Origin of the sequence: Alloalcanivorax sp. C16-1 (genome assembly GCF_046507805.1) — a bacterium.
Taxonomy (GTDB): Bacteria; Pseudomonadota; Gammaproteobacteria; order Pseudomonadales; family Alcanivoracaceae; genus Alloalcanivorax.
Genome location: NZ_JBKFTK010000009.1, coordinates 1 through 54459 on the forward strand (window position 1 = coordinate 1; position 54459 = coordinate 54459).

Consider the following 54459-nt stretch of genomic DNA (forward strand, 5'->3'; position numbering starts at 1 on the left):
CCCTTCCGGGAACGCCGTGAACCCGTCCCTGGGGGCTCCCTTTCGAACGTCCTGTTCTCAAGGGTCCCGGAAGGGCGCCGGCCGCGCCCGCTTGGGGGTTAGGCGGAGTCCTTCCAGCGGCGCAGGGCGGCGAAGCCTTCCACCGGGTTGTCCGGGCGCTGGCCGAAGTGCTGCTGGCAGGCTTCGCGCAGTTGCGGTTCGGCGGCGCGCAGGAACGGATTGGTACGGCGCTCCTCACCGATGGTGGAGGGCAGGGTGATGCGTTGTTCATCGCGCAGTTCCCGCACCCGGGCAAGCCGGTCGTTCACCGCCCGGTCGCCGGGCGAGACGGTGGCGGCGAAGGTCAGGTTCGCCAGGGTGTATTCGTGGGCGCAGAACACCAGGGTCTGCTCCGGCAGCCCGGCCAGCCGGGTCAGGGAGTGGTGCATCTGCTCCGGGGTGCCCTCGAACAGGCGGCCGCAGCCGCCGGCGAACAGGGTGTCGCCGCAGAACAGCCAGCCCTGCAGCGGCGCCAGAAAGGCGATGTGGCCCAGGGTATGACCGGGCACGTCGATGACTTCCAGCTCCAGGTCCGGCTCCGCCAGCCGCACCCGGTCGCCGTCGCGCAGCGGCTGGTCCATCTCCGGGATGGTTTCCCGGGCCGGGCCGTACACCGGAATGTCCCGGTCCCGGCACAGGGCGGCGACGCCGCCCACGTGGTCCGGATGGTGATGGGTGATCAGCAGCGCGCTCAGGGTCAGGCCCTGTTCGGTCAACCAGGCTTCCACCGGCGCCGGGTCACCCGGGTCCACCACCACGCAGTGGCTGCCGTCGTGAACGGCCCAGATGTAGTTGTCGGAAAAGGCGGGGATCGCCGTAGGGGCTTGCAGCATGACGTGATACTCTGTGCTTGGGATGCTGTGATGCTAACAGCCGGCACGGAGAATGTCAGAGATGCAACTGCCCCCGCTTTCGCGCGCGCCGTTTCGCCGGCAGCCCGAGGACATGGTGCGTCGCTTCGATCATTGGCTGGAAAGCGAGGCCGGCCAGGCGGTACTGGCCGCCGAGCGCGCCATGCTCGCCGACTGGCTGCCCAAGTTGGTGGGCCAGCGGGCGCTGGAAATCAGTGGCGGTCGCGGCCACGATCTGCTCGCCGGCATCCGCCTGCCGTGGCGCTGCTCGGTGACCCCGATGCACTGCCTCGATCAGCCCGGCGGCGGCGCCGTCGACACCGGCCAGCCCGCGCCCGACGGGGCGGAGCGGCCGCCGGTGCGGGTCAAGGCCTGCCCCCAGGCACTGCCGGTGGCCAAGAACAGCGTCGACGTGGTGTTGCTGCACCACGGTCTGGAATTTCAGGACAACCCCCATCGGGTGCTGCGCGAGGCGGCCAGTTGCGTGGCGCCGGGCGGCACCATCGCGGTGGTCGGCTTTCATCCACTCAGCGTCATGGGCCTGGCCCGCTGGCTGCGTGGCGGCGCCAGCCGCCCGGGCTGGAGCGGCCGTTATTTCCGGCCCTACCGGGTCAGCGACTGGCTGCACGTGCTGGGTTTCGAGGTCGAAGGGCTGGCCGGTGGCTTTTATAATCTGCCCCTCGGCGACCGGGGCCGGGCGCGGCTGCGCTGGCTGGAGTGGCTGGGCGGCAAGCTGTGGTGGCGGTTTGGCGGGGTCTACCTGCTGGTGGCCCGCAAGCGCGCGGCCATGATGCGGCCGCTGGCACCCCAGCGGGGGTTCAGCCGACAGCGACCCACGGTGGTGTCGGTGCCGGTGGCCCGCTGGCGACAGGAACGGAATACGGAGTAACGTTTGAATCAGGTTGAAATCTTTACCGACGGCGCCTGCCGGGGCAATCCCGGGCCCGGCGGCTGGGGCGCGGTGATGCGCTATGGCGACCGCGAAAAGGAACTGCACGGCGGCGAGCCGCACACCACCAACAACCGCATGGAACTGATGGCGGCGATCCAGGCCCTGGAAGCGCTGACACGGCCCTGCGAGGTCCATCTGACCACCGACTCCCAATATGTGCGCAAGGGCATCACCGAGTGGCTGGCCAACTGGAAAAAGCGCGGCTGGAAAACCGCCGCGAAAAAACCGGTGCTCAACCAGGACCTGTGGATGCGGCTCGATGAAGCCGCCGCCCGCCACCGGCTGCACTGGCACTGGGTCAAGGGCCACAGTGGCCACCCGCAGAACGAGCGCGCGGACCAGCTCGCCAATCGCGGCATCGATGAAATGAAGGCAGGCGCATGAGACAGATCGTTCTGGATACCGAAACCACCGGCCTGGACCCGCAAAGCGGCCACCGCATCATCGAGATCGGCTGCGTGGAGCTGGAGAACCGGCGCCTGACCGGCAACAACCTGCACCTCTATATCAACCCGGAGCGTGACATCGACGAGGGGGCCCTGGAGGTGCACGGTATCACCGTGGAATTCCTGGCCGACAAGCCCACCTTCGCGCAGATCGCCGAGGAGTTCATGAGCTTCGTGCGCGGCGCCGAGCTGGTGATCCACAACGCGCCTTTCGACGTGGGCTTCCTGGACCATGAGCTGAAGCTGCTGGGCCGGCAATGGGGCAAGGTGGCGGACGCCTGCGGCGTGCTCGACACCCTCAAGCTGGCCCGCGACCTGCACCCGGGGCAGAAGAACAGCCTGGACGCGCTGTGCCGCCGCTACGACGTGGACAACGGCCACCGGGAACTGCACGGCGCGCTGCTCGACGCGGAGATCCTGGCCGACGTCTACCTGGCCATGACCGGCGGCCAGACCCGCCTGTCCCTGGGCGCCGAAAGCGGCGAGCAGGGCGCCAGCGTGGCGGAAGCGATCCGCCGGCTTAACCGCGACCGCCCGCCGCTCACCGTGGTGCGCGCCGCCGACGCCGACCTGGCCCGCCACCGGGCCAAACTGGAGGCGATCGCCTCCCGCAATGGCCAGCGCACCCTCTGGGAAGAACTGGAAGACCCGCGGGTCCACTGACGTCACGTATAAGCGGGTTCGGATGATGCCCTTCCGGGACCGTTGAGAACAGGACGTTCGAAACGGAGCCCCCAGGGGTGAGGCAAGCGTGTTGCGAAGCACCGCTTCGCGCGCCGCCGAACGCCGCCCATCTGTGATGGGTGGCCGGGCCCGCTTGCGGGGGTTCACGGCGTTCCCGGAAGGGCATCACCCGAACCCGCGCCCCCCCCACCTCAATGATGCGGCGTGGTGTCCGCGTCCATGTTCAGCTCGTGGCTCTCGTGGTGCTCGATCCAGCCCTTCTCGTACATGTACTCGGTGGCCGGCTCCAGCACCGTGGCGGTCATGATCAGACCGGTGAGGCTCATGACGATGGTGTAGGGCAGGGCCATGATCACCATGCGCCCGTAGGACAGCCGCACCAGCGGCGCCAGCGCCGAGGTGAGCAGGAACAGGAACGCCGCCTGGCCATTGGGCGTGGCCACCGACGGAATGTTGGTACCGGTGTTGATGGCCACCGCCAGCAGATCGAAGGTGTCCCGGTTGATCTCGTTATTGACCAGCGCCAGGGCCACTTCGTCCACGTACACCGAGGCCACGAACACGTTGTCCGACACCGCCGACAGCACCCCATTGGCCATATAGAAGGCGGCGCCCTGGGCGTCCCGCTCCAGGGTCAGCACGTACTCGATCACCGGCGCGAACAGTTGCTGATCGGCGATCACCGCCACCACCGCGAAGAACACCGTCAGCAGGGCGGTGAACGGCAGCGCCTCCTCGAAGGCGGCGCCCAGGCGGTGCTCCTCGATGACGCCGCAGAAGGCGGTGGCCAGAATGATCACACTCAGGCCCACCAGACCCACCGGCGCGGCGTGGGTGGCGAGGCCCACCACCAGCCACACGGCGATCAGACCCTGCACCACCAGATTGACCTTGTCGCGGGTGGTGCGGCGGTCGTCCTGCTCGCGGGCGTACTGGCTCATGATGCCCTGAACTTTTTCCGGTATTTCCTCGCCGTAGCCGAAACTGCCACTCCATTCCAGGAACAGGCAGGTCAGCAGCCCCATGGCCAGCACCGGCAGGCTGATCGGCGCCATGCGCAGGAAGAACTCACCGAACTCCCACTGGGCCTTGGTGGCGATCAGCAGGTTCTGGGGTTCGCCCACCAGGGTGCAGACCCCGCCCAGGGCGGTGCCCACCGCGGCGTGCATCAGCAGGCTGCGCAAAAAGGCGCGGAAGCGGCGCAGGTCCTCGCGGTGCAGTTCCTCCACGCCGGTGTCGTCACCGTGGTCGTGCTTCTGCTGGAAGTTCTTGCCCGACGCCACCTTGTGGTAAATGCCGTAGAAGCCGGTGCACACCGCGATCACCACCGCGGTGACGGTCAACGCATCCAGGAACGCGGACAGCACCGCCGCGGCGATGGAAAACAGCAGGCTGAGCAGCATCTTCGAGCGCACCCCCAGCAACAGCCGGGTAAACACATAAAGCAGCAGGTCCTTGAGGAAGAAAATGCCCGCCACCATGAAGATCAGCAGCAACAGCACTTCCAGGTTGCCTTCCACCTTGTGCAGCACGGTGGCGGGGCTGGTCAGGCCGATCAGCAGCGCTTCAATGGCCAACAGGCCGCCGGGCTGCAGCGGGTAGCATTTGAGCGCCATCGCCAGGGTGAAGATGAACTCCGCCAGCAGCAGCCAGCCGGCGGTGGCTTCGCCGAGGGTCCAGGCCACGATCGGATTGACCACCAGAAAGGCGACAATGGTGTACTTGTACCAGGCGGGGGCTTGCCCCAGGAAATTCTGGCCGAACGCACGGCCAAGGTGGGCGGACATGGCGCGACTTCCTGCTTTTATGGATTGTCTGTATGAATGAGGGTGCGGCTGGGCGCGGCAATCATAAGCACTTCCGCCGGTCGGGTACAGGGCGGCGGCCCCGGGACTTGTCCTGGATCAAGCGCGGGCGCCGGTTGGCGGTTGTGTCCGGGTTAACAATGTGCCCATGAATCAGTTGCTTAGAGTTGAAAGTTGACGCATTGTTGAAGCTCATGAGAAAGTGAAAACCTCGTCGCCGGAGCCTTTCCGGCACGCCGGGGACTGATTATTACCAGGGGTTTCGGAACGCATGGTCGCCATTACCAATACCACCTCCCTGACGTTTCTCAAGGAGGCCATCGACACCACGCTCAGCGAAGCCGAGGCCGCCCTGGAGGCGTTCGCCGAGGAACGCGGCGACGCCGCCACCCTCGATCAATGTGCCGCGGCCTTCCATCAATTGCGCGGCATCTCCCAGGTGCTGGAACTGAACGCCGCCACCTTGATGAGCGAGGAGATGGAACTGGCGGCGGAGGCGCTCAAGCGCCAGCGCGACCGGGCCCTGATTCAGGCCCTGGGCAACGCCATCGTTCTGCTCAGCCGCTATTTCGAATACGTTCAGCTCAAGGACAGCGCCCTGCCGGAGCTGCTGATCGGCGGCATCAACGAACTGCGCCGGGCCGGCGGCAAGTCGCTGATTCAGGAAAGCCATTTCTTCAGCGTGGACCTGGCGCGGGCCCGGGAGCCCGCCGCCGGGCCCGGTGAGCCGGCGGCGCTGGTGGAGCAGGGGCGCCGCCTGCGTCATATGTACCAGGTGGGCCTGCTGGGCCTGCTGCGCGGCGACAACCGGGACGCGCACCTGAAGTTGATGGCCCGCGCCCTGCAGCGCGTCGACCGCCTGTGCGGCGACTGCGCGCAAAGCCGTTTCTGGTGGGTGGCACGGGCCGCCACCGAGAGCCTGGCGATGGACCGCATGGTGATCACCCCGGCGCGTAAGGCGTTGCTGGCCCAGTATGACCGTCAGCTCAAGAAGCTGGTCTATGACGGTGAGCGTGCCCTGACCCAGGAAGCGCCGCTGCTCCTTATCAAGGAAAGCGTGTTCCTGGCCAGCCTGGGCTCCGGGGCCAGCGACTGCGCCGCCGAGGTGCGCGCGGTGTTCGGCGCCGGCCAGGGCATCAGCGACGCGGACCTGCAACGGGAGCTGGCGTTGATGACCGGCTCCCGGGGCTCGGTGATCCGCTCCGTGGCCGGGGCGCTGAAGGACGAGATCAATCAGATCAAGGACACCCTGGATCTGGCCGCCCAGGGGGTGGCCGATACCGATTACGCGGCGGTGGCCGGGGGCCTGCGCCGGGTGGCCAGCACCCTGGAAATGGTCGGCAAGGAACAGGAAGCCGGCGGCCTGCGTCAGCGCGCCGACGCCATTGCCGGCTGGCCGGCGGACACCGACGTGGAGAGCGCCGACTTCCATCTGCTGGTGGACGATCTGCTCGCCGCCGAGAACACCGTGGCCAGCCTGGAGCGCAGCCTGGCGCCGTCCGACGACGTGCGCCGCGACGCCACCAACAGCAATATTTCCCTCTACCAGCTGGACGACGCCCGCATGACCGTGGTCGGCGAGTGCCGGGCCGGGCTGGCCCTGGCCAAGCGGTCCCTGGCCGGCTACATGGACAATCAGTGGGACCCGATGCACATCAGCAACCTGCCGGGTACCTTCGCCACCATCAGTGGTGGGTTGATGTTCCTGGAACTGGAACGGGCCTGCCGGGTGATCGCCGCCTGCCGGCGCCATATCGAGGAGCGCCTGCTGCGCGGCGATCAGCCCCCCGGGCAGCCGGCCATGGAAACCCTTGCCGATGCGCTCACGGGCATCGACTATTATCTGGAGAGCATGGAAGAGCGCAAACCCATCGGTGAAGGAGTGCTGGACGTGTCGGAACGGGCGGTGGCGGAACTGGGCTATCCGGTGACGGGGCTGGAGAACGGCCGTGGTTGATACCGGTCCCATGGATCTTTCCGCGCCGGAACCCGGCGACGCCGATCAGGGCTGGGTGTTCGTGATCCACGACCAGCAACTGTGCGTGGACACCGAGCAGCATCCGGGCCCGGGCATTCCCCGGCTGCCGGCGTTTCTGCTGCGCGGCCACCCGGATTACCGGTTTCTCGGCCTGCTGCACGGCGAACCCTGCTATGTGTGCCGGCAAACCGACCATGAGCTGGCCGACCGCCCCCTGTACCCGATGTCCCTGCGCCAGTTGCTCGGCCAGATGGACGAGGCCCTGTTCACCATGGCGGCGCGGGCCCTGCAGGTGCTCAGCTGGCGCACCAACCACCGTTTCTGCAGCCGCTGCGGGCACGCCACCGAGGCCCATCCCACCGAGCTGGCCATGCTGTGCCCGGCCTGCGACTACCGCCAGTATCCGCGCATCACCCCCTGCATCATCGCCCTGGTCACCGACGGCGATCACGCGCTGCTGGGCCATTCCGCGCGCTTCCCGGAAGGTTTCTACTCCTGCCTGGCCGGCTTTATGGAAGCGGGCGAAACCGCCGAGCAGGCGGTGCGCCGGGAAGTGATGGAGGAGAGCGGCGTCACGCTGGGCGCGCTGCGCTATTTCTCAAGCCAGTCCTGGCCGTTTCCCCATTCCCTGATGCTGGGTTTCCACGCCGAATACGCCGGCGGCGAAATCCGCATCGACGATGACGAGATCACCGACGCGCGCTGGTTTCACCATCGGGAGCTGCCGGATATCCCGCCGCCGGGCAGCATCGCCCGCTCCCTGATCGACCACTGGCGAGCCGGACGATGAGCTTCAGCGTCGCCCCGATCCTGATTCTGGGCGTCAGCCTGCTGCTGGTGCTGGTGGGGGCCTGGGTGCTGCTGCGCCACAAATGGGTGTGGCAATGGATCAAGGGCACCGCCGGTCTGGCCCTGGTGGCCCTGGCCGTGTACCTGCTGCTGGTGGCGCTCAATCTGTACAGCTTCCACGAGCTTACCGAGGAGACCCCGGTGGCCACCATCAGCTTCCGCGCCACCGGTGAGCAAAGCTACATCGCCACGGTCACCCGCGGTGACGGCGACAGTCAGGATTTTCGCCTTAACGGCGACCAGTGGCAGCTGGACGCCCGCATCGTCAAATGGAAAACCCCTTTCTCCCTGCTGGGCCTCAAACCCGGCTATCAGCTGGACCGCATCCAGGGGCGCTACTTCGCCCTGGAGGACGAGCGCTCCAAACCCCGCACCCTCTACAGCCTCAGCGAAAAGCCCCTGGGCATGGACGTCTGGCGGCACGCGCGGGAGGGCTGGAGTTTCCTGGTGGATGCGCGCTATGGTAGCGCGGCTTATCTGCCCATGGCCGACGGCGCCATCTTCGAGGTGACGGTGCCGCCGGCGGGCGGCCTGATCGGGCGGCCCCTCAATGGCAGCGCCCAACGCGCCGTGGCGGGTTGGCAGTAATCCAAACCGACTAACCAGGACAGGTAACCGACACGGTGATCGATTTTCTTTACCAGTACGGCATGTTTCTCGCCAAGGTCGCTACCCTGGTGGTGGCGATTCTGATCGTGGTGGCGGGCATCGCCGCCACGGCCATGCGCAACCGCCACCGGGTGTCCCGCGACGGCGACCTGCGGGTGCGCCATCTGAACGACGACTTCGAGGACCTGCGCGACAGCATCACCGACCAGGTGCTGCCGGCGGAGGAACGCAAGGCGGAGGCGAAGAAAAAGCGCAAGGAAGAGAAGGCCAAGGCGAAGCAGCGCAAGAAGGCCGGCGCCGAAACCAAGAGCAAGCCGCGCCTGTTCGTGATGGACTTCGACGGCGACATTCAGGCCAGCGACGTGGAACGGCTGCGCCGGGAGATCACCGCGGTGCTGGAGGTGGCCACCGGCGACGACGAGGTGCTGCTGCGCCTGGAAAGCCCCGGCGGCCTGGTGCACAGCTACGGCCTGGCCGCCTCGCAACTGCGCCGTCTGCGCGGCCGTGGCCTGAAGCTGACGGTGGCGGTGGACCGGGTGGCGGCCAGCGGCGGCTACATGATGGCCTGCATCGGCGATCGCATTCTGTCGGCGCCGTTCGCGGTGATCGGTTCCATCGGCGTGGTGGCGCAGATTCCCAACTTCCACCGCCTGCTCAAGAAGCACGACGTGGACGTGGAACTGATGACCGCCGGTGAGTACAAGCGCACCCTTACCATGCTCGGCGAAAACACCGCCAAGGGGCGGGAGAAATTCCAGGAAGAGCTGGAGGAAACCCACCAGCTGTTCAAGAGCTTCGTGCGCGAGCATCGCCGTTCCCTGGACATCGACAAGGTGGCCACTGGCGAACACTGGTTCGGCACCCAGGCCCGGGAGCTGGGTCTGGTGGACGATCTGATGACCAGCGATGAATACCTGCAGGGCCGCAAGGACCATGTGGAGATCTACGAGCTGAGCTGGGAATACAAGCGCAAGCTGTCCGAGAAACTGGGCTTTTCCCTGGAAAGCGCCGCCCAGCGGCTGATCGACCGCTTCTGGCATCGCGGCAGCCAGCGCCAGCTCTACTGACACGGACTACCCCCCGGAGGGACACGTCATGACCTTTCAGGCACTGATTACCGAAAAGACCGACGACGGCTATGTGAGCCGGGTGGGCGAGCGCGAGCTCGGCGACCTGCCGGACGGCGAGGTGCTGATCCGGGTGCACTGGTCCTCGCTCAACTACAAGGACGCCCTGTCCGCCAGCGGCAATAAGGGCGTCACGCGCGCCTACCCGCACACCCCCGGCATCGACGCCGTGGGCGTGGTGGAAGAGGCCGGTGACGGCCCGTTCAGCCCCGGCGACGGGGTGATCTGCACCGGCTACGACCTGGGCATGAACACCGCCGGCGGCTACGGCGATTACATCCGCGTGCCGGCGGAGTGGCTGGCGCCGCTGCCCGCCGGTCTGGCGCCCCGCGACGCCATGGTGCTGGGCACCGCCGGCCTGACCGCCGCGCTCTGCGTGGAGGCGCTGCTGGACACCGGCCTGCAGCCGGAGCAGGGCGAAGTGCTGGTCACCGGGGCCACCGGCGGGGTCGGCAGCACAGCGGTCTCGATCCTGTCGCGCCTGGGCTTCCAGGTGGTGGCGGTGACCGGCAAGCAGGACGCCCACGACTGGCTGCGCGAGCTGGGCGCCACCGATATTCTCGACCGCGCCGCCCTCGGCGAGGGGCAGGACAAGCCGCTGCTCAAGCCGCGTTGGGCCGGGGTGGTGGATTGCGTTGGCGGCGACATGCTGGTCAGCGCCCTGAAAGGGCTGCAGTACGGCTGCAGCGCCGCCTGCTGCGGCCTGGCCGGCTCGCCGAAGCTGGAAAACGCCACCGTGCTGCCGTTTATCCTGCGTGGGGTCAATCTGCTGGGCGTGGACAGCGTCGAGCTGCCCTGCGAAGTGAAGCAGCAGATGTGGCAGCTGCTGGCCGGCGACTGGCGCCCGGATCTGGCGCGCCTGGAAGCCGCGGAGGTGGGCCGCTCACAGCTGCCGGACTGGTTCGGCCGCATTCTCAAGGGCGGCGTGCGCGGCCGGGTGGTCGTGAAAGTCGCCGACTGACACCGGGAGAGGACTAGGGATGGCCGACAACCCCGCCTGGGTCAAACTGGCCCTGCGACTGGATGGAGCCGGCGGCGCCACCGATTTCAACCTCGGCGAGCAACTGCCCGAGAGCAAACAAACCCTCTGGGTGAATCTGGATTACACCGCCGAGGCCGCCCACGAGTGGCTGCTGGCCCAGGCGCGGGTGCCGGAATCCGCCGCCGAGGCGCTGTCCACGCCGGACACCCGGCCCCGGGCGGCGGAGGTGGGTGGCGGCCTGCTGGTTTATCTGCGTGGTGTCAATCTCTATCCCGATGCCCGGCCCGAGGACATGATCGCCATCCGGTTGTGGATCAAGGACAACCTGATCATCAGTACCCAGAAGCGTCAGCTTTTCACGGTCTCGGAGATCAGCGACAGCCTGCGCAAAGGCGACGGGCCGCGCAGCGCCTCGCAGCTGCTGGCCTGGCTCACCGACGGGCTGACCTGGCGCATGGAAGACGTGATCGAGCGCATCGAGGATCTGGTGGGGGAGTGCTCCGACGCTCTGGAGCAGAAGCCGGACCGGGCACTGACCCACGCCATCAGCAGCGTGCGGCGCCGTTCCATTGCCCTGCGTCGCTACCTGGCGCCCCAGCGCGAGGCGATCAACCGCTTGCAGGGCGACGCCCGCCTGGACCGGGACGACGCGGAACTGATCCGCGAGGCCGGCGACCGGCTGCAACGATTGGTGGAGGATCTGGACGCCGCCCGGGATCAGGCCACGCTGCTGCAGGAAGAGGTGTTCTCGGTGCAGAACGAGGCGATCAACGATCGCATGTACCTGCTGGCGATCATCAGCGCGATCTTTCTGCCGCTGGGCTTTCTCACCGGGCTGTTCGGCATCAATATCGGTGGCATGCCCGGCGTCGAGGACCCGGACGCCTTCTGGTGGTTCCTGGGCTTCCTGGGCGTGCTTTCCGTGCTGCTGTTGCTGTGGATGATGCGTCTGCGCTGGTTCGGTGACCGCGCCAGCAAGGCGGTGCGCCTGGGCCGCCTGGGCGTGCTGACCAGGACCAACTGGTTGTTGCGCAAGAAGTGATCGTGGCGGAAGCCGCTCAGCGGCTTCCGCCACGATTGCCGTTCAGGCGCCCTGCAATTCCTCGCGGCGCAGATACACCGGCCGCGGATCGTGCACATCGCCCTGGTAGGTGACGGTGAACGGCCGCAGGCCGTTCTCCAGCGCTTCCTCGATGTCCCGGTCGGCGCGCACCTCGAAGGCGTTGAAGCCCACCCGGTGCAGATAGAACAGCTGGTCCTGCAGCACGTCACCCACCGCGCGCACTTCACCGGTGAACCGGTAACGGGTGCGCAGCTCCCGGGCGTAGGAATAGCCGCGACCGTCCTTGAAGGCCGGGAAATGAATCGCCACCAGCGGCAGCTGCGGCAGGTCGTCGGCCAGATCCGCCGGCTCCTCGCCGGGCTCCAGGCACACGCCCACCGCGTCGGCGCGCGCCAGCAGGGCGTCCCGGTGCGTTTTCCAGTAGGCCAGGGGCACGATCACCGCGCCGCTCCCGGGCAGGCCGTCCGCTTCCAGCTGCTCGTCGTTGAGACGCCGCCAGCTGTTGTCGACGATCTCGCCGTCCACGATCACCCGGGCCGGGCCGCCGTTCATGGTGGTGTCGTTACCCATAGACGCTCTCCTTGAACGGGTCCATGCCGATGCGTTCGTAGGTGTCGATGAACGGCTCGTTCTCCAGCCGCTGGTCCACGTAGGTGTTGATGATCTTCTCGATCACGCCGGTGACTTCGTGGGACTCGAAGGAGGGGCCCATTTTCTCACCGATGCGCGAGACCTTGTCGCCACGGCCGCCCAGGGTGATCTGGTAGAACTCCTTGCCCTTCTTATCCACGCCGAGAATGCCGATGTGACCGATATGGTGATGGCCACAGGCGTTCATGCACCCGGAGATGTTGATGTCCAGCGCGCCCAGGTCGTGGACGAAATCCAGGTCGTCGAAACGACGCTGGATGCCCTCGGCGATGGGAATCGACTTGGCGTTGGCCAGCGAGCACAGATCGCCGCCGGGGCAGGCCACGATGTCGGTGAGCAGGCCCAGGTTGGGGGTGGCGAAGCCCAGGGCGTCCAGTTCCTGCCAGAGGGCGAACAGATCGTCCTTGGCCACATCCGCCATCACCATGTTCTGCTGGTGGGTGTTGCGCACCTCGCCGAAGCTGTAGCGGTCGGCCAGGTCGGCCACCTTCTCGAACTGGCTGTCGCTGATGTCGCCGGGAATGCGCCCGGTTTTCTTCAGCGTCAGGGTCACCGCCCGGTAGCCGTCGCGCTTATGGGCGCGGCTGTTGGTGTGGTACCAGCGGTTGAAGGCGCGGTCGTCGGCCAGCGCCTGGTCCAGGGCGCCGACGTCCACGTCGTCGCGATAATCCGGCTCGGTGAAGCACTGGCGGATGCGCGCCACTTCCTCTTCGGTGAGGGTCATGGGGCCGTCCTTGAGCTCGGCGAATTCCGCCTCGGTAAGCTCGCGGAATTTCTCGGGACCCAGCGCCTTGACCAGAATCTTGATGCGCGCCTTGTACTTGTTGTCCCGGTTGCCGTACTTGTTGTAAACCCGCAGGATCGCTTCCAGATAGGCCAGCAGGTGCCGCCAGGGCACGTACTCACCGATCACCGACCCGACCATGGGGGTGCGGCCCAGGCCGCCGCCGGCCCACACCTGGAAACCGGTCTCGCCGTCGGCGCCGTGCACGATCTGCACGCCGATATCGTGCACGCCGATCACCGCCGGGTCCGCGTCCGGCACCGCGTTCACCGCGATCTTGAACTTGCGCGGCAGGTAGGCGAATTCCGGGTTGAAGGTGGACCACTGGCGGATGATCTCGCACCAAGGGCGCGGGTCTTCCACTTCGTCCGGACGCACCCCGGCCAGCTCATCGGTGGTGATGTTGCGGATGCAGTTGCCGCTGGTCTGAATGGCGTGCATCTGCACGGCGGCCAGCTCGGCGAGGATATCGGGCACATCCTCCACCTCGGGCCAGTTGAGCTGGATGTTCTGGCGGGTACTGACGTGGGCGAACCCCTTGTCGTACTCGCGGGTGATCTTGCCCAGCGTGCGCAGCTGTTTGCTGGCGAGCATGCCGTAGGGCACGGAGATGCGCAGCATCGGCGCGTAACGCTGGATATAGAGGCCGTTCTGCAGGCGCAGCACCAGGAATTCATCCTCGCTGAGTTGCCCGGCCAGGTAGCGGCGCGTCTGATCGCGATACTGAGCCACCCGCTCTTCAAGAAGGCGTTGGTCGTAGTCCTGATAAACGTACATGATGCCGTTACGCTCTGATTAATGCGTTGATTCGTAAAGAGTAATCTCTTTACCCATCGAATTTGGGCGGGAATGTAGCAAAGCGTGCTTATACTTAAAAGAAATATATTGCTATATCGCTAGGCGATGGATGTCTAAGAAAGCGGCGCTGTCAGCCGCCGGTGGCGGCGTTGATCACGATGCTGACCACGACGAACATGCCGATCACCAGGGCGATCACCATCACCACGAACACGCCGATATAGTCGCCGGCCTTGCCTTTCTGAAAGTCCCGTTCCCGGTTGGCGCCGCTCTGCACGCCGAACAGGGCGGCCAGCACGCTGTGCACCACCTGCAGGAAGCGCGGGCGCTGGTCCGGACGGTCGGCGGGGCGCTGCTCGTCGTGCCGTGCGTCCTGGTTCCGGGTGTCGCCGGGAGAAGATTGATGGTCGCTCATGATGGTCCTCGCAAGCGCTGCAAACCGGGTTCACAGTTCGGTCAGGGTTCCGAGTCTACAACTCAATGGAAGCCCAGCCGCGCCGGGTCCAGAGGCCGCACAGCAACACCGAGGTGATCAGCCGCTGCACCGCCTGCGCCAGCCAGATGCCGAGTAACCCGTAACCCAGCACCGGCCCGATGATATAGGCCAGCGGCAAAAAGAAAAACCACTGAACCGCCAGGGTCACGATCATTACCGAGCGGGCCGCGCCGGCGCCGAGCAGCGCCTGGGTGAAAACGATGGCGACGCCGTCCAGGCAGATCGCCAGCCCGGTGATCATCAGCGGCAGCCGGCCCAGTTCCACCAACGCCGGCTGTTTGAGAAACACTCCCAGGATCCAGTCCGGCGTGAGCCACATGGGCAGGGCCAGGATAAACAGCAGCACCGTGGCCACCCGGGTCACGTCCCAGCCCCAGCGGTAGGCATCCTCGCTGTCGCCACGGCCCAGGGCCTGGCCCACCAGGGACGCCGCCGCCAGCCCCAGACCGATGGCCGGCAGAATCAGAAACAGAATCAGGGTGATCAGAATATGCGCCACCGCCACTTCCTCGGTGCCGACCCGGCCGATCACCCAGAACAGCAGCGTCAGGCCGCCGGCGAAGAAGAACTGCTGCACGCCGTTGGGCACGCTGACCCGCAGGATATGGCGGAAGGTGAGGGCCGGCGGCCACTCGCGCAGAAAGCCGTGGGCGCGCCCGCCGTGCCAGGTCTGCGCCAGGTACATCAGGCTGCCCAGATAAAGGGCCAGGCTGGTGCCCAGGCCGGCGCCGGCGGCGCCCAGGGCGGGCAGGCCGAAATGCCCGAAGATCAGGCCGTAGCTGAGCACCACGTTGGCCACATGGGTCATCACCAGGGTGCGCATATAAACGCCGGGCCGGTTGATGCCGTTCCAGTAGCCCCGGTACCCGAAATTCATCGCCACCGCCCATACGCTCAGCAGCCGCATATCCAGGTAGTCGCTGGCCACGGCGGCGGTGCCGGCGTCCGGCGCCAGCACCGCCATGGCCGGCGCGCTGGCCGCCCAGAACAGCAGGGAAATGGGCGCCGCCAGCAGCAGACCCAGCACCAGGCCGGCGTTGAGCGGCACCGCGTAGTGGCGGGGGTCGCCTTCGCCCTTGCGGCGCGCCACCATGGCCTGCACCCCGGCGCCCAGCCCGATTACCACGCTGATCGACATGAAGGCGGCGTAGCCGCCCAGGCCCACGCCGGCCAGCGCCTGGCCGCCCAGGCTGCCGACCATGGCGGCGTCCACCAGGTTCATCAGGCTCTGGCTGGCCATGGCCGCCATGATGGGCAGGGCCAGGGCAAGGATCCGACGGCTGCGGGCGAGATCGGGCAAGGTGAAAAGGGTCCGTGTCAGAAAGCGCGCACCATAGCAGAAAGGCTGTCGCTACCCCAGCGATAGCAAAGGACTGTCGGCCGCCCATTGCAACCGGGGAGTACCTGACTAAAATAGTCAGGAAAGTGGCAACCGGAAACCGGCATGACCGAATCGCTTATCCGCATTACAGATTCCGCCCAGGAGTACCTGCGCGACCTGCTGTCCCGCCAGGATCAGGACGGCATCGGGGTACGCATCTTCGTGGAGCGCCCCGGCACGCCCCACGCCGAGTGCTGCATGGCCTACTGCCCGGACGGCGAGCAGGAAGACGATGACGTGCGCTACGACTATGAGGGCTTCCACGCCTTTATCGAAGGTAAGAGCGTGCGCTACCTGGAAGACGCCGTGATCGACTTCAAGAAGGATTCCATGGGCGGCCAGCTCACCTTCCGCGCGCCCAAATCCCGGGTTCCGGATATCAGCCCGGATGCCTCGCTGGAAGAGCGTATCAACTACATCCTGTACGCCGAGATCAATCCCAACCTGGCCGCCCACGGCGGCAACGTGCAGCTGCTGGAACTCACCGGCGACAACGTGGCGATCCTGGAATTCGGCGGCGGCTGCCAGGGCTGCTCGGTGGTGGACGTGACCCTGAAAGACGGCGTCGAGCGGACCCTGATGGAGCAGATTCCGGAGCTCACCGGGGTGCGTGACAAGACCGACCACACCGTGACCGAGAACGCTTACTACCAGTAGACCGGCGAAGGGTTTTAGCGCGACATCGAAAAACGGGCCCCCGGGGCCCGTTTTTTCTTGCCGTGATGGCGTCGGTTCAACCGCAGTTCGGCGTGCGCCCGGCGGCACGGGCCTGCTGGTAGATCGGCCGCACTTCCGGCAGCCGCGCGCGCAGGCCCTCGATGCGGGTCTGGTTGCTGGGGTGGGTGGACAGGAATTCCGGCGTTGAGCCGCCGCCGGCGGCGGCCATGTTCTGCCACAGATTCACGCTTTGCTCCGGGTTGAAGCCGGCCTCGGCCATCAACTGCAGGCCGATCACGTCGGCCTCGGATTCGTGTTTGCGGCTGAACGGCAACTGCACGCCGTACTGGGCGCCCACGCCGAGCAGGCCCATCAGGGTCTGCTGCTCGGCGCTGTCGCCGCCGGCCAGGGCGGCCACCAGCTGGGCGCCGGTCTGGGTGGCGAACTGGATCGAGACGCGCTCGTTGGAGTGCTGGGCGAGCACGTGGCCCACCTCATGGCCGATCACCGCGGCCAGCTGGTCCTGGTTCTTGGCCACCTTGAGCAGGCCGGTGTGCACGCCGATCTTGCCGCCGGGCAGAGCGAAGGCGTTGGCGGTGTCGTCCTTGAACACGGTCACTTCCCATTGCTGGTCGGAGTCCACCACGCTGGTGATGGCATTGGCCACGCACTGCACGTAGCGCACCTCGGCGGTGCCGGTCTCGATCGGCTGTTGTTGTTTCATTTCCGCGTAGGCGGTGGCGCCCATCTGGTCCATCTCCGACGCCGGCATCAGCAGGAATTGCTGCCGACCCAGCGGCGAGGTGGCGCAGGCCACCAGCAGCAACAGAACAGCGGCGGGCAGAGCGAGACGTTTCATGGTGGAGCTTCTCCTTTCCAGGTCGTTCATTTCCATTCGCGCAGGTGGCGGCGCGCCACCCAGAGTAGCCATGTGGACCACAGGCCGCCAGCCAATAATAGCAGCACCCCCGGCAGGGACAGATCCCAGGGCGCCGGCGGTACCCGGCCGGCCAGCATCAGGCCGCCGCTGATCAGCGCGGCGGCGGTGAGCAGCCCCTGGATCTGCCGGTACTGACCGCGCTCCAGGCGCGCCACCAGGGATTCCAGATGGCGCGGGTCCAGCCCGCCGCCCTGGCCCGGGCGCGGCGCCCCCGGCGCGGTGGGCGGCGCATAGGCCCGGTCGACCAGCTCCAGGGCGCGCAGGCCCAGGCTGCGCGCCAGCCGGCGCGGCGCGTAGCGCTGCCGCACCAGCCGCTGCAGCAGCGGCTGCGCCTCCTCGATCAGATCGAACGCCGGGTTCAGCAGGCGACCGAAGCCTTCCAGGGTCAGCAGTGCCTTCAACAGCAGGGCGATGTCCGCCGGCAGCACCAGCCCGTGGTTGCGCACCAGGGCGGTGATGTCGCCAAGCAGGGCGCCCAGGTCGAGCTGGGCCAGCGGCATGCCGTAATACAGCGACACCACGTCCTCCACGTCGGCCACCAGCATTTCGAACTGCACCGGCTGGCCGTCGGACCAGCCGGCCAGCACCGCGGCGGCGTGCTCGGAGTCACGGGTCAGGATCGAGCGCACCAGGCGCACCACCTGATCGCGGCGTCCGTCGCTGAGCTTGCCGACCATGCCGAAGTCGAGCATGGCGATGCGGTTGCCGGGCAGGATCAGAAAGTTGCCCGGGTGTGGGTCGGCGTGGAAGAAGCCGTCTTCCAGGGCCATCTTCCAGGCCACCAGGGCACCGCGCCGGGCGATCAGCGGCCGGTCCAGGCCGGCGGCGTCGAGCTGGTCCAGGGCCCGCGCCGGGATGCCCTCGATGCGCTGCTGCACCTGCAGGGAGGCGCTGCTCAGCGCCACATTCACCCGTGGCACGGTGAGCCATTTGAAGGCGCGCAGATTGCGGCGGATCCGTTCCGCGTTGCGCGCCTCGATGGTGAAATCCAGTTCCCGGGTCAGCGAGCGGCGGAACTCGCGCACCAGCTCCACCGGCCGGTAGCGGCGCAATTCCTCGGAGTTGTCCGAGGCCAGCTTGGCGAGCTGGTCGAGCAGGCGCAGGTCGGAACGGATGGTGGCCTCGATGCCCGGCTTGCGCACCTTGATCACCACCCGCTCGCCGGCGCGGGTCAGGGCGCCGTGCACCTGGGCGATGGACGCCACCCCCAGGGGCTGCTCATCGACCTGGGCGAAGACGCGGTCCAGGGGCCGGCCCAGCGCCGCCTCCACCGCCGGGCGCAGTTGTTCGAAGGGCAGCGGGCGGGCGCGGTCCTGGAGCCGCTCGAACTGGTCGATCCAGTCCGGCGGAAACAGGTCCACCCGGGTGGCCAGCACCTGGCCGAGCTTGACGTAGGTGGGGCCCATTTCCTCCAGCGCGTGGCGCAGCCGCTCCGCGGTGCCCATGCGCAGCAGCCGGTGGTCGCCGCCGGCGCGCACCAGCCGCCCGGCCTGTTCCACCGGCGTCGCCAGGCCCAGCCGGCGCAGCATGTCCGAGAACCCGTATTTGAGCAGAATGGTCGCCAATTGGTTGATGCGCCGCAGGTCGCGACCGGTGTGCAGCAGATTCATGGGATTCAGAGGTCCTTGATGCCTTCGGCGGCGAGCAGCGTCTTCTTGCGGGCCACGCCCCAATGGTAGCCGCCGGGCCCGCCGGCCCGGGGTACCACCCGGTGGCAGGGTACCAGCAGGGCGATGCGGTTGGCGCCCACCGCGTTGCCCACCGCCCGGGCCTGGCTGTCCAACTGCCGGGCCAGCTCGCCGTATTGGCGGGTCTCACCGGCGGGGATGGTCAGCAGGGCGCGCCACACCGCGCGCTGAAACGGTGTGCCGACCAGGTGCAGCGGCGCGCCGGCGGGATCCGCCAGCAGGGCATCGATGGCGTCCTTGTCGATGGACTCCAGGACCGCCCGGGGAAAACGTTTTTCGATCTGGGCGCGGCCGTCCTCGGCGTCGGCGGCGAAGCACAGCTGCACCAGGCCGGCGTCGGACCAGGCCGCCACCAGGCCGCCGTGATGGTCCGGCGACCAGCACCAGCGCAGGGCGCCGGCGAAGCGACCGTCCTCCGCCACCACCCGGGCGCTGGCCGCCGGCGCCGCCTTGGCGAGAGCGGGGCGGGGCGCCGTGGCGTCGATCCGGCGCGCCAGCCAGTCCCCCAGCGCGGCGGCGATACGTTCCGGCTGGTCCTCCTGCACATAGTGCAGTGCGCGCCCGCCGTCCACCACCTCCAGGTCGGCGATGCGCTGCGCCAGCCAGGCCACCCGGGTGCGGCCGAGCACCGCGCCGGGATGGAAATGCAGCAGCAGCATGGGCTGGGGCATGGATTCCAGGCCGGCCTCGATCTCGGCGATGGCGTCGTGGGCCTCGCCGGGCCGGTCATTGAGCGGTAATTCCGACGGAAACACGCGGATCGGCCGGCGGCTGCGCGCGTCCGGGAAGGGCGCCCGGTAGGCGGCCATCACGCTGCGCGGCAGCGGCCTCAGCACGCTGAAGCGCAGCACCACGTCCACGAACAGGTTGTGGCGCTGCAACAGCCAGGGCGCCAGCCGCTTGTCCCGGAAGGCGAACACCAGGGGCCGCGCCGCCAGCGGAAACTCTTCCCAATCGAAGGTGAAGGGAAAGGTTTCCATGAAGCACAGTCGCGCCACCCGCTCCGGTTCCCGCTGGGCCAGCCGGAAACCCAGCGGGCCGCCCCAATCGTGCAGCACCAGGGTCAGGTCGGTGAGGTCCAGGGCCTCCACGAACGCGCGCAGATAGTGATAGTGAGTGAGAAAGCGGTAATCGATGTCCGGTTTGTCGCTGCGGCCGAAGCCGATCAGATCCAGCGCCACGCAGCGGTAATGCCGGCGCAGGGGTTTGATCACGTTGCGCCACAGATAGCTGCTGGTGGGGTTGCCGTGCAGGAATAGCAGGGTGGGGCCCTGTCCTTCGTCGATATAGTGCAGGCGGTGCCCGTCGACGCTGTGGTAGCGCGAGGTGAACGGGTAGTCGGCGAATCCCATGCCATGCGTCCCGGCGGCTTTTCTGGCAAGATGCCACGGCCCCGATCACCACTGCAAGCGTGAGGACCATGGACAAACCCTTTGTGCGCAAGGACCTGGTGGAAGTAAAGCAGAGTCCGATCCATGGCCGCGGCCTGTTCGCACGCGCCGCCATTCCCCGTGATACCGTACTGGGCGTGCTCAAGACCCTGCCCGCCAAGGGCGACGGCCCCTATGTGCTGTGGCTGGATGACGAGGGCCGGGAGCGCTACCGGGTGCTCTGCGACCTGCGCTACATCAACCACGCCAAGAAGCCCAATGTGGCCTATTACGAAGACCTCACCGTGGTGGCCCTGAAGCACATCAAGGCTGGACAGGAGTTGCTGCACGATTACGGCGAGGACTGGAACTGATCGCGACTGACATCGCGAACGGTTTCAGAACGGCACCGGCGAATGGAACTCGCTCCATAAACCGGTGACCGGGTGATTGAACGCCAGGGTTTCCGCGTGCAGCAGCAAACGCTCGCTGCGACCCAGCACTTCCGGCGGCGCATACAGATCACAGCCCAGAATCGGATGGCCGATTTCCCGGCAATGCAGGCGTAGCTGGTGGCTGCGGCCGGTGACCGGCATCAGCCGCAGGCGGGTGCGTTGCTCCGCCGGTTGCCGCTCCAGCACCCGCCATCGGGTGAGCGCCGGCTTGCCGTTTTCGAAACAGACCTTTTGCAGCGGGCGGTTGGGCCAGTCCGGGCACAGGGGCAGGTCGATGCGGCCTTCCTCGTCGTCCACCACGCCTTGCACCACCGCCTGATAGACCTTGGTCACCCGCCGTTGCTGGAAGGCCCGGCTCAGCCCGCTTTGCGCGGCCCGGGTCAGGGCGAACACCATCACCCCGGAGGTATCCAGATCGAGCCGGTGCACCAGCCGCAGGTCCGGGTGGTCGCGTTTGAGACGGGTGGTCACGCAGTCCCGGTTTTCCGGGGCGCGGCCCGGCACGCTGAGCAGAAACGGCGGCTTGCCGACCACCAGGATGTGGGCGTCCCGATACAGCTCGGTGACCGGTTCCCGACACTTGGGCACGATATAGCGGGCCGGCTGTTCGGCGCGGGTGGGGCGGCGCGGCCGCCCCGGGTCCCGGTCATTTGCCCCAGACAATCTCGTGCACGTCCTGGTAGCGTTCCGCGAAGTGCACCGTCATGCCCTTCTTCAGGTAGTCCGGCAGCTCCTTGTAGTCGCGCTCGCAGGCCTTGGGCAGGATCAGCTCGCGGATGCCCACCCGGCGGGCGGCGATCACCTTCTCCCGGATGCCGCCGACCGCCAGGACCTGGCCGGTGAGGGTCAGTTCGCCGGTCATCGCCAGTTTGCGCGGCAGGCGCTTGCCGGTGGCCAGGGAGATCAGGGCGGTGGCCATGGTCACCCCGGCGCTGGGGCCGTCCTTGGGCGTGGCGCCTTCCGGCACGTGCAGGTGCACGAAGGACTCGTCGAACCAGTCCGCGCTGCCGCCGTATTCCGGCAAATGGCTGGCCACGTAGCTGTAGGCGATTTCGGCGGATTCCTTCATCACATCGCCGAGCTGGCCGGTCTGTTTGAAGCCGCGCCGCTGGGCGTGAACCTGGCTGGCCTCGATGGACAGGGTGGCGCCGCCCATGGCGGTCCAGGCCAGGCCGGTGACCACGCCCACGCCGCGTTGGGTTTTTTCCTTCTGGAAATAGGGCTGGCCGAGAAACGCTTCCAGGTTCTTGCCGGTGACGCTCAGCTTCTTCTCGCCGGACAGCAGCCGTACCGCCGCCTTGCGGATGATCTTGTTAAGCTGCTTTTCCAGGTTACGCACGCCGGCTTCGCGGGCGTAGCCCTCGGCGATTTCCTTGAGCGCGCTGTCGCTGATCTTGAGCTGCGCCGGTTTCACGCCGGCCCGCTCCAGCGCCCGGGGCCACAGGTGATTGCGGGCGATGGCCACCTTTTCCTCGGTGATGTAGCCGCTCAGACGGATCACTTCCATGCGGTCCAGCAGCGGGCCGGGAATGGAATCCAGAGTATTGGCGGTGCACACGAACAGGCAGTGGCTCAGGTCCAGCCGCTGATCCAGATAGTGGTCCAGGAAGTCCTGGTTCTGCTCCGGGTCCAGCACTTCCAGCAGCGCCGAGGCCGGGTCGCCCTGGAACGACTGGCCGAGCTTGTCGATCTCGTCGAGCATGATCACCGGGTTGCTGGTGCCGGCGTCCTTGAGCGCCTGGGTGAGTTTGCCGGGCAGGGCGCCGATGTAGGTGCGCCGGTGGCCCTTGATCTCCGCCTCGTCACGCATGCCACCCAGGCTCAGCCGGTAGAAGCGGCGGTCCAGGGCCTCGGCGATGGAACGCCCGATGCTGGTCTTGCCCACCCCGGGCGGGCCCACCAGCAGCAGGATCGAGCCTTTCATCTCGCCGCGCATGGCGCCCACCGCCAGGAACTCGATGATGCGGTCCTTCACGTCGGTGAGGCCGCTGTGGTGTTCTTCCAGGGTTTTACGGGCGTGGTCCAGGTCCAGGTTGTCGTCGGAGTACAGGCCCCAGGGCACGCTGGTCAGCCAGTCCAGATAGTTGCGGGTCACCGCGTATTCCGGCGAGCCGGATTCCAGCACGCCGAACTTGCGCAGCTCTTCCTCGAAGCGCTTGTTCACCGCCTCCGGCGGCGACAGCGCTTCCATCCGCTCGCGGAATTCGTCCGCGTCGGCGGTGCGGTCGTCCTTCTCCAGCCCCAGCTCCCGCTGGATCACCTTGAGCTGTTCCTTGAGGAAGAACTCGCGCTGGTGCTTGGAGATCTTTTCGTTGACCTCCTCGCGCAGCTGGTTCTGCAAGCGCGCCACTTCCACTTCTTTTTTCACCAGGGTCAGCACCCGCTCCATGCGCGGGCGCAGCGGCACGGTTTCCAGGATTTCCTGCAGTTCGTCGCCGCTGGCGCTGGTCAGGGAGGCGGCGAAGTCGGTGAGCGGCGACGGGTCCCGGGCCGAGAAGTTCTGCAGATAGTGTTTGAGCCCCTCGTTGTAGAGCGGGTTGAGCGGCAGCAATTCCTTGATGGTGTTGATGATCGCCATGGCGTAGGCGCGCAGGCTGTCGTCCAGCTGGTCGCGGGGCTCCGGGTAGCTGACTTCGGCCATGTAGGGGCGCTTGCGGCTCATATAGCCTTCCACGCGGAAGCGCGCCAGGCCCTGGGCCACCACCTGCAGCTGATTGTCCTCGCCGTTGACGGCGTGGATCTTCACCAGGCAGCCGTATTGGGGAAACTGGTCCGGGTCCACTTCGTCCGGGTCGCGGTCGCCCACGTACACCAGGCCGAGGGCGTGGTGGGGCGTCTGGCCGACCCGTTCCAGGGTGCCGCGCCATTGCTCCGCGTCGAGCAGCAATGGCTGCACCAGGCCGGGCATGAAGGGGCGCTCGCGCACCGGGATCAGATAGACCCGCTGGGGCAGGGTACGGTCGGGCAGGGCCAGGGCGCCCTGCGGTGTGCCTTGTTCAATGGTGGTCCGGTTCTCGTCCTGACTCATTTCTCGACTCACTGACACGCCTGAAGAAAGTAAATGCAATGCCGTAGAAATGGCGTCGGCCTCCGGCTTTTCAATCCCCGTCGACGATCAGCAGATCGGCGCTTAAAGAGCGCGGTGTTTGCGTGCGGCGTTCCACCACCCGGGCGTTGAAATGCTGTTCGCAGCGTTCGGCAAGTTGATAGAACGGCGAGCGGCCCGGGTCGGCGATGATGATCCGCTGCACGCCCTGGCCCAGGGCGCGGCGGATCAGGTTGAACAGCACCGGGGTCAGCTCGTCCCAGAAGCAGATGTCGGCGCCGGTAATGATGTCCACCCCGGCAAGCCGCTGTTTGGTGAGCCGCTCGAAGCGGCAGCGCAGAGTCTCCACCTCTACCTTGTTGACCGCGGCGTGCAGGGCCAGATAGGGAAACACATCCGGGTCCGCGTCCACGGCGGTGACCCGGCAGCCCAGCCGTTTGGCGGCGTAAATGGAAAGCGGGCCCCAGCCGCAGCCGATGTCCATCAGATGGCTGTCGGGGTCGATCTCGCCGGCGCGGCGCCGGCGGTTCAGTTCGTCCATGATCAGAAAGCTGGAGTTCCACACCTTGTTGCCGTGGATCGACGGCGCGTGCTGGCTTTTCAGCCGGCGCACGGCGCGGTGGCCGCTGCGCAGCAGGGTGATGCCGCGGGTCTGGATGGTGTGGGGTTCGCCGCGACGCACGCGCGGCACGTCGAGATCGGGGAAATCGGAAAGCAGGGTCATGGGAGTCGCCGGCGCCTGAAAAAAGAAAAGACCTTAAGGGCGCCGGCGGGGTTGATCAAGTGAACCGCTCAGCGCGCGGCCTCGCCCTGCACATCGCGCCAGAATTCGTCGAACGCCTCGGCGCTGGGTTCCGGGGCCTCGGTCATCGGAATATGACCGACCTCATCGAGAATCACCGCGCGGCTGTTCGGCAGTTCCTCCTGGAACGCCTCCACGTTTTCCAGGCTCAGCAGGCGGTCCTCCCGGCCCCACAGAATCAGCGTGGGGGTCTCGATGCGTGGCAGCACGCCGCGTCCCTGCAGGCGCATGGCCGGGTCCAGGTTCATGTCCCGCCAGACCTTTTCCGCCACGTCCGCGTTGGCGGCCTTTTCCTTGCCCATTTCCGTGATCACGAAACCGGGCACGCCCACCGACTGGCTGGAGGCCCAGTCCAGGGTGGTGTGGAACTGCTCGGCGCTGTGCGGAATCAGCGGGTTTTTGTCGGATTGCTCCAGGGTGTTGAGAAACTCGGCGGTCTGCAGGGTGATGCCGGCGGAGTCCACCAGTCCCAGGGACAGCAGGCGGTTCGGCTGGCGGCGCGCCATCTCAATGGCGATGGCGCCGCCCATGGAGTTGCCGGCCACATGGAAACGCTCCACCTGCATTTCGTCGAGCAGCGCGAACACCCGCTCAGCCTGTTCGCTGATGCCATAGTTCATGTCGGCGGTGCGTGGCGTGGTGCGGCCGTGGCCGGGCAGGTCCGGGATCACGAAATAGTATTCGCCTTGCAGCTCATTGGCGAAATGCAGCCAGTTGGTGCCGTCGGCGCCGAAGCCGTGGATCAGCACCACCACCGGGGCGTCCTGGTCGCCCTTGCTGGTGAGCACATGCCAGTCGAGGCCGTCGGCGGTTTCCACCCGGCGGTCTTCCAGCCCGGCGCGCCATTTCTCGAAAGCCATGCCTTCCTGGTAGGCCCAGTGTCGGGTGGTGTCGCAACCGCCCAGCAGTGCCACCGCCACCAACAGCAAAACCCTGCGTATCGCCATGCCCGTCTCCCTTTGTTCTCGGATTGTGGTCGTCCTTGGGAAGGGTCAGCGTAGTTGATCCGCGTGGCGCAGGGCACCGCCGGAAAGGTCAAAATCGGTAAACTTTGCGTCTACCGGTTCGGCCCGCCGCTTAGCGGGTTTTCAGATTCCAGACGCCGGCGCCGATGATCAGCAGGGTGCCGAGCAGGGTGGAAAGCACCAGGGTTTCGCCCCAGAACAGCCAGCCCAGCAGTGCCGCCCAGACCACCGCCGCGTAGTTATAGACCCCCACCTGCCCGGGGCGGGCCAGCTGGTAGGCGGTGGTCATGGCGAATTGCCCGCCGATGGCCACCAGACCGATGGCCAGCAGCCACAGGCATTCGGAGCCGGTGGGCCACTGGTTCACGCGCAGCAGCAGCGAGGCGGAAATCACGGTGGCGAACAGGGAGAAATAGAACACCACCCGGTGGGCCGGTTCGCTGGCCGCCATGCGGCGGATGCTGACCTTGGCCACGCTCATGATCAGCGCGCCGGCCAGGGCCACCAGCATCACCGGATTCACGTTGCCCTGGTCGGCGCGCATGATGAAGCCCACGCCCACGAAGCCCAGGGCAATGGCGATCCAGGTATGGATGCTGATGCGGTCGCGCAGCCACAGCCAGGCCACCAGCGGCAAAAAGAAAGGCACCGTCATTTTCACCAGCACCGCCTCCGCCAGGGGGATATGCGCGATGGTGAAGAAGAAGCAGAACATGGCGGTGACGCCGGTGAAGCCGCGAATGAAGTGCAGGCCGATATGGCGGGTGCCCAGATCGCGGATGCCGCCGCTGGCGATCAGGATCGGCATCAGCACCAGCAGGCCGCAGAGATTGCGGCCGAACACGATCACCTCGGTGGGCAGGGTCTCCGAAACGTGTTTGATCAGTGCCGCCATCACCGCCAGCAGGCCCTCGCCGAGGATCAGCAGCAGGGCACCGCGCAGGGGCTGGTCCACCGGCGCGCCGGTGGACCGTTCGCCGCTCACGGGGCCGGGCGGGCCCACAGATCGTGGTCGTCCGCGTCCTCGACGATCACGTTAAGGCGCTGGCCGGGGCGCAGGTCACCGACACCGAGCAGATGCACCTGGCCGTCGATGTCCGGCGCGTCGCCCTGGGAACGGGCCAGGGCACCGTCCGGGCCGGCCTCGTCCACCAGCACTTCCAGGGTGCGGCCGATCTTGCGCTGCAGCTTGTCGGCGCTGATCCGCGCCTGCACGTTCATAAAGCGCTCCTGGCGCTCCAGGGCCAGATCCTCATCCACGTGATCGGGCAGGGCGTTGGCGGCGGCGCCGTCCACCGGTGAATAGGTGAAGCAGCCCACCCGGTCCAGTTGTGCCTCCTCCAGCCAGTCCAGCAGCCTCTCGAAGTCGTCGTCGGTCTCGCCGGGGAAGCCGACGATAAAGGTGCTGCGCAGGGTGATGTCCGGGCAGATCTCCCGCCAGCGGCGGATCCGTTCCAGGCTGTTCTCGGCGTGGGCGGGGCGCTTCATGGCCTTGAGAATGCGCGGGCTGGCGTGCTGGAAGGGAATGTCCAGGTACGGCAGGATGTGACCCTCGGCCATCATCGGAATGATGTCGTCCACGTGCGGATAGGGGTACACGTAGTGCAGCCGCACCCAGGCGCCCAGCCGGCCCAGGGCCTGGCACAGCTCCAGCATGCGGGTCTTCACCGGCATGCCCTGCCAGAAACCGGTCTGATACTTGCGGTCCACGCCGTAGGCGCTGGTGTCCTGGCTGATCACCAGCAGCTCCTGCACGCCGGCCTTGACCAGCCGCTCGGCCTCGTCGAGCACGTCGCCCACCGGCCGGGAATCCAGCTTGCCGCGCATGCTGGGGATGATGCAGAAGCTGCACTTGTGGTTACAGCCCTCGGAAATCTTCAGGTAGGCGTAATGGCGCGGGGTCAGTTTGATGCCCTGGGGCGGCACCAGATCCACGAACGGGTCGTGATCGCGGCGGGGCGGCACCACCTGGTGCACGGCGCCCACCACCTGCTCGTACTGCTGCGGGCCGGTCACCGCCAGCACCGACGGGTGGGCCTGGCGGATCACCGACTCTTCCACGCCCATGCAGCCGGTGACGATCACCTTGCCGTTCTCCGCCAGGGCCTCGCCGATGGCGTCCAGGGACTCGGCCTTGGCGTCGTCGATAAAGCCGCAGGTATTGACCACCACCACATCGGCGTCGTCATAGCTGGCGGTGACCTGATAACCTTCGGTGCGCAGCTGGGTAAGAATACGCTCCGAGTCGACCAGCGCCTTGGGGCAACCCAGGCTTACGAACCCTACTTTTCCGGACATAGACACCTCGAACTTGGGGTGCGGCATTCTAACGCCGGCCCATCGCTCTGGCCATCCATGGACGACCCCGGGAGGACCCTCTGGAATGCGCTGTTTTATTGCCGTTCCGGTGAGCGCCGCGCTCGCCGCCACCCTGGGCAAGGTGCCCGGGCCCGCCGATGGCCGGGTGGCCGCCGCCGACCTGCACCTGACGCTGGCGTTTCTGGGTGAGCGGCGGGGCGACTGGGCGCGGGCCCTGTGGCCGTCGCTGGCCGAACTGGCCGTGGCCACGCCGCCCTTTACGCTGACGCTGCCCGACGCTGGCCCGTTTCCCGCCCCCGGCGGCCGCTTCTGGGCGGCGCGGGTGGCACCGGAAGCGGCGCTGACGGATCTTCATGAGCGGCTCTGGCGGGTCCTGGCGACCGCCGGGGTGGAGCGGGAATCCCGCCCCTTCCTGCCCCATGTGACCCTGGCCCGGCTGGGGCGTGCCACCCGGGCGGCGCCGGTGGCCGGACCCTGGCGGATGCCGGTGGCGAGCCTGGCGTTCCACGAGAGCCCGCTGGACGGCGGCGGCTATCGGGTGCTCCGGGAGTGGCCCCTGGTCGGCCCTCGGACCTGAGGGGCGCGTCAGGCGCCGGGAATGGCCGGCGCGCCGCGCTCCGGCGTGGCCAGACCGGCGTCCTGGGGCAGGGGGCGGCCCTGCACGCCGTCGCCGCCGGCGGCGCCGGGCAGGGACTCAATGGCTGGCATCGACCGGTCCGAGCCGGGCGTCTCCGGCACCGTGGGAACTGAAGGATCGGCGGGCAGCGGTGCCAGACGGCCGCGCATCTCCAGCGCCAGGCCGGTCAGGTGGGCCAGGCCGCCGTCACCCACCAGCACGTAATTGCGCTCGCCCTGGCTCCAGCGCACCAGGGGGCGCTCCTGGCGGGACATCACATGGAACCAGCCATCGTCCACGCTGGCCCCACGATCCATTTCGTAGAGCGCCATCTCCCGACCCTGGGGATCGCGGTAGCGGTACTCCACCAGCCGGTCGCCCTCGATCCGCACCGTGCGCCGGGACACCGGTTCCAGGTCGAGCCCCTGGAAGGGCGCCGGCGGCGCCGGGCCCAGGCTGACCGCGCCGGGGGCGCCGGCATAGGCGCGCAGGGCCAGCTCGGTGAAATCCAATGGCGCCACGCCGGTGCCGCGCCAGACCAGCACCGACAACACCGTGCCGGTGGCCAGCCCGGCGGCGGCCACCCAGGTCCAGCGCCGCCGGGGGGCCGGCACGGGGGGCGACACCGGGGTCAGGAACACCGGATTCAGCGCCCGTTGCAGCGCCGCTTCACGGCGCCAGTAGGCGTGGATGCGGTCGGCGTATTCCGGGTGGGCACGGAGCTGCCGGGCCACCTGGCGCGCCCGGTGACGGGGCAGCTGGCCGTCGGCGAAGGCGCTCAACTCCTGGTCGGTTACCGCGTGGTCGAGAGATCGATTACGGGGCCACATTATTTCACCCTCTTTAGTGCCTGGCGGGGCTGGTGTTCGGCCGGGCGGTCGCGTTGCTGGCGCAGGGTTTCCCGCGCCCGGGACAGCCGTGAACGCAGGGTGCCCACCTTGATGCCCAGAATGCGCGCCGCCTCCCGGTAACCGGGATTTTCCAGCGCCACCAGCAGCAGGGCGGCGCGCTGCTCGGTGGGCAGGCGATCCAGATCCTCCAGGGCGCGCAGGCATTCCGCGTGGTCCTCCTGGCGGGGCGCCACCGCCTGGTCCAGGCCGGCGTCCGGGTCCGCCACCTCGCGCCGCCGGGGCGCGGAGGCGCGCTGATTCAGATAAAGCCGGTACAGCATGCGGAACAGCCAGGCCCGCAGGCGACCGCCGGGCCGCCACAGGTGACGCTTGCGCAGCGCCCGTTCCAGGCAATCCTGGACCAGATCGTCGGCCTGGGTCGGGTCGCCGCACAACGCCAGCGCGTAGCGTCGTAGGTGGGGAATCTGATCACAAACCTGCTGCTCGTAACTCATCACGCTCCCTGTGCCGGTGCGCCGGCGTTGCACGTACTTAACCAACAGCGCGCGGGCCGGTTTGGTTCCATGTCCGCACGCCGGAAAAAATCCGGAACCATCCACCGGGCCATGCTGTTGGTGAAGATGAGGGCACGCATGACGCGGCCCGACGTATTAGCGACCTTCAACGACCAGGAGTGTCATCATGAAACATCGTCTTCTGCCTCTTTCCGCTCTGACACTGGTGCTCAGCGCCGCCGGTGCCGCCCAGGCGCAACAGCAGGCCCCGGGCCAGCCCGCCGGGCAAAGCCAGGGGGCGCCGGCTCAGCAGCAGGCGCCGGCCACCCGGCAGCCGGCCCTGGGCGACGGTTCGGATATTTCCGACCAGGACCTGCAAAAGTTCGCCAAGGCGCAGAGCGAGGTCGAAGAGATCAAGAACGAATACCGCGGCGAGATCCAGAAGCAGGGTCAGGACGCGGACAAAGCCATGGAAGTGCAGCGCGAAGCGCAGCAGGAGATGGTCGAGGCGGTCCAGGACAACGGCCTGGACGTGCGTAAGTACAATCAGATCGCGCAGCTGGCGCAGTACGATTCGGAATTCCGGGAGCGCATCGAAACGCAGCGCTGAACCTCCCGGCGCACGCACAAAAAAGCCCGGCGCAAGGCCGGGCTTTTTTGTAGGCGGGTGATCGTGGGGATCAGCCTTCCTTGAGGGCGGTGGTGATGTCCACCACGGCGCCCTTGCCGTCGCCGAACAACATCAGGGTGTTGTCCTTGGCGAACAGCGGGTTGGGCAGGCCGGCGAAGCCCGGGCTCAGGGAGCGCTTCACCACCACCACGGTTCTCGCCTTGTCCACGTTGAGGATCGGCATGCCGTAGATGGGGCTGCCTTTGTCCTCGCGGGCCAGCGGGTTGGTCACGTCGTTGGCGCCCAGCACGATGGCCACATCGGTCTGCTCGAAGGTCGGGTTGATGGTGTCCATGTCCTTGAGCTTGTCGTAGGGCACTTCCGCTTCCGCCAGCAGCACGTTCATGTGACCGGGCATACGACCCGCCACCGGGTGAATGGCGTACTCCACCTCGGTGCCGTTGGCTTCCAGGGTGTCGGCCAGATCCCGCACCGCGTGCTGGGCCTGGGCCATGGCCAGGCCGAAGCCCGGCACGATCACCACCCGCTGGGCGGTTTCCAGAACCATGGCCACTTCCTCGGCGGAGGTGGACTTGATCTTGCCTTCGTAGACCTCGTCCTGATCCATCGCCTCGCCGGCTTCCGCCATCACGCCGAACAGCACGTTGGTAAGGGAGCGGTTCATGGCCTTACACATGATCTGCGTAAGGATCAGGCCGGACGCACCCACCAGGGAACCGGTGACGATCAGAGCGCTGTTGCCCATCACGAAACCGGCGGCGGAGGCGGCGAGACCGGAGTAGGAGTTGAGCAGCGCGATCACCACCGGCATGTCGGCGCCGCCGATCGGCAGCACCAGCAGCAGGCCGAGGACCGCGGCGGCGATGGCCAGCGCCCAGAACACCGTGGGCGTGCCGGGGTTGGCGACCAGATAGGCGATGGCCAGCACGGAGCCGATCAGCAGGATGGCGTTAACCACCTTCATGCCCGGGAAGCCCATGGGCTTGCCGTCGATCAGTTCCTGCAGCTTGGCGAACGCCACCAGGGAGCCGGTCAGGGTCACCGCGCCGATCAGCACCGCGGCGCCGGTGGCGATGATGCCCACCATGTCCGGATGGCCGCCACGGAAGAACTCCGCCGCCGCCACCGCGAAGGACGCGCCGCCGCCGAAGCCGTTGAGCAGGGCCACCAGCTGCGGCATGGCGGTCATCTGTACTTTCTTGGCCAGGATGGCGCCGATCACGCCGCCAACGATGACGCCGGCGATGATGATTTCGTAGGTCACGATGTCGCGGTGCAGCAGGGTGATCACACAGGCCACGCCCATGCCGGCGGCCGCCAGCAGGTTGCCGCGCACGGCGGTCTTCGGCTTGGTCAGACCCTTGATGCCGAGGACGAAAAGAACCGCCGAAATCAGATAGGCGATATCAATCCAGTTATCGGAAATCTGCATGGGTTACTTCCTCTTGAACATCGCGAGCATGCGATTGGTGACCATGAAGCCGCCAATCACGTTGATGGTCGCCAGCACCACGGCGATAAAGCCGAGGACGTTGATCAACAGACCCGCGTCGGAGCCGGCGGCGATCAGCGCGCCCACCAGGGTAATGCCGGAGATCGCGTTGGAGCCGGACATCAAGGGAGTGTGCAGGGTGGGCGGTACCTTGGTGATCAGTTCCACACCGAGGAAGATCGCCAGCACAAAGAGGGTAAGCTGTGATACGAAGTCCATTACTTGTCCTCCTCGCCGTCGGAATCACCGCCTTCGGCGGGGGCTTCCGGTTCGGCTTTTTTCAGTTCCGGCAGGCCCAGCATCTCGCGCAGGCGGGCCTGCGGCACGTCACCGTTGTGGCTGATCACGGTGTCGGCGACGATCTGGTCCTCGAAGTCCAGCTGCAGGTCGCCGTTATCGTCGAGCAGCAGGTTAAGCAGGTTTTCCATGTTCTTGCCGAACATCTGGCTGGCATGGAAAGCCACGGAGGAGGGCACGTTGGTGGGGCCGATGATGGTAACGCCATGCTCCACCACGGTTTCGCCGGCCCGGGTCAGCTCGCAGTTGCCACCGCGCTCCGCCGCCAGATCGACAATCACCGCGCCGGGCTTCATGGCCTTGACCATGTCGGCGGTGACCAGGATCGGGCTCTTGGCGCCGGGCACCGCGGCGGTGGTGACCACCACGTCCATTTCCTTGATCACCTCGGTCATCAGCTCGCGCTGACGTTTGAGGAAGTCCTCGCCCTGGGCCTTGGCGTAACCGCCGGAGCCTTCCGCTTCGCCGGTGTCCAGGTCCAGTTCCACGGGCTTGGCGCCCACTGAAAGAATCTGTTCACGGGCCGCCGGACGCACGTCGTAGGCTTCCACGATGGCGCCCAGGCGCTTGGCGGTGGCACAGGCCTGCAGGCCGGCCACGCCGGCGCCCATCACGAACACCCGGGAGGCGTTCAGGGTGCCGGCGGCGGTCATGTTCATCGGGAACATGCGGTGCGAGGCGTTGGCCGCCAGCAGCACGCATTTGTAGCCGGCGATCATGGCCATGGAAGACAGCACGTCCATGGATTGGGCTCGGGTAATCCGCGGTACCAGTTCCAGAGCGATGCCGGTGACCTTGTGGTCGGCCAGGGTCTGAGCGAATTGCGGGTTGGCGAGAGGATCCGTCATGCCAATCAGGAACTGATCGGCTTTCAGGCTGTCCACGTCTTTATCGCCATTGGTCGTATTGCTACCCGGAGTCTGGACTTGCAGGATAGCCTGAGCGCTGGAAAAGATCTGATCCCTGTCGGCAAGCTTGGCCCCGGCGGCTTCAAAGTCGCTGTCCGGAAAGCCCGCTGCCTCGCCGGCGCCTCGTTCGATAAGAATCTCGACGCCTTGCTTTTTCAAAAGTGCGCCGACGTTGGCGGGCGTCAAAGCGACGCGCTCTTCGCCGGGGCAGATTTCCTTGGGTACACCGATAATCACCTGCGTTACCCCCATTTTATGGTTCGTTAAAACCGGTCCCGGGAATTTTCCGGGGACCTCGAAAAACGGCCGGTTTATCCAAACCGGCCGCTGAGCAGGGTGCTAACCTTATTGTGGAGTGGCGAGCTTGGCAAACAGGAAATGGCCATCCACTGGACGAACGGTCAATAATTGAGCGGAAATATCAGGCTTTTTTCCCTTTTTCGCTCATTTTTTGATCGACGATAGCCCGGTCCGAATCCTCCCGCATGTGCACGAAGGGCTCCAGAATGGTGTCCCCGCGCACTTTCGCCTTGATCACGTGTAAAAAGGTGTAAGCCCCGAGCAGTTTCCGGAACAGGAAGATGAATTCCTTGGGCGGCACGTCGAAATGCACCGACAGGGCGGTACGGCTGGCCCGGTTCATGACCCGGTTGGGCAGGTCGCTCTCCCCCCACAGATACTCGCCTTTTTCATTGACCACCGACGGCGGCGGCGGGAACCGGTCCGGGTCCTGCAGCGCCTCGATGGCCTCGAAACAGAGCGCCGCGAAGTCGTCCAGCAGCCGTTTCGGCACCTCCCCGGACAGGAAGCCCAGCGCGCGCATGGCCCGCGTCAGCCGGTCGGTGTCGTGGTACCAGGCGGCGCGGATCATCTCCCGGCCCGGGCCCAGCACCTCGTCGTCGAAGTCGCGGATGGCGCCGAAATCCAACAGCACGATCTGATCCCGGCCCTGATCGTCCACCCGCATCAGGTAGTTGCCGAAGTTGGGATCGGTCTGCATTTTGTCCCACTCGAACACCTCCCGGCAGCACAGTTCCATGATCGCCCGGCCCAGGAAGTTGCGGCGCTCCTGGCTCAGCTCGGTGACCGAGGGATCACTGATGTGCACGCCTTCCTCGTAGGAGAGGCAGAGAATATTGTGGGTGGAGTAGTCCGGGTACACCTCCGGCACCACGAAGCGCGGGTCGTCGCGCAGAATCTCCCGGAAATAACGGGTGGTGTGCGCTTCCAGATCGTAGTCGACCTCGCGGCCGAGCATGGCGCGGACTTCGTCCAGCCACTGATTGAACTGTTCGGTGATCGGCACCAGCCGGCTCAGCTTCAGCAGCCGCACCAGCGCGCGCATGTCGGAATCGATGGCGTCCGCCACCCCGGGATACTGAATTTTCAACACCAGCTCGCGGCCGTCGCTTTTGCGCCGTGCCCGATGCACCTGGGCCAGGCTGGCGGCGCCCAGCGGTTGCGGGTCGACGTCCAGATCTCGCAGTTTGACGGTGCCCAGCTGCTGCTTGAGGTGTTTCTCCACCGCCGGCCATTCCAGCGCCGTGGTGTTGTTCTCCAGGGTGTGTAGCGCGGCGGTCACTTCCTCGGGCAGAAAGTGCTCGCCGAACAGGGCCATCATCTGCCCGATCTTGACCACCGAGCCCTTCAGGCGGCCCAGTTCGTCCACCAGCTCGCGGGCCCGGTCGGAGAGGTTCTCCCGGCGCCGGGCCTCGCGTTTGTCGGCGCTGGCGAACAAAGTGCCGGCGCTACTGGTGGCGTAGCGGGCGCCGGCCAGAAAGCCGGCGCGGGCCATGGAAAAGCGGCGCTCCAAGGAGCCCGTTTTTACCCGTTTTACGGTTTTTCGTGCCATAGTGCCTCGCGGGTGGACGGCATCAAACGCCTGGCATTCTATCTTGCCCGGGCGTCCCAGTTATACACGTGAGCGATTTCAATGCCGGGAAATGGCGCGAGCGACCCGTCGGCGGTCGGTATCACAACCTGGATTCTGCTGCGCGGGCTGGTCCGCGAACAGGCCCACTGGAACGGTTTCGCGGAGCGGCTGGCCGGCGCTCTCGGTACCGGCCACCGGGTGCTGCCGGTGGATCTCCCCGGCAACGGGGTGCTGCATCGGCAGGCCAGCCCGACCCGGGTGGCGGGGATGGTGGCCCGCCTGCGCGAAACCCTGCGCGAGCAGGGCGTGCACGGTCCGGTGCGGTTGGTGGCGCTGTCCCTGGGCGGCATGGTGGCGGTGGAATGGCTGCGCCATCACCCGGAGGAGATCGCCGCCGCCGCCCTGATCAACTCCAGCGCGGCCCCCTTCAGCCCGTTCTGGCGCCGGCTGCGGCCGCGCAATTACGGGCGCATTGTGTTCCAGGGCCTGCTGGCCCGGGACCGTGAGGCCCGGGAACGGATGATTCTGGAGCTGACCACCAACCACCTGAGCGCGGAACAGCGGGCGCGGATCGCCGAGGGCTTCGCCACCGTTAACGCCCTGCGACCGGTGTCCGCCGCCAATACCGTGCGGCAGTTGTGGGCGGCGGCCCGCTTCCGCGCCCCCCGGACGCTGCCCGCCGGGGCGCCGGTGCTGATCGTCAACGGCGCCGGCGACCGGCTGGTGCATCCCGATTGCTCGCGGGCACTGGCGCGGGCCTGGCAGTGTCCGCTGGCGGTACACCCGGACGGCGGCCACGATCTGTCCCTGGACGCGCCGGACTGGCTGGCGACCACCCTGGCGGCCTGGGGCCCGGGTGATCAGGAGAGGGACGATCAGGAGGCGCCGCCGCGCTGACGCAGGCGCTCCAGATAACCGAGCAGGCGCCGGGACAGGCCCGCTTCCTGCTCCGACAGCGGGTCCGGGGTGGCCGCCGCCCGCGCCTCGGGGTGGTGGCGCAGCACCCGGTGCCGTCGGGCGGCGGCCTCCAGGCTCATGGTCAGCATGGCGCGCCGCACCGGCTTGGGCAGAAAGCGATAGATCTGACCCCGGTTGATCAGGCGCCCCAGAATTTCCACGTCCCGCACCGGGCTGACCAGAATGGTCAGCAGGGCGGGGTGGGCCCGTTTCAGCGTGGCGATGGCGTGACTGATGTCGGCGCCGCCCAGGCGCACATCGCAGACCAGAATACCGATGTCCTGCTCGGCGAGCAGCGCGAACGCCTGCTCCAGGTCCGTGCGATGGTGCAGCGCCTGGCCCGGCGTCACCACGGCGCGCAGCAGGGCCAGCGTGTCCGGATCCTCATCCAGCACCAGCACCGCCGGCTGCGGCTCCGGCTCCTGCCCGGTCGGGTTGGCCGGTGCCGCCGGCTCCGCGTCCGGCGCCGGTGCCGTGGCCTCCAGCGACAGGGCGATGTCCGCCGCCCGCCGCACCGCGTGCAGCATCTCGTGCATCCGCCAGGGTTTGTTCAGATAGCGGAACACTTCGCCGTCATTGATCGAATCAATCACTGCCTGCAGGTCGGCGTAGCCGGTGAGCAGCAGCCGCTGGGTGTGGGGCGAGGCGCGCCGCACCCGACGCAGCACTTCGATGCCTTCCATGATCGGCATGCGCTGATCGCTGACGATCACATGGACGCGCTGTTCGCGGACCAGCCGCTCCGCTTGGTAGCCGTTGGTGGTGGTCAGCACCTGGAAGTGGGGGCGGAACAACAGCGACAGGGAGCGCAGCACCCGTTCCTCGTCGTCCACCAGCAGCACGGTGGGCTTGTCGTTCATGGGGTTCTCCGTGTCAGGGAAAGGGTGTCGGAACAGGCGGCCGGGCGGGCCCGGGTGCCGGCGGGCAGGGTCAGCGTGAAGGTGGCGCCCCGGTCCGGGTCGGAGCGCACCTCGATGCGGCCGCCGTGGCGCTCGATGATCTGGTGGCTGATGGACAGACCCAGCCCGGTGCCTTCGCCGGGCGGCTTGGTGGTGAAGAAGGGATCGAAGATGCGCGGCAGCAGGTCCGCCGGGATGCCCGGCCCGCTGTCGGTCACGCGGATGCAAACGCCGTCGGCGTGGCGGCCGGTGCTCAGCCGCAGCACGCCGCCGGTGCGCATGGCCTGGGCGGCGTTGACGATCAGATTGAGCAGCACCTGATTGATTTCGGAAGGGCGGCAAGGCACCGGCGGCAGTTCGGCGTAGTCGCGCACCACCTGGATCCGGTCCTTGAGCAGGTTGTTGGCCAGCAGCAGGGCGGCATCCAGACAGTGGTGGATGTCCACCGCTTCGTCCCCGGCCCGGTCCAGCCGGCTGAAATCCTGCAGGCCACGCACCAGCTTGTCGATCTCGCCCAGGCCGAAGCGGGTATCGCTGAACAGGCGCGCCACGTCCGTGGCCTGGGCGGTGGGGTCATGGTGCTCGCGCAACCGGACCAGCCGCGCCAGGGCCTGGTCGAAGGCCTCCGCCTCCACCCGCGGCGCCAGCACCAGATCCAGGAACGCGAACACCGCCTCGTTCAAGCGGCGGGCCTCGCTGAAGAACTGTTCGGCCAGTTCCACATTGGCGCTCACATAGCCCAGCGGCGTGTTCATCTCATGGGCGAGGCCGGCCACCATCTGGCCCAGGGAGGCCATTTTTTCCGATTGCACCAGCTGGGTCTGGGACGCCTTGAGGTCGCGCAGGGCCCGGGCCAGCTGGCGGGAGCGGGCGCTCAATTGCCGTTGCAGGGCCTGCATCAGCCCGATCACCGTGCCCATGCCCAGGTAACGCCCGTCGCGCACGATGATGAAATCCTCGGTGACTGGAAACGTCATGGACGCCAGGATCTGGTCAGCGGCGGCCTCCAGGGGCAGGCCGGCTTCCACCACCACCGGGTCGCGCTTCATGAACCGGTGCACCGGGCGGCGACCGAACAGCTCGCGACCGAACTGCCGGAACAGCAGCTGCATCATCTGGTAACGGCTGATCAGCCCGGCCACCCGGCCATCCCGCACCAGCGGCAGGGACAGCAACGGCTCGTACAACGGCAGCAGAAACAGCTCGCCCAGGTGGGCGATGGAGCGTTGAGGATCGATGCCGGGCACGGCGATCACCAGATCGCCGAGGCGGGGTGGGGCGTCGGACATAGCGGGGTCCTGTGTCTCGGGGGCCCCAGCCTGCTGAAAAAGCATGACGGCATTGTTACCGCCACCGCCCCGGCGTCGATTTGGCCTTGACCGTCCCGCCGCCGCCTCTTAGCGTGTACAGAACCCGCCAGTTCTGACGCCAAGGAGCGCATCGAATGGCCACACCCGCCGAACTGGCCCGCCACCGGGCCGGCCCCCGCACCCCCACGGAACACATCTGGTTCGATCGCTTCGCGCCGCACCGCCTGCAGGCCTGGCGGCGGGTCCAGGACCCGCTGGCGGATCGCTGCCTGGTGGACATCCCGTTCCAGCGTCCGGCCGGGCTGCTCGACGAGGTGGAGCGGCGCGCCGCCGCGCAGGGCGGGGTTTATCGGGACTTCCTGGATCACTGCTTCACGGTGCCGGGCTGGGTGGATTTCGAGGCGATGGAGCTGGGCCGGCGCATGTACCGCCGCCATGGCGCTCTGCAGGGACTGGTGCTGATGTGCTCCAGCCTGGTGGAGGGCTATGCCCACAACAAACCCTCCCAGGTGCTGGTGGCCACCGGCCGGCTGCAGAAGGATGTGTCCCGGCGCATCTACGAAACCGGCCAGATGCTGCACAACATCGCCGCGCCGGAGGGCCTGCGCCCGGGCGGCCTGGGCCATCGCACCCTGATGGAGGTACGGCTGCTGCACGCGGCGGTGCGTCGTTTTCTGGCGGAGCGGGGCGACTGGGACGAGGCCCGCTACGATCTGCCCATCAATCAGGAGGACATGGCCGGCACGGTGCTGGAGTTCGATTACATGGTGGTGCGCGGGCTCAAGCGCCTGGGCCTCCATATCAGCGCCGAGGAACACCGGGCGATGCACTATTTCTGGCGCTATGCCGGCTATCTGCTGGGGGTGGACGAGGCGTTGCTGACCAGCACGGTGGAGGAACAGGAAGTGCTGGCGCTGCAGCTTACCGCCCATCTCTACGACCCGACCCCGGACAGCGAGGCGCTGGCCAAGGCGCTGCTCAGGGACATGGCCAACAAGCCGCCGTTTCATCTGCCGTACGACGTGCTACTGGCGTTCAGCCGGTTTCTGATCGGGGATAAGGTGGCCGATGATCTGCGTCTGCACAGCCGGGTGTCATCGGCGGCGGCGGTGCGTCTGGTGCGGGCCACCCTGAGCGCCGCCAGCCTGGGCCAGCGGCTGCTGCCGGAGCCGGCCAAGCGGCGTCTGGAGGACTTCAATCACGGCCTTGGCCGGCGCACCCTCAAGGTGGGGTTGGGCGGGAATCCCGCCCGCTGGGGGTTCAAGGCGCTCGGCTAGGAGTCCTGGCTGGCCACCCGCTGCTCGCGCAGCAGGCCGACCATGTCCGCCAGGATGTGGCCGGTCTCGCGCAGGTAGGGGTCTTCGTTCATGGGCTCCTCGCTGGCCTCCGGATCCAGGGCGCGCTGTTCTTCCAGTTTGCGCAGATCCTCCATCTTGTCGATGGGCTCCTCGCCCCGGTATTTGCGCAGCGCGTTCTCGATGGCCAGCCGCTTCTGATCGTACTGATCCTGCCAGGCCTTGCGCTGGTCCGCGTTCAGTGACAGCTCATGGCGCCGGTTGGCATCGGCCACCAGATCCCGCAGCTGTTCCACATAGACGAATTCCGGGTTGTTCCGGATGCGCTGATCGTGGCGCTCGCGCAGGGTCGGCAGCAGCGGCATAAGGTCCTGGTAACGCTCGTAATCCGCCGGCTGGATTTCGTCCCAGGGCAGGGCGTTGGGCAGGCTGCTTTCGCCCACCTCGTCCTTGTCGATCAGCGACGGCATATTGACGTCCGGCACGATACCCAGGTTCTGGTTACTGGAACCGGACACGCGGTAGAACTTGGCGTTGGTCATCTTCAGCTTGCCGTGGTTCAGATCCAGCAGGGTCTGCACGGTGCCCTTGCCATAGGTCTGGTCGCCGACGATCAGCGCGCGGCCGTAGTCCTGCATGGCGCCGGCGAAGATCTCCGAGGCCGAGGCGCTGTAGCGGTTCACCAGTACCGCCAGGGGACCGGCATAGAGCATGCCCGGGTACTGATCGTTTTCGACGCTGACGCGGCCGCCGGCCTCGCGCACCTGCACGGTGGGGCCCCGGTTGATGAACAGGCTGACCAGCTTGTTCACTTCCAGCAGCGAACCGCCGCCGTTGTTGCGCAGGTCGATGACCAGACCGTCCACGTTCTCCTTGCGCAGCTCCACCAGCAGCTCGGCCACGTCCCGGGTGGTGCTGGTGTAGTTCGGGTCACCGCGGTGGAAAGCGTTGAAATCCATATAGAAGGCGGGGATCTCGATGATGCCCAGCTTGACCTTGTCGCCGTCGTGGTCGAACTCGATCACTTCCTTCTTGGCGGCCTGCTCCTCGAGCACCACCTTGTTGCGGGTGATGGTGACGGTGCGGGTGTCGTGTTCGCTGGCGCTGCCGGCGGGAATCACCTCGAGCTGCACGTCGGAGCCCTTGGGCCCGCGAATCATGTCGACCACTTCGTCCAGACGCATGCCGATCACGTTGACCAGATCGTCGTCGTCCTGGCCCACCGCCACGATGCGGTCGGCGGGTTTCAGGCGGCCCTGTTTGGCGGCCGGACCGCCGGGCACCAGGCGCACCACCTTGGTGTAGCCGTCCTCGTACTGCAGCACCGCGCCGATGCCTTCCAGGGAGCGGCTCATGCTGATGTCGAAGTTTTCCGAATTGTGCGGCGTGAAATAGTTGGTGTGCGGATCAAACGATTGGGCCAGGGCGTTCATGTAGGTCTGGAACACGTCCTCGGCGGTGTTCTGGCGAATCCGGTTGAGCTGGCTTTCGTAACGGTTGGTGAGGCGCTCCCGGATGGCGCTGTCCTCGGTGCCGTTGAGGCGCATGGAGAGCACCGCGTTCTTCAGCTGGCGGCGCCAGATCGCGTCCAGGGCCTCGTCGTCGGCGGCCCAGGGCGCTTCGCTGCGATCCACCAGCACCTGTTCGTCACCGTCGAACTGCCAGTCGTCGAAGCCCGCCTTGATGTCGGCGAGAATTTCGGTGAGCCGTTCTTCCAGGCGGGCCTGGAAGCGGTTGAAGATGGAATAGCCGGCTTCCAGCTCGCCGTCCTCCAGCTGGTCGTCCAGCTGATCGCGGTAGACCTGAAAGTCGTCGATGTCCTGCCGGGTGAAGTACAGGCGGTTGGGATCCAGATCCTTCAGATACTGTTCCAGCACCCGCTCGGACAGGGCGTCGTCGAAGCTCAGCCGGCTGTAGTGCAGGTCCAGCCGGTCGACGATTTCCTCCGCCGCCTCCCGGTGCACGGCCTGGGGCTTGAGCGCGCCCTGAATTTCGGGCCCGGCCTTGAGGTCGCCGCCGACCTTGAGGGCACCTCCCAGCAGCAGGGCCGCCAGGAACACGCCAAACAGCTTACGGAATACGGACATCGGCACACTCGATTCTATGATGGATCAAAGGTTTTGCCCCAGTATAAGAGCCTGCGACCGATCTTTACACCACATCGCCACCCCCATAGGCAAGGCCGGCGCGGCACGACATACTGGGCGCTTTGCCCGGCCAAGGACTCGCAAAACCGTGCACCGCTTATTCACCGGCTTCTTTCTGATCGGCATCCTCGGTGCCCTGGCGCAACTGCTGGGCGGCGATCTGGAAGCGCCGTCGCGGGTGGTCACCGCGCTGTGGCGGGCCGCCGACCTGGCGGTGGAGGTGAGTCTCGGCCTGATCGGCGTGCTGGCGCTGTGGAGCGGGCTGTTCCGCCTCGCCGAGCAGAGCCGTCTGGCGGACCGGCTGGCCGGCGCGGTGCGCCCGCTGCTGGCGCGGCTGATGCCATCGCTGCGCCGCGACCCCGGCGCCGGCGCGGCGGTATCCATGAATCTGGCCGCCAACATGCTCGGCCTGGACAACGCCGCCACGCCGCTGGGCCTGAAAGCCATGGAAGCGCTGCAGGCGCACAACGCGGAGCCACGCCGGGCCACCGACAGCCAGATCATGTTTCTGGTGTTGAACACTTCGTCGGTGACCCTGGTGCCGGTCACCGTGCTGCTGTACCGGGCCCAGCAGGGCGCCGCCGATCCGGCGGCGGTCTATCTGCCGATGCTGATGGCCACCACCGTATCCACCTTCGTGGGCGTGGCGCTGACCGCCCGGGTGCAGCGCATTCCGCTACGCGATCCGCTGCTGTTGGCGGTGGCCGGCGGCTGGCTGTGCCTGCTCGGTCTGCTGGCCCTGGCGGTCTACCTGTCGCCGCCGGCGCTGGGTTCGGTGCTGTCCGGTCTGATCGGCAACGGCATTCTGCTGGCGGTGATCGCGGCGTTTTTCTGGGCCGCCTGGCGGGCGCGCATCGACAGCTACGACTGCTTCGTGGAAGGTGCCAAGGAAGGGTTCACCCTGGCGGTGAAGCTGATTCCCTATTTGGTGGCGATGCTCGCCGCCATCGCCATGCTGCGCGCCAGCGGCGCCCTGGAGCTGTTCCTGGACGGGGTCCGTTACGGCGCCGCCGCCCTGGGCTGGGACACCCGCTTCGTGGACGCCCTGCCGGTGGCGATTCTCAAACCGTTGAGCGGCTCCGGCGCCCGGGCGGCCATGCTCGACGTGATGCAGACCCAGGGCGTGGACTCCCTGGCCGGGCGCATGGCGGCGGTGATGCAGGGCTCCACCGAGACCACCTTCTATGTACTGGCGGTGTATTTCGGCAGTGTCGGCATTCGCAATATGCGCTACGCGCTGTGGTGCGGGCTGGGCGCCGACCTGGCCGGGTTGCTGGCCGCCATCGGTTTCAGTTACCTGTTTTTCGGTTAACCACCCGCCACGATCTCGCGAAAGGTGAGATTGAGGCGCGGCGCCGTGACCCGGCGCCGGCGGGGCAGGGCGTGCTCGTAATGGCTCTGTACTTCCGGGGACATTACCAGCAGTTCGTCGTGGCCCAGGGTGATCAGGTCGGATTGCCGGTGCTCGCCGTGGCGGCGCAGGGCGAAGTCCCGGTCGGCGCCAAGATTGTAGGAGAGCACCCAGGGCGCCGGGCCCAGTTCCGGCTCGTTGTCCCGGTGCCAGCCCATGGTGTCGTCGCCGTTACGGTACAGATTGGCGAGCACGCCGTTGGGTTCGCGGCCGGTGAGGTGCCGCAACTTTTGACGCAGGGGCTCCAGCACGGCGGGCCAGCCCTGGCCGCGATGGTGGAGGCCGGAATAGCGATAGTGGACCCCGGCGTCGGCGATCCAGCAGGTCAGGCGCGGTACCGGGTGGGCGCGGCCGAACACGCGCACCGTGGGCCTTTCCCAGGGCAATTCGTTACAAAGCGTGTGAAAGAGAGCGTCGGCGGGGTCGCCGAGAACCCGGCAAAACCGCCACAGGCGGGCACCGTGATCCAGGTCGATGACGGCGCCGGCCTGCTCCGGATGTGCCAGGGTGGAGTTGACACTCATGACGCGCTGCTCTATCTAACCGCTGTCGCCAGGGCGGCGACTTCATTCATGGATCCGGGAGTCTAGCATGCTGCACGTCTACGACATCGAGAACGGCGTTCTGCGCGAACGGGACGTGGCCGATATGACGCCGGCCACCTCGGACGCGGCCAGCTGGATCGACCTGGTGGACGCCACCGACGAGGAGCGGCAGCAGGTACAGCATCTGTTCCGGCAGGCACTGCCAGCCTCCGAGGACGTGGAGGAGATCGAGGCGTCGGCCCGCTTCTTCCACGACGAGCATGGCCTGCACGTGCACTCCCTGTTCGTCTATCAGGCGGAAGGCCGCCATCGCACCGCCACCGTAGCGTTCGTGCTGCAGCCCGGCCGCCTGCTCACCTTCCGTGACTCCCGCCTGCCCGACTTCCGGCTGATGCGCCTGCGCGTGCGGCGGGGTTGGGTGCGGGTGCAGCAGCCGCTCGACATTCTGCTCAATATTCTCGAACAGAAGACCGAGAACCTGGCGGATACCCTGGAAGACATCCACCGGGATCTGGAAGACGTGAGCTACCTGGTGCTGGAGGACGAGGAAGCGGAGCTGGAGGACGGCATCGAGAAGCTGGCCCATCTCGAGGACAGCAACGGCAAGGTGCGGCTGTGCCTGATGGACACCCAGCGTTCGATCTCCTTCATCCAGCGCTACGTGCGCGCCGACAAGGACCGCCGCCGCACCTGCTCGGAGATCCAGCACGACCTGGATACGCTGATGTCCCACGCCACCTTCCTGTTCGAGAAGATCAACTTCCTGATGGATTCCACCCAGGGGTTCATCAATATCGAGCAGAACCAGATCATCAAGATCTTCTCCATCGCCGCCGTGGTGTTCCTGCCGCCGACCATGATCGCCAGCATCTACGGCATGAACTTCCGGGTCATGCCGGAGCTGCAATGGGCGTTCGGCTATCCGATGGTGATCGGGTTGATGATTCTGTCCGGGCTGGCGCCGTATTGGTACTTCAAGCGGAAGGGGTGGTTGTAGCCCCTTTCAAACCGACCATTTGCCCTGTTCGTGGCTGACGCGGCCTTCGTCGCGGAGCTTGATCAGGTGCGCTTCCAGGGACAGGCAGGCGACGCCGTGCAGAAAGTCCGGCACGTCGGCGTAGACCCGGGTGACCAGTTCCTGCACCGTCACCGCTTGCCCGTCCAGGGCATTGAACACCTTCTTTTCCCGTTCCCGGCGATGGGCCAGGGTTTTCTCCACGGTGTCCATGGGGTCCACGATCAGATCGCCGTGGCCCGGCGCCATGGTGTCGATGCGGTAATCGCGGAGCAGCGCCAGGGAATCCATGTAGGCGGCCATGGAGCCGGAGGGCGGGGCGATCACAACGGTGGAGCCCTGGATCAGATGGTCGCCGGTGAACAACAGCGCCTGCTCGGTCATCAGGTAACACAGGTGGTTGCCCACGTGGCCGGGAGTGGCGATCACTTCCAGCGGCACGCCGCCGCAGTCCAGCACGTCGCCGTGGCGCAGTCGCCGGGCCGGCGCCCAGCTTTCGTCCTGCAGGCCGTCGTCGGGTACGTCCGGGCCCAGCAGGGTGGCGCCGGTGGCCTGCGCCAGCGCCACGGCGCCGGGGGAATGATCCCGGTGGGTATGGGTGACCAGAATCTGCTCGATGGCCTTGCCCTGGGCGGCGGCGGCATCGACCAGCGCGCGGGTGTGCTCCGGATCCACCGGGCCGGGATCGATCACCGTCAAGGCCCGGTCACCCAGCAAATAGCTGTTGGTGCCGGGGCCGGTCATCATCCCCGGATTACGGCCGAGGACCCGCCAGGCGTGGGGGGCGATGGGGGTGGGCTGGCCGGGAATCAGCGCTGCCATGGTCTCTCCTACCCGCTGCGGTGCGTGGGAAGGCCGGCATTGTGAACCGTTCGATTTCCCTTGGCCAGCCTCTATCGGCGGCGGTCGTCATCGGCCATAGACTTCCACGCGCAATACCCGCAGACGCCAGCGATCGGCCTGCACATCCGGGGTAGGGCGCGGAATCGACAGATTGAGCGGGTAGCGGCCACCGGGGGGAATGTGCATGGACACCGTTTCACGGGCCTCGTGCAGCACCTGGCAGGCCCGTGCCGGCGGACACTTGAGCGCCTCCGCGGCGAGCTGCACCCGGGCCACCGGGTATTCGCCCTGGTTGGCGATGTCGCCGGTGAGCCGGTAGGTGGTTTCGGTGCCGTGCACGGCGTACACATTGACGGTCACGCTCTCCGGCGCCGCCGGGACCCGCCGCTCCTGCTCGGTGAACAGGGTGGCCAGGGCGAACAGGGTGCCGGCCACCACTACCCCGGCCAGCGCCAGGTAGAACGGCCGCCGGCCCGCCTGCCAGCTTCCCCAGAGCAGCACCACCACGGCCACGGAGACGGTCAGGATCAGCAGAAAACGCATTGTCGAAGGCACTCCCGGTAGTGGCCCGTGCCGCCGGGCGGGCGGATCAATCGGGCCGATAGCTTTCTTCTCACTGCGCTCTTCTTATAATCACTACCGCGTCATGTAAAGGAGAACACCATGCTGATCGTCGTTTCGCCGGCGAAAACCCTGGATTACGAAACACCGCTGCCGTCGCTGCGCGCCACCCGGCCGCGTCTTCTCGACGACAGCGCGGAACTGGTGGAGCGCGCGCGGGCGCTGTCTCCGGCGGACATCGCCGCGCTGATGAAAGTCAGCGACAAGATCGCGCATCTCAACGCGGAGCGCTTCGCGCAATGGTCACGCCCGTTCGACAAGGCCAATGCACGGCCGGCCCTGTTCGCCTTCAAGGGCGACGTCTACACCGGTCTGGACGTGGCGCGCTTCGACAGCGACGACCTGAAAGCGGCGCAAAAGCGCCTGCGCATTCTCAGCGGCCTGTACGGCCTGCTGCGGCCGCTGGACCTGATGCAGCCCTATCGGCTGGAAATGGGCACGCGGCTCGACAACCCGCGCGGCAAGGATCTGTATCAGTTCTGGGGCGAGACCATCACCGACCAGCTCGCCAAGGACATGAAAGCCGCCGACACCGAGGTGCTGGTCAATCTGGCCTCCAACGAGTATTTCAAATCCGTGCACCCCAAGCGGCTGCCCGGGCCGGTGATCGAGCCGGTGTTCCAGGACGAGAAAAACGGGCAGTACAAGGTGATCAGCTTCTACGCCAAGAAGGCGCGCGGTCTGATGGCGGCCTGGATTCTGCAAAAGGGCATCGACAAGCCGGCGGATCTGACAAAATTCCGCGAGGCCGGTTACCGGTACGACAAGGAAGCGTCCTCGGACACCCGGCCGGTGTTCCGTCGCGCCGAGCAATGAGCCGGCACGGCGCCCGGCGGGCGCCGTGGGTTCCCGTGGTGGCGCGGGGCGCTCAATGCCGCACGATGCTGCCATCGTCGTCGTAGAGCGGGTAACTGCCCCGTTCGTCGTGGTCTTCCGGCCCCACCAGTGACGGCGAGAACACGCACAGCACGGTCATGCCTTCCTCGCTGCTGAGAATGTGCTTCTGGTTTTTGTCCAGCGCGTAGAGCACGCCGGGCTTCAGGTCCCAATGGCCGCCCTCGGTAACGTCCTCGATGCGGCCCTCGCCCTCAATGCAGATCACCGTTTCCTTATGGTTGCGGTACCACATGTGCAGGGACTGGCCCGGTTTGATGTAGGTCTCGTGCACCGAGTGGCCCATGCCGTCCGCGCGCAGGGTGTAGCGGCGGCTGACGAATTTTTCCTCGTCCACTTCGGAGCGTTTGGCGTCCTTACGGTCTCTGACGATCATCCTGGTCTCCTTGTTTCGGATGGTTGGTTTCGAAGGGTTCGGCGGTTCACGCGTACTGCGCCGGGTCCGGCACCGTGGGAAAACGGGCCGGGAAGGCGTTCATATAGGCGTGGCAGGCGTGCAGCACCTTGGGGTCCTGGTAGCGGCCGGAGACGATCTGCATGCCCACCGGCAGGCCGGCGTCGGTGAAACCGCAGGGCACCGAGGCGGCCGGCTGCTGGGTCAGGTTGAACGGGTAGGAAAACGGGGTCCACTGCTCCCAGTCGGTGAGCTCGCCGTCCGGCGGCACGTTGTGATTGGCCTCGAAGGGCTCAATGGGCACCGTCGGGGTGACCAGCAGATCGTAGCGCTCGGTGAAATGCTCCAGGCGCTCGGTGAGCAGGGCGCGGTCCGACAACGCCTGGAAGTAATCCAGCGCGGTGCATTTTTCCGCCCGCTTGCCGTCGGCCACCAGGCCCGGGTCCAGGCGTTGCTGGTCGGCGGCGTCGCTGCTGGCGAGAATCTGCTGGGAGGCGGTGAACCACAGCACCCGGAAGGTTTCCAGCGGGGACTCGAAGCCGGGGTGGATCTCCTCCACCTTGGCGCCCAGTTCTTCCAGGCGGCCCACCGCGTCGCGCACCCGCTCGGCGATTTGCGGGTTCACCCGGGCATAGCCGAGATCCGGGGAATAGGCGATGGTCAGGCCCTTCAGATCGTCGCGCAGCCGGTCGCCCCAGTCTTCCGGCTGGCCCCGGGTGGCATAGGGGTCCCGGTAATCGTAGCGGCCGATCACGTTGAGCATGCTTACCGCGTCGGCCACGGTGCGGGTGAGCGGGCCGATGTGCGACAGGGTCGGTGCCTTGGCCGGCGGCCATTGCGGCGTCCAGCCAAAGGTCGGCTTGAAGCCGAACACGCCGGTGAAGCTGGCGGGAATGCGGATCGAGCCGCCGGAATCGCCGCCCTGGTGCAGCACGCCCATGTTCAGCGCCGCCGCCACCGCCGCGCCACCGGAGGAGCCGCCCGGCGTCAGCCGGGTGTCCCAGGGATTGAGGGTGGTGCCGTACACGCGGTTGTCGGTGACCGCCTTCCAGCCGAATTCAGGGGTATTGGTTTTGCCCAGCAATACGGCGCCGGCCTCGCGCAGCTTGCGCGCCGGCGGCGCGTCCTCGTCGCACAGGCCGCCGGGTACCGTCAGGGAGCCTTCCCGGGCCGGCATGCCGGCCACCTCGGTCAGGTCCTTCAGGGACACCGGCAGGCCGTCGATGGGACTCAGCGGCCGGCCCTGACCCCAGCGGCGGGCCGAGGCGCGGGCCGCCTTTTCGGCGCCCTCCCGGTCCACGTAGGTGTAGGCGTTGACCTGTTCGTTGAAGCGGTCGATGCGCGCCAGCGCCGCGCGGGTGGCTTCCAGCGGTGATGCCTTGCCGTCACGGAACAGGCGGGTGAGGGTGGTGCCGTCCAGGGTGCCGAGATCGGTATCGTCCACGTCCTTGTCCTCCTCGCGGTTGCGGAAAACGGTTTGACCTTCCGGACCCAACCCTAAGGACGGCAAAACACAACGCAAGCCGGCGACGCGGAGCGAGACGCTCCCGAAACGGCGCGAGGCCCGTGGTGACCGGCCTCGCGGGGATTGCTAAAAGCGGTAAAAGCGGCCTAGGAGGCCGGCGCGTTCCAGTCGCTTTCAAAGTCTTCCGGCTTCACCACCAGCACATCGTTGACCGTGCGGGTCAGCAAGGACTCGGCGGTGGCACCCAGCAGCAGGCGCTCCACGGTATTGCGCCGCACCGTGCCCACCACCAGCAGATCACAGCCCTCGTCCTGGCAGTAGTCCACCAGGGTGCGCGTCACCGGGCCTTCCAGCAGGGTGGTGCGCTCGTCGGGCAGGTTCTCGCGGCGGGCGAATTCGGCCAGCGCCTTGGCGTGGTAATCGCGGATGCTCTTGGCGCTGGCCGCGTATTCCGGCAGCGCCTCGCCGGCCACCAGCAGCAGGGTTTCATCCGGGTGCTCCAGCACATGCACCGCTTCCAGCTCACCGTGCAGCTGCTCACTCCAGTAGCGCGCCTGATGGATGACGGCGCTGTCGAGGCCGCCCGGTTCTTCCTCCGGCTCCACCGCCGCGGTGATGCGCGGCGGATCGCTCCAGGCGGGGGAATGCACGCACAGCACCGGGCAGGGCGCATGGCGGATCAACAGCCAGTCCCGTGGCGTGAACAGGTGCCGTTTCAAGGTGCCTTCGTCGCTGGTGTGCACCACGATCAGCGACGGCGCGCAGTCCACCACCGTTTCGCGCAGGGCGGTTTCCGCGTCGCGGTGGGCGGCCACGCGCTTTTCCACGCTCACGTCGCCGACCAGGTCATCAATGCGCTTTTCCCAGGCCCGCACGATCTGACGCTCGGCGCTTTCGCGGCGCTGCTCGTCGAAGCCCACCGCCCGGCGCATGGCGGCGGAGTCGCTGTTGACCGCCACGGTCAGCCGCTGGCCGGCGGCGCGGGCCAGTTTCAGCGCTTTCTCCAGGGCCGGTTGCGGCGCCTTAAGATCACGATCAAGAAACACCAGAATGCCGTTCTTGGAGTTCATACAGCGGGTCCTTTTGCAGTGCGAATGAAAGGCGGCGCGGCGACCTCAGGCGTTTTCCACCGGGTGCAGGCCGCCGCTGCCACACAGGGCCGGACGATCCAGGATTTCCACCTCGCGACCGTCCACCCACAGCATCTTCTGCTGCTGGAAGCGAGTGAAAATACGACTCACCGTTTCCACCGCCAGGCCCAGATAGTTGGCGATGTCATAGCGCGACATGGGCAGCCGGAAACGCTTGTTGCTCAGGCCCCGGCGCTGCTGACGGGCGGCCAGGGACAGCAGCAGCGAAGCGACCCGGTCGTCGGCGCTTTTCTTGCTGAGCAGCATGTGCAGCTCCCGGTCGGCGCGGATTTCCTTGCTCATCAGGCCGAAGAAATGGTGCTGCAGGGTGGGGATTTTCTGTGACAGATCTTCCAGACGATGGAACGGAATCTCACAGACCGTGGCGGTTTCCAGTGCCTTGGCGTTGGACAGGTGGCGGGCGGTGCTGATGCCGTCCATGCCGAGAATCTCGCCGGGCAGATAGAAGCCGGTGACCTGTTCCTCGCCTTCGTCGGACAACACATAGGTTTTCAGGGCACCGGAACGCACCGCGTACACCGAGTGGAAATCGTCGGCGGCGCGGAACAGGTGCTCGCCGCGTTTCAGCGGGCGGCCACGCTGGATGATGTGGTCGAGCTGATCAAGCTGGGCGGGCGCCACCGCCAGTGGCAAACAAATCGGGCTGAGACTGCAATCATTACAGGATACTGTCCTCGGCATGGCGCCCCCTTCCTGGCTGCGTATCAAAGAAGCTGCGTAAGTCATTATAAAAGGCCTCATAGGCTGAACAAGTGGCGGACCCCGCAAAAAGCGGACAGCCCTCAAATAATGCGGCTGAAACGTTCCCCCTGACCGGCGCCGGCAAAGCGGTCGAACGGCTGCACCAGCGCCCGCGCCACCAGGCGGCCGGCGTCGGTGATCACCAGGTCACTGCCCTCCATGGTGAGCAGGCCCAGGTTTTCGAATTCACCCAGCGGCGCCAGGGCGTCGGCGAAGTAATCGGTGAAATCCACCCCCCAGCGTTCGCGGAAAGCGGCCAGATCCAGGCGCAGGTCGCACAGCAGCCCCATGATCACCGAGCGGCGCAGCAGGTCGTCGCGGTTCAGCTGGTAGCCGCGCTCCAGTGGCCAGCGTCCGGCCTGGACCTGCTCCTGCCAGTCCTCCAGCCGCTTGGGCGCCTGGGTGTAGAGATCGCCCAGATCGCTGATGGCGCTGACGCCGAAGCCGATCAGGTCGGCGTCGCCGTGCAGGGTGTAGCCCTGGAAATTGCGGTGCAGCCGGCCTTCCCGGCGGGCCACGGCCATTTCGTCGTCGGGCAGCGCGAAGTGGTCCATGCCGATCAGGTCGTAACCGGCCTGCTGCAGCAGTTCACCGGCGCGCACCTGCATGGCCAGTTTCTCCGACGGGCTCGGCAGGGTGCGTTCCGGAATCTGACGTTGCACTTTGAAGCGCGCCGGCAGGTGAGCGTAGTTGTACAGGGAGATGCGTCCCGGACGCAGGGCCACCAGCTGCTCCAGGGAGCGGGCCAGGCTGGATTCGCTCTGCCAGGGCAGCCCGTAGATCAGGTCCGCGTTGAGCGAGTGGAAGCCGAAATCCGCGGCGTCCTCGAACACCCGGCGGATCATGTCCAGCGGCTGCACCCGGTTGACCGCCTGCTGCACGCGCGGGTCCAGATCCTGCACGCCCAGGCTCAGCCGGTTGAAACCAAGCCCGCGCAGCAGTCCCAGCCGGGAGCGGTCCACGGTGCGCGGATCGATCTCCATGGCATAGTCGCCCCGGTCGTCTTCCAGCAGGCGGAAATAGCGGGCCAGGTCATAGACCAGCTCGGTGATCTGGGCGTCATTGAGAAAGGTGGGCGTGCCGCCGCCCCAGTGCATCTGCACCACCGGCCGCTGCGGGTCCACCAGGGTGGCCTTGGCGCGCAGCTCGGTTTTCAGGTGGGCCAGGTATTCCACCGCCCGGTGCCGGTTGGCGGTGACGATGCGGTTGCAGGCGCAGTAATAGCAGACCGTGGCACAGAACGGGATATGGCAGTACAGCGACAGATCCCGGTGGGCGTGGTTGCCGGCCTCCACGGCGGCGGCCACCTGGGCCGGGCGGATCTCCTCGTGGAACTGGGTGGCCGGTGGATAGGAGGTATAGCGGGCCCCGGGCCCGCCGAAGCGGCGAATCAGATCCGGGTTCCAGAGGGTCATGGGCAAAGCTCCAGGTGATAAGCCCGGCCATGATGCCAGCCCGGGCCCCGGCTATCTTGACGCAGGTCAAGCGGGGCCCGATTCCCGATCAGCAGAACGGCAGGGGCAGGGCGCCGTGGCCGCCCCACAGGCCCTGGGCCAGAAACCAGGCGGCCAGGGCCAGGCTGGCGGCGCCGGCCCAGCGCCGGTGGTCGCGCCCCTTGCCACCCAGGCGCCCGCCGGCGACACCGGCCAGGGCCACCGGCGCCACGGTGACCGCGCCGAACATCAGCATCACCAGGGCGCCGCCCCCGGCGCCCCCGGTGGTGGCGGCCAGCAACAGGGCGGAATACACCAGCCCGCAGGGCAGCAGCCCCCACAGAGCGCCCAGCGCCACCGCCTTGTGCGGCCGGTCCACGGGCAGCAGACGGTCGCTCAGCGGCTTCAGCCGCCGCCAGAGCCGGGCGCCGGGCCGCTCCAGACGCCTCAGCAGGGCGCCATGGCCGAGAAAATGGGCGGCCAGCAGCGCCATCAGCAGCCCCGAGAACAGCGCCGGCCAGGCCGGCCCGCCGCCGGGCAGGCGGCCCAGCAGGGCACCGCCCAGGGTCCCGGCCAGGGCGCCGAGCAGCCCGTAGGCGGCCACCCGTCCGCCGGCGAACAGACCCTGCCACAGCCACAGACGCCCGCCTTGCCGGCGTTGGGCGGGAATGGTGAAGGTCAGGGCGGCACCGATGCCGCCGCACATGCCGGCGCAGTGCAACAGGCCGCCCAGCGCCAGCATCAGCGCGCCGGCCATCAGCGGCAGCAACGCCGGGACCGCGTCAATCATGGTCGCGGTCCTCGAACACCACCCGCCAGGCCTCGTGCTCCAGGTCCTCGAACTGACCCCGGCGGATCGCCCAGAACAGCGCCCACAGGGCCGCGCCCAGAAACAGCAGGGCCAGCGGAATCAGCAGAATGACGATGGCCATCGGGACAACCTCGCGGCGTTGAAGGTAACGATCAGGGAACTGGCGGACATGCCCAGGGCCGCCGCCCACGGCGGCACCCAGCCGGCCATGGCCAGGGGCACCGCGAGCAGGTTGTAGCCCAGCGCCCAGATCAGATTCTGGTGAATGCGTCGGCGCGCCTTGCCGGCCAGGGCCGGCAGCCGGCCCAGCGGCTTCAGATCGGCGGTCAGCAGGTACAGGCCGGCGGCGCGGCGGGCCAGGCTGGTGGCGTCGGCGGTGGCCACGGACACGTCGGCGGCGAGCAGCGCCGGGGCGTCGTTGATGCCATCGCCGACCATCAGTTGCGGCCCTTCCTGCCGCCGCAGTTCGCCCAGCCAGGCGGCTTTCTGGTCCGGCGTGCAGCGCGCCCGCCACTGGTCCAGCGCCAGCTCATCCGCCAGCGCCGCCACCGCGCTGGCGCCGTCGCCGCTGGCCAGCCGCAGACGCCAGCCGCGCTGTCGCCAGCCCGCCACCAGATCGGCGGCGTCCGCGCGGGTGCGGTCGCGCAGGAAGATCCACAGGCGTGGCACGCCGTCCTCGCTGAGCAGCAGCGCCGACACGCCATCCGGCGCGGCGTCCTCCGCCGGGGCCGGACCGATGTGCCAGCGCCGGCCCTGGTAGCGGCCCTCGGCGCCGTCGGCGCGGATCCGCACCGCCTCCACCGGGGCCGGCTGCAGGTCGTCGAAGGCCCGTGCCAGCGGGTGCGGGTGGCCCCGTTCCAGGCCGGCGGCCACCGCCAGCAGGTCGCGGTGATGGTCGGCCCGCCCATCGCCCTCCGGGGTACGCGCGCCGACCCGCTGGAAGCGACCCTCGGTGAGGGTGCCGGTCTTGTCGAACAGCACCCCGCGCACCCGATCCAGGGCCAGCAACTGCGAGGGCGAGGCCACCAGCACGCCGTCCTTGAGGGCCGCGCCCAGGGCGGCGGACACGGTCAGCGGCACGGCCAGCGCCAGGGCGCAGGGGCAGGTCACCACCAGCACCGCCAGGGTGTGCTCGAAGGCCAGGGCCGGGCCGGCGGACCAGTGCAGCGCCAGGGTCACCCCGGCCAGCACCAGTACCCCCAGCGTGAACAGGGGGGCCACCCGCCCCCAGTCGCGCACCAGCGGCAGCCGTTCGCTCTCCGCCCGGGCCACCTGCTCGCCGATCCGCGCCACCAGGCTGTGCGCCGCCGGCGCGGCGGCCTCCAGCACCAGGCTGCCCTCCAGCAGGCGGGCGCCGGCCTGCAGTGCGTCGCCCGCCGCCGCCGGGCGCGGCAGCGGCTCGCCGGTGAGCGCGCTCTCCGCCACCTGGGCCTGGCCGCTCACCACCCGGCCGTCCACCGGAATCACTTCGCCCTGGCTCAGACACAGCCGGTCGCCGGCGCCCACCTGGCGGCTCGCCACCCAGGTTTCCCGGTCGCCGTCCAGGCGCCGCACCACCAACGGCAGGGCGTCCTCCAGACGGCGCCAGGCGGCCCGCACCCGGTGCCGCTGGCGCTGCTCCAGCCAGC

General features: G+C 67.3%; 53 protein-coding genes (1 of these 53 only partly in view). 18 read left to right on the forward strand and 35 right to left on the reverse strand.

The genetic code is table 11. The annotated features are described in order from the left end of the window. Positions 1-98: 98 nt before the first annotated feature. Positions 99-872: a hydroxyacylglutathione hydrolase gene (gloB, locus tag ACLD0W_RS17680; RefSeq protein ID WP_410308769.1), complete on the reverse strand. Its 774-nt coding sequence runs from the start codon at positions 870-872 to the stop codon at positions 99-101. 61 nt (positions 873-933) lie between these two features. On the opposite strand from gloB, the gene ACLD0W_RS17685 reads away from it, so the two are divergent. The 3 genes from ACLD0W_RS17685 to dnaQ are packed head-to-tail and all read left to right on the forward strand — an operon-like array spanning position 934 to position 2951. Beyond that, on the forward strand, positions 934-1779 hold the full coding sequence (locus tag ACLD0W_RS17685; RefSeq protein WP_410308770.1) for a class I SAM-dependent methyltransferase: 846 nt from the start codon (positions 934-936) through the stop codon (positions 1777-1779). Positions 1780-1782: 3 nt separating this feature from the next. Next, positions 1783-2226, forward strand: a complete 444-nt coding sequence (gene rnhA / locus ACLD0W_RS17690; protein WP_410308771.1) for a ribonuclease HI — start codon at positions 1783-1785, stop codon at positions 2224-2226. After that, the gene (gene dnaQ, locus ACLD0W_RS17695) at positions 2223-2951 is read left to right on the forward strand and encodes a DNA polymerase III subunit epsilon (RefSeq protein ID WP_410308772.1); all 729 of its coding nucleotides are present in this window, start codon (positions 2223-2225) and stop codon (positions 2949-2951) included. The genes rnhA and dnaQ overlap by 4 nt, the downstream gene beginning before the upstream one ends. A gap of 212 nt (positions 2952-3163) precedes the next feature. Here the strand turns inward: dnaQ and nhaB are convergent, their stop codons facing one another. Then, positions 3164-4759: a sodium/proton antiporter NhaB gene (nhaB, locus tag ACLD0W_RS17700; protein ID WP_410308773.1), complete on the reverse strand. Its 1596-nt coding sequence runs from the start codon at positions 4757-4759 to the stop codon at positions 3164-3166. A 289-nt stretch (positions 4760-5048) separates the two neighbouring features. On the opposite strand from nhaB, the gene ACLD0W_RS17705 reads away from it, so the two are divergent. Genes ACLD0W_RS17705 through ACLD0W_RS17730 form a run of 6 tightly spaced genes read left to right on the forward strand, consistent with a single transcriptional unit; the run spans position 5049 to position 11364 of the window. Next, a complete protein-coding gene (locus ACLD0W_RS17705; protein ID WP_410308774.1) occupies positions 5049-6734 on the forward strand; it encodes a hypothetical protein in 1686 nt (561 codons plus the stop codon). Beyond that, a complete protein-coding gene (gene nudC, locus ACLD0W_RS17710) occupies positions 6727-7545 on the forward strand; it encodes an NAD(+) diphosphatase (protein ID WP_410308775.1) in 819 nt (272 codons plus the stop codon). The genes ACLD0W_RS17705 and nudC overlap by 8 nt, the downstream gene beginning before the upstream one ends. Then, a complete protein-coding gene (locus ACLD0W_RS17715) occupies positions 7542-8192 on the forward strand; it encodes a hypothetical protein (protein ID WP_410308776.1) in 651 nt (216 codons plus the stop codon). The genes nudC and ACLD0W_RS17715 overlap by 4 nt, the downstream gene beginning before the upstream one ends. A gap of 35 nt (positions 8193-8227) precedes the next feature. Beyond that, on the forward strand, positions 8228-9280 hold the full coding sequence (gene sohB / locus ACLD0W_RS17720) for a protease SohB (RefSeq protein WP_410308777.1): 1053 nt from the start codon (positions 8228-8230) through the stop codon (positions 9278-9280). A gap of 28 nt (positions 9281-9308) precedes the next feature. Further along, positions 9309-10301, forward strand: a complete 993-nt coding sequence (locus ACLD0W_RS17725; protein WP_410308778.1) for a YhdH/YhfP family quinone oxidoreductase — start codon at positions 9309-9311, stop codon at positions 10299-10301. Between the two features lie 19 nt (positions 10302-10320). Continuing rightward, positions 10321-11364 carry a zinc transporter ZntB gene (locus ACLD0W_RS17730; protein ID WP_410308779.1) on the forward strand — a complete coding sequence of 348 codons (1044 nt, stop codon included), beginning with the start codon at positions 10321-10323 and terminating at the stop codon, positions 11362-11364. A gap of 42 nt (positions 11365-11406) precedes the next feature. Here the strand turns inward: ACLD0W_RS17730 and ACLD0W_RS17735 are convergent, their stop codons facing one another. The 4 genes from ACLD0W_RS17735 to ACLD0W_RS17750 all read right to left on the reverse strand — a co-directional run bounded on the left by ACLD0W_RS17735 (position 11407) and on the right by ACLD0W_RS17750 (position 15414). Continuing rightward, on the reverse strand, positions 11407-11955 hold the full coding sequence (locus tag ACLD0W_RS17735) for a DUF934 domain-containing protein (RefSeq protein ID WP_410308780.1): 549 nt from the start codon (positions 11953-11955) through the stop codon (positions 11407-11409). After that, positions 11948-13597, reverse strand: a complete 1650-nt coding sequence (locus ACLD0W_RS17740) for a nitrite/sulfite reductase (RefSeq protein WP_410308781.1) — start codon at positions 13595-13597, stop codon at positions 11948-11950. The genes ACLD0W_RS17735 and ACLD0W_RS17740 overlap by 8 nt, the downstream gene beginning before the upstream one ends. Positions 13598-13748: 151 nt before the next feature. After that, on the reverse strand, positions 13749-14033 hold the full coding sequence (locus ACLD0W_RS17745) for a DUF2970 domain-containing protein (RefSeq protein WP_410308782.1): 285 nt from the start codon (positions 14031-14033) through the stop codon (positions 13749-13751). 55 nt (positions 14034-14088) lie between these two features. Beyond that, positions 14089-15414 (reverse strand): MATE family efflux transporter, encoded by a 1326-nt coding sequence (locus ACLD0W_RS17750; protein ID WP_410308783.1) that lies wholly within the window; start codon positions 15412-15414, stop codon positions 14089-14091. 144 nt (positions 15415-15558) lie between these two features. Here ACLD0W_RS17750 and nfuA point away from each other — a divergent pair, with 144 nt between their 5' ends. Beyond that, the gene (nfuA, locus tag ACLD0W_RS17755) at positions 15559-16152 is read left to right on the forward strand and encodes a Fe-S biogenesis protein NfuA (protein WP_410308784.1); all 594 of its coding nucleotides are present in this window, start codon (positions 15559-15561) and stop codon (positions 16150-16152) included. Between the two features lie 76 nt (positions 16153-16228). On the opposite strand, the gene ACLD0W_RS17760 is transcribed toward nfuA, so the two are convergent. The 3 genes from ACLD0W_RS17760 to ACLD0W_RS17770 are packed head-to-tail and all read right to left on the reverse strand — an operon-like array spanning position 16229 to position 20132. Beyond that, positions 16229-17011, reverse strand: coding sequence for a M48 family metallopeptidase (locus tag ACLD0W_RS17760; protein WP_410308785.1), 783 nt, complete (start codon positions 17009-17011; stop codon positions 16229-16231). Positions 17012-17037: 26 nt separating this feature from the next. Continuing rightward, complete coding sequence (locus ACLD0W_RS17765; protein WP_410308786.1) at positions 17038-18702, reverse strand: ABC1 kinase family protein; 1665 nt, start codon at positions 18700-18702, stop codon at positions 17038-17040. 5 nt (positions 18703-18707) lie between these two features. Continuing rightward, positions 18708-20132 (reverse strand): haloalkane dehalogenase, encoded by a 1425-nt coding sequence (locus tag ACLD0W_RS17770; protein WP_410308787.1) that lies wholly within the window; start codon positions 20130-20132, stop codon positions 18708-18710. A 68-nt stretch (positions 20133-20200) separates the two neighbouring features. Between ACLD0W_RS17770 and ACLD0W_RS17775 the strand changes: the two genes are divergently transcribed. Next, entirely contained in the window at positions 20201-20524 is a 324-nt protein-coding gene (locus ACLD0W_RS17775) for an SET domain-containing protein (RefSeq protein ID WP_410308788.1), read from the forward strand. Between the two features lie 24 nt (positions 20525-20548). Here ACLD0W_RS17775 and ACLD0W_RS17780 read toward each other — a convergent pair whose 3' ends face one another. The 6 genes from ACLD0W_RS17780 to rimO all read right to left on the reverse strand — a co-directional run bounded on the left by ACLD0W_RS17780 (position 20549) and on the right by rimO (position 27716). Beyond that, positions 20549-21268 (reverse strand): pseudouridine synthase, encoded by a 720-nt coding sequence (locus ACLD0W_RS17780; protein WP_410308789.1) that lies wholly within the window; start codon positions 21266-21268, stop codon positions 20549-20551. Beyond that, positions 21252-23633 (reverse strand): endopeptidase La, encoded by a 2382-nt coding sequence (gene lon, locus ACLD0W_RS17785; protein WP_410308790.1) that lies wholly within the window; start codon positions 23631-23633, stop codon positions 21252-21254. The genes ACLD0W_RS17780 and lon overlap by 17 nt, the downstream gene beginning before the upstream one ends. Before the next feature lie 70 nt (positions 23634-23703). Next, positions 23704-24375 (reverse strand): class I SAM-dependent methyltransferase, encoded by a 672-nt coding sequence (locus ACLD0W_RS17790; RefSeq protein ID WP_410308791.1) that lies wholly within the window; start codon positions 24373-24375, stop codon positions 23704-23706. Between the two features lie 68 nt (positions 24376-24443). Beyond that, positions 24444-25400, reverse strand: coding sequence for an alpha/beta fold hydrolase (locus ACLD0W_RS17795; protein ID WP_410308792.1), 957 nt, complete (start codon positions 25398-25400; stop codon positions 24444-24446). 130 nt (positions 25401-25530) lie between these two features. Further along, entirely contained in the window at positions 25531-26403 is an 873-nt protein-coding gene (locus ACLD0W_RS17800) for a DMT family transporter (protein ID WP_410308793.1), read from the reverse strand. Beyond that, positions 26400-27716 (reverse strand): 30S ribosomal protein S12 methylthiotransferase RimO, encoded by a 1317-nt coding sequence (gene rimO, locus ACLD0W_RS17805; protein ID WP_410308794.1) that lies wholly within the window; start codon positions 27714-27716, stop codon positions 26400-26402. Before rimO ends, ACLD0W_RS17800 begins: the two co-directional genes overlap by 4 nt. A gap of 85 nt (positions 27717-27801) precedes the next feature. On the opposite strand from rimO, the gene thpR reads away from it, so the two are divergent. Then, a complete protein-coding gene (thpR, locus tag ACLD0W_RS17810) occupies positions 27802-28314 on the forward strand; it encodes an RNA 2',3'-cyclic phosphodiesterase (RefSeq protein ID WP_410308795.1) in 513 nt (170 codons plus the stop codon). A gap of 8 nt (positions 28315-28322) precedes the next feature. Here the strand turns inward: thpR and ACLD0W_RS17815 are convergent, their stop codons facing one another. Then, entirely contained in the window at positions 28323-29183 is an 861-nt protein-coding gene (locus tag ACLD0W_RS17815; protein WP_410308796.1) for an anti-sigma factor family protein, read from the reverse strand. Then, positions 29183-29698 carry a sigma-70 family RNA polymerase sigma factor gene (locus ACLD0W_RS17820; RefSeq protein WP_410308797.1) on the reverse strand — a complete coding sequence of 172 codons (516 nt, stop codon included), beginning with the start codon at positions 29696-29698 and terminating at the stop codon, positions 29183-29185. The genes ACLD0W_RS17815 and ACLD0W_RS17820 overlap by 1 nt, the downstream gene beginning before the upstream one ends. Positions 29699-29885: 187 nt before the next feature. Between ACLD0W_RS17820 and ACLD0W_RS17825 the strand changes: the two genes are divergently transcribed. After that, the gene (locus ACLD0W_RS17825; RefSeq protein ID WP_410308798.1) at positions 29886-30308 is read left to right on the forward strand and encodes a DUF4168 domain-containing protein; all 423 of its coding nucleotides are present in this window, start codon (positions 29886-29888) and stop codon (positions 30306-30308) included. Between the two features lie 70 nt (positions 30309-30378). Here the strand turns inward: ACLD0W_RS17825 and ACLD0W_RS17830 are convergent, their stop codons facing one another. The 4 genes from ACLD0W_RS17830 to ACLD0W_RS17845 form a co-directional block, all read right to left on the reverse strand. Further along, the gene (locus ACLD0W_RS17830) at positions 30379-31761 is read right to left on the reverse strand and encodes an NAD(P)(+) transhydrogenase (Re/Si-specific) subunit beta (protein ID WP_410308799.1); all 1383 of its coding nucleotides are present in this window, start codon (positions 31759-31761) and stop codon (positions 30379-30381) included. A 3-nt stretch (positions 31762-31764) separates the two neighbouring features. Then, complete coding sequence (locus tag ACLD0W_RS17835; protein WP_067611132.1) at positions 31765-32040, reverse strand: NAD(P) transhydrogenase subunit alpha; 276 nt, start codon at positions 32038-32040, stop codon at positions 31765-31767. Then, positions 32040-33278, reverse strand: a complete 1239-nt coding sequence (locus tag ACLD0W_RS17840) for a Re/Si-specific NAD(P)(+) transhydrogenase subunit alpha (protein WP_410308800.1) — start codon at positions 33276-33278, stop codon at positions 32040-32042. Before ACLD0W_RS17840 ends, ACLD0W_RS17835 begins: the two co-directional genes overlap by 1 nt. A gap of 169 nt (positions 33279-33447) precedes the next feature. Further along, positions 33448-34878 carry an AarF/UbiB family protein gene (locus ACLD0W_RS17845; protein ID WP_410308801.1) on the reverse strand — a complete coding sequence of 477 codons (1431 nt, stop codon included), beginning with the start codon at positions 34876-34878 and terminating at the stop codon, positions 33448-33450. Positions 34879-34959: 81 nt separating this feature from the next. Between ACLD0W_RS17845 and ACLD0W_RS17850 the strand changes: the two genes are divergently transcribed. Beyond that, complete coding sequence (locus tag ACLD0W_RS17850; protein ID WP_410308802.1) at positions 34960-35796, forward strand: alpha/beta fold hydrolase; 837 nt, start codon at positions 34960-34962, stop codon at positions 35794-35796. Here ACLD0W_RS17850 and ACLD0W_RS17855 read toward each other — a convergent pair. Beyond that, positions 35775-36716: a response regulator gene (locus ACLD0W_RS17855; RefSeq protein ID WP_410308803.1), complete on the reverse strand. Its 942-nt coding sequence runs from the start codon at positions 36714-36716 to the stop codon at positions 35775-35777. The two genes, ACLD0W_RS17850 and ACLD0W_RS17855, sit on opposite strands and share 22 nt — an antisense overlap. Then, positions 36713-38044 carry a sensor histidine kinase gene (locus ACLD0W_RS17860; RefSeq protein ID WP_410308804.1) on the reverse strand — a complete coding sequence of 444 codons (1332 nt, stop codon included), beginning with the start codon at positions 38042-38044 and terminating at the stop codon, positions 36713-36715. Before ACLD0W_RS17860 ends, ACLD0W_RS17855 begins: the two co-directional genes overlap by 4 nt. A 155-nt stretch (positions 38045-38199) precedes the next feature. Between ACLD0W_RS17860 and ACLD0W_RS17865 the strand changes: the two genes are divergently transcribed. Beyond that, positions 38200-39342 carry an oxygenase MpaB family protein gene (locus tag ACLD0W_RS17865; RefSeq protein WP_410308805.1) on the forward strand — a complete coding sequence of 381 codons (1143 nt, stop codon included), beginning with the start codon at positions 38200-38202 and terminating at the stop codon, positions 39340-39342. Here the strand turns inward: ACLD0W_RS17865 and ACLD0W_RS17870 are convergent. Next, positions 39339-41447, reverse strand: coding sequence for a carboxy terminal-processing peptidase (locus ACLD0W_RS17870; protein ID WP_410308806.1), 2109 nt, complete (start codon positions 41445-41447; stop codon positions 39339-39341). The two genes, ACLD0W_RS17865 and ACLD0W_RS17870, sit on opposite strands and share 4 nt — an antisense overlap. A 148-nt stretch (positions 41448-41595) precedes the next feature. Here ACLD0W_RS17870 and ACLD0W_RS17875 point away from each other — a divergent pair, with 148 nt between their 5' ends. Continuing rightward, entirely contained in the window at positions 41596-42819 is a 1224-nt protein-coding gene (locus tag ACLD0W_RS17875) for a nucleoside recognition domain-containing protein (protein ID WP_204431437.1), read from the forward strand. Here ACLD0W_RS17875 and ACLD0W_RS17880 read toward each other — a convergent pair. After that, positions 42816-43442, reverse strand: a complete 627-nt coding sequence (locus ACLD0W_RS17880; RefSeq protein ID WP_410308807.1) for an alpha-ketoglutarate-dependent dioxygenase AlkB family protein — start codon at positions 43440-43442, stop codon at positions 42816-42818. The two genes, ACLD0W_RS17875 and ACLD0W_RS17880, sit on opposite strands and share 4 nt — an antisense overlap. 67 nt (positions 43443-43509) lie before the next feature. On the opposite strand from ACLD0W_RS17880, the gene corA reads away from it, so the two are divergent. Beyond that, positions 43510-44460, forward strand: coding sequence for a magnesium/cobalt transporter CorA (corA, locus tag ACLD0W_RS17885; protein ID WP_204431435.1), 951 nt, complete (start codon positions 43510-43512; stop codon positions 44458-44460). 6 nt (positions 44461-44466) lie between these two features. Here the strand turns inward: corA and ACLD0W_RS17890 are convergent, their stop codons facing one another. Then, positions 44467-45300, reverse strand: a complete 834-nt coding sequence (locus ACLD0W_RS17890; protein WP_410308808.1) for an MBL fold metallo-hydrolase — start codon at positions 45298-45300, stop codon at positions 44467-44469. Positions 45301-45387: 87 nt separating this feature from the next. Further along, a complete protein-coding gene (locus ACLD0W_RS17895) occupies positions 45388-45864 on the reverse strand; it encodes a hypothetical protein (RefSeq protein ID WP_410308809.1) in 477 nt (158 codons plus the stop codon). Positions 45865-45984: 120 nt separating this feature from the next. On the opposite strand from ACLD0W_RS17895, the gene yaaA reads away from it, so the two are divergent. Further along, positions 45985-46758, forward strand: coding sequence for a peroxide stress protein YaaA (yaaA, locus tag ACLD0W_RS17900; protein WP_410308810.1), 774 nt, complete (start codon positions 45985-45987; stop codon positions 46756-46758). 52 nt (positions 46759-46810) lie between these two features. Here the strand turns inward: yaaA and ACLD0W_RS17905 are convergent, their stop codons facing one another. From ACLD0W_RS17905 to ACLD0W_RS17940, 8 genes are all read right to left on the reverse strand, one after another. Next, positions 46811-47212: an ectoine synthase gene (locus tag ACLD0W_RS17905; protein WP_410308811.1), complete on the reverse strand. Its 402-nt coding sequence runs from the start codon at positions 47210-47212 to the stop codon at positions 46811-46813. Between the two features lie 46 nt (positions 47213-47258). Next, complete coding sequence (locus tag ACLD0W_RS17910; RefSeq protein WP_410308812.1) at positions 47259-48674, reverse strand: amidase; 1416 nt, start codon at positions 48672-48674, stop codon at positions 47259-47261. Positions 48675-48841: 167 nt separating this feature from the next. After that, positions 48842-49765: a universal stress protein gene (locus ACLD0W_RS17915; protein WP_410308813.1), complete on the reverse strand. Its 924-nt coding sequence runs from the start codon at positions 49763-49765 to the stop codon at positions 48842-48844. 45 nt (positions 49766-49810) lie between these two features. After that, positions 49811-50527: a fumarate/nitrate reduction transcriptional regulator Fnr gene (gene fnr / locus ACLD0W_RS17920; RefSeq protein ID WP_204431428.1), complete on the reverse strand. Its 717-nt coding sequence runs from the start codon at positions 50525-50527 to the stop codon at positions 49811-49813. Positions 50528-50628: 101 nt separating this feature from the next. Beyond that, entirely contained in the window at positions 50629-52002 is a 1374-nt protein-coding gene (gene hemN / locus ACLD0W_RS17925; RefSeq protein ID WP_410308814.1) for an oxygen-independent coproporphyrinogen III oxidase, read from the reverse strand. An 88-nt stretch (positions 52003-52090) separates the two neighbouring features. After that, positions 52091-52810, reverse strand: coding sequence for a sulfite exporter TauE/SafE family protein (locus ACLD0W_RS17930; protein WP_410308815.1), 720 nt, complete (start codon positions 52808-52810; stop codon positions 52091-52093). Further along, the gene (gene ccoS / locus ACLD0W_RS17935; RefSeq protein WP_410308816.1) at positions 52803-52952 is read right to left on the reverse strand and encodes a cbb3-type cytochrome oxidase assembly protein CcoS; all 150 of its coding nucleotides are present in this window, start codon (positions 52950-52952) and stop codon (positions 52803-52805) included. The genes ACLD0W_RS17930 and ccoS overlap by 8 nt, the downstream gene beginning before the upstream one ends. Continuing rightward, positions 52931-54459 carry the 3' portion of a heavy metal translocating P-type ATPase gene (locus ACLD0W_RS17940; protein ID WP_410308817.1) on the reverse strand. It continues 883 nt past the right edge of the window, so only the last 1529 of its 2412 coding nucleotides appear in the window; its start codon lies beyond the right edge, outside the window — the gene reads right to left on this strand; its stop codon occupies positions 52931-52933. The genes ccoS and ACLD0W_RS17940 overlap by 22 nt, the downstream gene beginning before the upstream one ends.

What these genes read in the sequence shown, in the direction of transcription:
- gloB (WP_410308769.1), bottom strand. Translation starts at nt 872, where the DNA reads ATGCTGCAAGCCCCTACGGCGATCCCCGCCTTTTCCGACAACTACATC.
- ACLD0W_RS17685 (WP_410308770.1), top strand. Translation starts at nt 934, where the DNA reads ATGCAACTGCCCCCGCTTTCGCGCGCGCCGTTTCGCCGGCAGCCCGAG.
- dnaQ (WP_410308772.1), top strand. Translation starts at nt 2,223, where the DNA reads ATGAGACAGATCGTTCTGGATACCGAAACCACCGGCCTGGACCCGCAA.
- nhaB (WP_410308773.1), bottom strand. Translation starts at nt 4,759, where the DNA reads ATGTCCGCCCACCTTGGCCGTGCGTTCGGCCAGAATTTCCTGGGGCAA.
- ACLD0W_RS17705 (WP_410308774.1), top strand. Translation starts at nt 5,049, where the DNA reads ATGGTCGCCATTACCAATACCACCTCCCTGACGTTTCTCAAGGAGGCC.
- ACLD0W_RS17715 (WP_410308776.1), top strand. Translation starts at nt 7,542, where the DNA reads ATGAGCTTCAGCGTCGCCCCGATCCTGATTCTGGGCGTCAGCCTGCTG.
- ACLD0W_RS17725 (WP_410308778.1), top strand. Translation starts at nt 9,309, where the DNA reads ATGACCTTTCAGGCACTGATTACCGAAAAGACCGACGACGGCTATGTG.
- ACLD0W_RS17730 (WP_410308779.1), top strand. Translation starts at nt 10,321, where the DNA reads ATGGCCGACAACCCCGCCTGGGTCAAACTGGCCCTGCGACTGGATGGA.
- ACLD0W_RS17735 (WP_410308780.1), bottom strand. Translation starts at nt 11,955, where the DNA reads ATGGGTAACGACACCACCATGAACGGCGGCCCGGCCCGGGTGATCGTG.
- ACLD0W_RS17740 (WP_410308781.1), bottom strand. Translation starts at nt 13,597, where the DNA reads ATGTACGTTTATCAGGACTACGACCAACGCCTTCTTGAAGAGCGGGTG.
- ACLD0W_RS17745 (WP_410308782.1), bottom strand. Translation starts at nt 14,033, where the DNA reads ATGAGCGACCATCAATCTTCTCCCGGCGACACCCGGAACCAGGACGCA.
- nfuA (WP_410308784.1), top strand. Translation starts at nt 15,559, where the DNA reads ATGACCGAATCGCTTATCCGCATTACAGATTCCGCCCAGGAGTACCTG.
- ACLD0W_RS17760 (WP_410308785.1), bottom strand. Translation starts at nt 17,011, where the DNA reads ATGAAACGTCTCGCTCTGCCCGCCGCTGTTCTGTTGCTGCTGGTGGCC.
- ACLD0W_RS17765 (WP_410308786.1), bottom strand. Translation starts at nt 18,702, where the DNA reads ATGAATCTGCTGCACACCGGTCGCGACCTGCGGCGCATCAACCAATTG.
- ACLD0W_RS17770 (WP_410308787.1), bottom strand. Translation starts at nt 20,132, where the DNA reads ATGGGATTCGCCGACTACCCGTTCACCTCGCGCTACCACAGCGTCGAC.
- ACLD0W_RS17775 (WP_410308788.1), top strand. Translation starts at nt 20,201, where the DNA reads ATGGACAAACCCTTTGTGCGCAAGGACCTGGTGGAAGTAAAGCAGAGT.
- lon (WP_410308790.1), bottom strand. Translation starts at nt 23,633, where the DNA reads ATGAGTCAGGACGAGAACCGGACCACCATTGAACAAGGCACACCGCAG.
- ACLD0W_RS17790 (WP_410308791.1), bottom strand. Translation starts at nt 24,375, where the DNA reads ATGACCCTGCTTTCCGATTTCCCCGATCTCGACGTGCCGCGCGTGCGT.
- ACLD0W_RS17795 (WP_410308792.1), bottom strand. Translation starts at nt 25,400, where the DNA reads ATGGCGATACGCAGGGTTTTGCTGTTGGTGGCGGTGGCACTGCTGGGC.
- rimO (WP_410308794.1), bottom strand. Translation starts at nt 27,716, where the DNA reads ATGTCCGGAAAAGTAGGGTTCGTAAGCCTGGGTTGCCCCAAGGCGCTG.
- thpR (WP_410308795.1), top strand. Translation starts at nt 27,802, where the DNA reads ATGCGCTGTTTTATTGCCGTTCCGGTGAGCGCCGCGCTCGCCGCCACC.
- ACLD0W_RS17815 (WP_410308796.1), bottom strand. Translation starts at nt 29,183, where the DNA reads ATGTGGCCCCGTAATCGATCTCTCGACCACGCGGTAACCGACCAGGAG.
- ACLD0W_RS17820 (WP_410308797.1), bottom strand. Translation starts at nt 29,698, where the DNA reads ATGAGTTACGAGCAGCAGGTTTGTGATCAGATTCCCCACCTACGACGC.
- ACLD0W_RS17825 (WP_410308798.1), top strand. Translation starts at nt 29,886, where the DNA reads ATGAAACATCGTCTTCTGCCTCTTTCCGCTCTGACACTGGTGCTCAGC.
- ACLD0W_RS17830 (WP_410308799.1), bottom strand. Translation starts at nt 31,761, where the DNA reads ATGCAGATTTCCGATAACTGGATTGATATCGCCTATCTGATTTCGGCG.
- ACLD0W_RS17835 (WP_067611132.1), bottom strand. Translation starts at nt 32,040, where the DNA reads ATGGACTTCGTATCACAGCTTACCCTCTTTGTGCTGGCGATCTTCCTC.
- ACLD0W_RS17840 (WP_410308800.1), bottom strand. Translation starts at nt 33,278, where the DNA reads ATGGGGGTAACGCAGGTGATTATCGGTGTACCCAAGGAAATCTGCCCC.
- ACLD0W_RS17845 (WP_410308801.1), bottom strand. Translation starts at nt 34,878, where the DNA reads ATGGCACGAAAAACCGTAAAACGGGTAAAAACGGGCTCCTTGGAGCGC.
- ACLD0W_RS17850 (WP_410308802.1), top strand. Translation starts at nt 34,960, where the DNA reads ATGCCGGGAAATGGCGCGAGCGACCCGTCGGCGGTCGGTATCACAACC.
- ACLD0W_RS17855 (WP_410308803.1), bottom strand. Translation starts at nt 36,716, where the DNA reads ATGAACGACAAGCCCACCGTGCTGCTGGTGGACGACGAGGAACGGGTG.
- ACLD0W_RS17860 (WP_410308804.1), bottom strand. Translation starts at nt 38,044, where the DNA reads ATGTCCGACGCCCCACCCCGCCTCGGCGATCTGGTGATCGCCGTGCCC.
- ACLD0W_RS17865 (WP_410308805.1), top strand. Translation starts at nt 38,200, where the DNA reads ATGGCCACACCCGCCGAACTGGCCCGCCACCGGGCCGGCCCCCGCACC.
- ACLD0W_RS17870 (WP_410308806.1), bottom strand. Translation starts at nt 41,447, where the DNA reads ATGTCCGTATTCCGTAAGCTGTTTGGCGTGTTCCTGGCGGCCCTGCTG.
- ACLD0W_RS17880 (WP_410308807.1), bottom strand. Translation starts at nt 43,442, where the DNA reads ATGAGTGTCAACTCCACCCTGGCACATCCGGAGCAGGCCGGCGCCGTC.
- corA (WP_204431435.1), top strand. Translation starts at nt 43,510, where the DNA reads ATGCTGCACGTCTACGACATCGAGAACGGCGTTCTGCGCGAACGGGAC.
- ACLD0W_RS17890 (WP_410308808.1), bottom strand. Translation starts at nt 45,300, where the DNA reads ATGGCAGCGCTGATTCCCGGCCAGCCCACCCCCATCGCCCCCCACGCC.
- ACLD0W_RS17895 (WP_410308809.1), bottom strand. Translation starts at nt 45,864, where the DNA reads ATGCGTTTTCTGCTGATCCTGACCGTCTCCGTGGCCGTGGTGGTGCTG.
- yaaA (WP_410308810.1), top strand. Translation starts at nt 45,985, where the DNA reads ATGCTGATCGTCGTTTCGCCGGCGAAAACCCTGGATTACGAAACACCG.
- ACLD0W_RS17905 (WP_410308811.1), bottom strand. Translation starts at nt 47,212, where the DNA reads ATGATCGTCAGAGACCGTAAGGACGCCAAACGCTCCGAAGTGGACGAG.
- ACLD0W_RS17915 (WP_410308813.1), bottom strand. Translation starts at nt 49,765, where the DNA reads ATGAACTCCAAGAACGGCATTCTGGTGTTTCTTGATCGTGATCTTAAG.
- fnr (WP_204431428.1), bottom strand. Translation starts at nt 50,527, where the DNA reads ATGCCGAGGACAGTATCCTGTAATGATTGCAGTCTCAGCCCGATTTGT.
- hemN (WP_410308814.1), bottom strand. Translation starts at nt 52,002, where the DNA reads ATGACCCTCTGGAACCCGGATCTGATTCGCCGCTTCGGCGGGCCCGGG.
- ACLD0W_RS17930 (WP_410308815.1), bottom strand. Translation starts at nt 52,810, where the DNA reads ATGATTGACGCGGTCCCGGCGTTGCTGCCGCTGATGGCCGGCGCGCTG.
- ccoS (WP_410308816.1), bottom strand. Translation starts at nt 52,952, where the DNA reads ATGGCCATCGTCATTCTGCTGATTCCGCTGGCCCTGCTGTTTCTGGGC.